The organism is Brevundimonas sp. AC546, from assembly GCF_979258305.1.
In genome coordinates this window covers 61,116-114,919 of sequence record NZ_OZ409849.1, presented here as the reverse complement: position 1 = coordinate 114,919, position 53,804 = coordinate 61,116, and the positions used below count along the sequence as shown (strand labels likewise).

62 protein-coding genes are annotated in these 53,804 nt (G+C 66.3%); 33 read left to right on the top strand and 29 right to left on the bottom strand.

The genetic code is table 11. The features are described 5' to 3' along the window. Window positions 1-149: 149 nt before the first annotated feature. Both ACZZZD_RS00610 and ACZZZD_RS00605 read left to right on the top strand, forming a co-directional pair. The gene (locus ACZZZD_RS00610) at window positions 150-998 is read left to right on the top strand and encodes a thioesterase family protein (protein WP_463431662.1); all 849 of its coding nucleotides are present in this window, start codon (window positions 150-152) and stop codon (window positions 996-998) included. A 119-nt stretch (window positions 999-1,117) separates the two neighbouring features. After that, window positions 1,118-1,333: a hypothetical protein gene (locus ACZZZD_RS00605; protein ID WP_463431660.1), complete on the top strand. Its 216-nt coding sequence runs from the start codon at window positions 1,118-1,120 to the stop codon at window positions 1,331-1,333. A 1-nt stretch (window position 1,334) separates the two neighbouring features. Here the strand turns inward: ACZZZD_RS00605 and ACZZZD_RS00600 are convergent, their stop codons facing one another. From ACZZZD_RS00600 to queC, 3 genes are read right to left on the bottom strand one after another with little or no spacing between them, the layout of a single operon-like run. Then, window positions 1,335-1,703, bottom strand: coding sequence for a 6-pyruvoyl trahydropterin synthase family protein (locus ACZZZD_RS00600; RefSeq protein ID WP_426022794.1), 369 nt, complete (start codon window positions 1,701-1,703; stop codon window positions 1,335-1,337). Then, complete coding sequence (queE, locus tag ACZZZD_RS00595; protein WP_463436040.1) at window positions 1,703-2,338, bottom strand: 7-carboxy-7-deazaguanine synthase; 636 nt, start codon at window positions 2,336-2,338, stop codon at window positions 1,703-1,705. The genes ACZZZD_RS00600 and queE overlap by 1 nt, the downstream gene beginning before the upstream one ends. Further along, window positions 2,335-3,054, bottom strand: a complete 720-nt coding sequence (queC, locus tag ACZZZD_RS00590) for a 7-cyano-7-deazaguanine synthase QueC (protein WP_463431656.1) — start codon at window positions 3,052-3,054, stop codon at window positions 2,335-2,337. The genes queE and queC overlap by 4 nt, the downstream gene beginning before the upstream one ends. A 199-nt stretch (window positions 3,055-3,253) precedes the next feature. Here queC and ACZZZD_RS00585 point away from each other — a divergent pair, with 199 nt between their 5' ends. Further along, the gene (locus ACZZZD_RS00585) at window positions 3,254-4,891 is read left to right on the top strand and encodes a response regulator (RefSeq protein ID WP_463431654.1); all 1,638 of its coding nucleotides are present in this window, start codon (window positions 3,254-3,256) and stop codon (window positions 4,889-4,891) included. Between the two features lie 3 nt (window positions 4,892-4,894). Here ACZZZD_RS00585 and ACZZZD_RS00580 read toward each other — a convergent pair whose 3' ends face one another. Next, window positions 4,895-5,926: a ligase-associated DNA damage response exonuclease gene (locus ACZZZD_RS00580; protein ID WP_463431652.1), complete on the bottom strand. Its 1,032-nt coding sequence runs from the start codon at window positions 5,924-5,926 to the stop codon at window positions 4,895-4,897. 85 nt (window positions 5,927-6,011) lie between these two features. Between ACZZZD_RS00580 and ACZZZD_RS00575 the strand changes: the two genes are divergently transcribed. The 5 genes from ACZZZD_RS00575 to ACZZZD_RS00555 all read left to right on the top strand — a co-directional run bounded on the left by ACZZZD_RS00575 (window position 6,012) and on the right by ACZZZD_RS00555 (window position 8,591). Next, window positions 6,012-6,464 carry a PaaI family thioesterase gene (locus tag ACZZZD_RS00575; protein WP_463431650.1) on the top strand — a complete coding sequence of 151 codons (453 nt, stop codon included), beginning with the start codon at window positions 6,012-6,014 and terminating at the stop codon, window positions 6,462-6,464. Continuing rightward, the gene (locus ACZZZD_RS00570) at window positions 6,461-6,856 is read left to right on the top strand and encodes a PaaI family thioesterase (RefSeq protein ID WP_463431648.1); all 396 of its coding nucleotides are present in this window, start codon (window positions 6,461-6,463) and stop codon (window positions 6,854-6,856) included. Before ACZZZD_RS00575 ends, ACZZZD_RS00570 begins: the two co-directional genes overlap by 4 nt. Before the next feature lie 174 nt (window positions 6,857-7,030). After that, on the top strand, window positions 7,031-7,381 hold the full coding sequence (locus ACZZZD_RS00565; RefSeq protein ID WP_463431646.1) for a hypothetical protein: 351 nt from the start codon (window positions 7,031-7,033) through the stop codon (window positions 7,379-7,381). 91 nt (window positions 7,382-7,472) lie between these two features. Beyond that, window positions 7,473-7,913 carry a hypothetical protein gene (locus ACZZZD_RS00560; RefSeq protein WP_463431644.1) on the top strand — a complete coding sequence of 147 codons (441 nt, stop codon included), beginning with the start codon at window positions 7,473-7,475 and terminating at the stop codon, window positions 7,911-7,913. Between the two features lie 42 nt (window positions 7,914-7,955). Then, entirely contained in the window at window positions 7,956-8,591 is a 636-nt protein-coding gene (locus ACZZZD_RS00555; RefSeq protein WP_463431642.1) for a S24 family peptidase, read from the top strand. Window positions 8,592-8,651: 60 nt separating this feature from the next. On the opposite strand, the gene ACZZZD_RS00550 is transcribed toward ACZZZD_RS00555, so the two are convergent. From ACZZZD_RS00550 to ACZZZD_RS00530, 5 genes are all read right to left on the bottom strand, one after another. After that, window positions 8,652-9,125, bottom strand: coding sequence for an SH3 domain-containing protein (locus ACZZZD_RS00550; protein ID WP_463431640.1), 474 nt, complete (start codon window positions 9,123-9,125; stop codon window positions 8,652-8,654). A 138-nt stretch (window positions 9,126-9,263) separates the two neighbouring features. After that, window positions 9,264-10,943 (bottom strand): lysine--tRNA ligase, encoded by a 1,680-nt coding sequence (locus ACZZZD_RS00545; protein ID WP_463431638.1) that lies wholly within the window; start codon window positions 10,941-10,943, stop codon window positions 9,264-9,266. 200 nt (window positions 10,944-11,143) lie between these two features. Then, on the bottom strand, window positions 11,144-11,488 hold the full coding sequence (locus ACZZZD_RS00540) for a RidA family protein (RefSeq protein WP_463431636.1): 345 nt from the start codon (window positions 11,486-11,488) through the stop codon (window positions 11,144-11,146). Between the two features lie 62 nt (window positions 11,489-11,550). After that, entirely contained in the window at window positions 11,551-12,027 is a 477-nt protein-coding gene (locus ACZZZD_RS00535) for a hypothetical protein (RefSeq protein ID WP_463431634.1), read from the bottom strand. A gap of 30 nt (window positions 12,028-12,057) precedes the next feature. Beyond that, window positions 12,058-12,507 (bottom strand): Lrp/AsnC family transcriptional regulator, encoded by a 450-nt coding sequence (locus ACZZZD_RS00530; protein WP_372693378.1) that lies wholly within the window; start codon window positions 12,505-12,507, stop codon window positions 12,058-12,060. On the opposite strand from ACZZZD_RS00530, the gene ACZZZD_RS00525 reads away from it, so the two are divergent. Both ACZZZD_RS00525 and queA read left to right on the top strand, forming a co-directional pair. Then, entirely contained in the window at window positions 12,423-13,928 is a 1,506-nt protein-coding gene (locus tag ACZZZD_RS00525) for a D-amino acid dehydrogenase (protein ID WP_463436038.1), read from the top strand. The genes ACZZZD_RS00530 and ACZZZD_RS00525 overlap by 85 nt on opposite strands. 347 nt (window positions 13,929-14,275) lie before the next feature. Further along, the gene (gene queA, locus ACZZZD_RS00520; protein WP_463431632.1) at window positions 14,276-15,361 is read left to right on the top strand and encodes a tRNA preQ1(34) S-adenosylmethionine ribosyltransferase-isomerase QueA; all 1,086 of its coding nucleotides are present in this window, start codon (window positions 14,276-14,278) and stop codon (window positions 15,359-15,361) included. Between the two features lie 7 nt (window positions 15,362-15,368). Here queA and pdxH read toward each other — a convergent pair whose 3' ends face one another. Next, a complete protein-coding gene (gene pdxH, locus ACZZZD_RS00515) occupies window positions 15,369-16,043 on the bottom strand; it encodes a pyridoxamine 5'-phosphate oxidase (RefSeq protein WP_463431630.1) in 675 nt (224 codons plus the stop codon). 110 nt (window positions 16,044-16,153) lie between these two features. On the opposite strand from pdxH, the gene ACZZZD_RS00510 reads away from it, so the two are divergent. From ACZZZD_RS00510 to ACZZZD_RS00500, 3 genes are all read left to right on the top strand, one after another. After that, on the top strand, window positions 16,154-16,888 hold the full coding sequence (locus tag ACZZZD_RS00510) for a DnaJ C-terminal domain-containing protein (RefSeq protein ID WP_463431628.1): 735 nt from the start codon (window positions 16,154-16,156) through the stop codon (window positions 16,886-16,888). Window positions 16,889-16,896: 8 nt separating this feature from the next. After that, window positions 16,897-17,982, top strand: a complete 1,086-nt coding sequence (aroC, locus tag ACZZZD_RS00505) for a chorismate synthase (protein ID WP_463431626.1) — start codon at window positions 16,897-16,899, stop codon at window positions 17,980-17,982. Window positions 17,983-18,231: 249 nt separating this feature from the next. After that, window positions 18,232-18,573 carry a VOC family protein gene (locus ACZZZD_RS00500; protein ID WP_463431624.1) on the top strand — a complete coding sequence of 114 codons (342 nt, stop codon included), beginning with the start codon at window positions 18,232-18,234 and terminating at the stop codon, window positions 18,571-18,573. A gap of 3 nt (window positions 18,574-18,576) precedes the next feature. Here the strand turns inward: ACZZZD_RS00500 and ACZZZD_RS00495 are convergent, their stop codons facing one another. From ACZZZD_RS00495 to thiE, 3 genes are all read right to left on the bottom strand, one after another. Continuing rightward, entirely contained in the window at window positions 18,577-18,993 is a 417-nt protein-coding gene (locus tag ACZZZD_RS00495) for a hypothetical protein (protein ID WP_463431622.1), read from the bottom strand. 502 nt (window positions 18,994-19,495) lie between these two features. After that, complete coding sequence (locus ACZZZD_RS00490) at window positions 19,496-21,175, bottom strand: sensor histidine kinase (RefSeq protein WP_463431620.1); 1,680 nt, start codon at window positions 21,173-21,175, stop codon at window positions 19,496-19,498. Between the two features lie 62 nt (window positions 21,176-21,237). Beyond that, window positions 21,238-21,891: a thiamine phosphate synthase gene (gene thiE / locus ACZZZD_RS00485; RefSeq protein WP_463431618.1), complete on the bottom strand. Its 654-nt coding sequence runs from the start codon at window positions 21,889-21,891 to the stop codon at window positions 21,238-21,240. 130 nt (window positions 21,892-22,021) lie between these two features. Here thiE and ACZZZD_RS00480 point away from each other — a divergent pair, with 130 nt between their 5' ends. The 6 genes from ACZZZD_RS00480 (at window position 22,022) to ACZZZD_RS00455 (ending at window position 26,274) form a co-directional block, all read left to right on the top strand. Continuing rightward, the gene (locus ACZZZD_RS00480; protein WP_135195182.1) at window positions 22,022-22,207 is read left to right on the top strand and encodes a (2Fe-2S)-binding protein; all 186 of its coding nucleotides are present in this window, start codon (window positions 22,022-22,024) and stop codon (window positions 22,205-22,207) included. Between the two features lie 144 nt (window positions 22,208-22,351). Then, a complete protein-coding gene (bfr, locus tag ACZZZD_RS00475; RefSeq protein WP_135195181.1) occupies window positions 22,352-22,852 on the top strand; it encodes a bacterioferritin in 501 nt (166 codons plus the stop codon). Between the two features lie 69 nt (window positions 22,853-22,921). Then, window positions 22,922-23,482 (top strand): tryptophan-rich sensory protein, encoded by a 561-nt coding sequence (locus ACZZZD_RS00470; protein WP_463431615.1) that lies wholly within the window; start codon window positions 22,922-22,924, stop codon window positions 23,480-23,482. A 98-nt stretch (window positions 23,483-23,580) separates the two neighbouring features. Next, a complete protein-coding gene (efp, locus tag ACZZZD_RS00465; protein ID WP_159845246.1) occupies window positions 23,581-24,147 on the top strand; it encodes an elongation factor P in 567 nt (188 codons plus the stop codon). 103 nt (window positions 24,148-24,250) lie between these two features. Continuing rightward, window positions 24,251-25,054, top strand: coding sequence for an inositol monophosphatase family protein (locus tag ACZZZD_RS00460; protein WP_463431612.1), 804 nt, complete (start codon window positions 24,251-24,253; stop codon window positions 25,052-25,054). Between the two features lie 242 nt (window positions 25,055-25,296). Further along, on the top strand, window positions 25,297-26,274 hold the full coding sequence (locus tag ACZZZD_RS00455; RefSeq protein WP_463431610.1) for a glycerophosphodiester phosphodiesterase: 978 nt from the start codon (window positions 25,297-25,299) through the stop codon (window positions 26,272-26,274). Window positions 26,275-26,287: 13 nt separating this feature from the next. On the opposite strand, the gene ACZZZD_RS00450 is transcribed toward ACZZZD_RS00455, so the two are convergent. Next, window positions 26,288-28,159: an ABC transporter transmembrane domain-containing protein gene (locus ACZZZD_RS00450; RefSeq protein WP_463431608.1), complete on the bottom strand. Its 1,872-nt coding sequence runs from the start codon at window positions 28,157-28,159 to the stop codon at window positions 26,288-26,290. 134 nt (window positions 28,160-28,293) lie between these two features. Between ACZZZD_RS00450 and rpmE the strand changes: the two genes are divergently transcribed. Further along, window positions 28,294-28,518, top strand: coding sequence for a 50S ribosomal protein L31 (gene rpmE / locus ACZZZD_RS00445; RefSeq protein ID WP_267516044.1), 225 nt, complete (start codon window positions 28,294-28,296; stop codon window positions 28,516-28,518). A gap of 157 nt (window positions 28,519-28,675) precedes the next feature. Next, window positions 28,676-30,238 carry a L,D-transpeptidase family protein gene (locus tag ACZZZD_RS00440; RefSeq protein ID WP_463431604.1) on the top strand — a complete coding sequence of 521 codons (1,563 nt, stop codon included), beginning with the start codon at window positions 28,676-28,678 and terminating at the stop codon, window positions 30,236-30,238. A gap of 5 nt (window positions 30,239-30,243) precedes the next feature. On the opposite strand, the gene rcdA is transcribed toward ACZZZD_RS00440, so the two are convergent. Further along, complete coding sequence (rcdA, locus tag ACZZZD_RS00435) at window positions 30,244-30,744, bottom strand: protease adaptor protein RcdA (protein ID WP_372693396.1); 501 nt, start codon at window positions 30,742-30,744, stop codon at window positions 30,244-30,246. Between the two features lie 109 nt (window positions 30,745-30,853). Then, the gene (locus ACZZZD_RS00430) at window positions 30,854-31,057 is read right to left on the bottom strand and encodes a DUF1192 domain-containing protein (RefSeq protein WP_159845265.1); all 204 of its coding nucleotides are present in this window, start codon (window positions 31,055-31,057) and stop codon (window positions 30,854-30,856) included. Between the two features lie 89 nt (window positions 31,058-31,146). Between ACZZZD_RS00430 and ACZZZD_RS00425 the strand changes: the two genes are divergently transcribed. After that, the gene (locus tag ACZZZD_RS00425; protein ID WP_463431599.1) at window positions 31,147-32,118 is read left to right on the top strand and encodes an NAD(P)H-quinone oxidoreductase; all 972 of its coding nucleotides are present in this window, start codon (window positions 31,147-31,149) and stop codon (window positions 32,116-32,118) included. 3 nt (window positions 32,119-32,121) lie between these two features. Here ACZZZD_RS00425 and ACZZZD_RS00420 read toward each other — a convergent pair whose 3' ends face one another. After that, window positions 32,122-32,769 (bottom strand): beta/gamma crystallin-related protein, encoded by a 648-nt coding sequence (locus tag ACZZZD_RS00420; protein WP_463431597.1) that lies wholly within the window; start codon window positions 32,767-32,769, stop codon window positions 32,122-32,124. A gap of 220 nt (window positions 32,770-32,989) precedes the next feature. Here ACZZZD_RS00420 and ACZZZD_RS00415 point away from each other — a divergent pair, with 220 nt between their 5' ends. After that, complete coding sequence (locus tag ACZZZD_RS00415) at window positions 32,990-33,655, top strand: DUF1013 domain-containing protein (protein ID WP_135195170.1); 666 nt, start codon at window positions 32,990-32,992, stop codon at window positions 33,653-33,655. Between the two features lie 127 nt (window positions 33,656-33,782). Here the strand turns inward: ACZZZD_RS00415 and ACZZZD_RS00410 are convergent, their stop codons facing one another. Next, complete coding sequence (locus tag ACZZZD_RS00410; protein ID WP_159845273.1) at window positions 33,783-33,956, bottom strand: YdcH family protein; 174 nt, start codon at window positions 33,954-33,956, stop codon at window positions 33,783-33,785. A 116-nt stretch (window positions 33,957-34,072) separates the two neighbouring features. Here ACZZZD_RS00410 and ACZZZD_RS00405 point away from each other — a divergent pair, with 116 nt between their 5' ends. The 7 genes from ACZZZD_RS00405 to ACZZZD_RS00375 all read left to right on the top strand — a co-directional run bounded on the left by ACZZZD_RS00405 (window position 34,073) and on the right by ACZZZD_RS00375 (window position 39,042). Then, window positions 34,073-34,672, top strand: coding sequence for a UbiX family flavin prenyltransferase (locus tag ACZZZD_RS00405; RefSeq protein ID WP_463431594.1), 600 nt, complete (start codon window positions 34,073-34,075; stop codon window positions 34,670-34,672). Then, window positions 34,672-35,136, top strand: coding sequence for a TIGR02444 family protein (locus ACZZZD_RS00400; RefSeq protein ID WP_463431592.1), 465 nt, complete (start codon window positions 34,672-34,674; stop codon window positions 35,134-35,136). The genes ACZZZD_RS00405 and ACZZZD_RS00400 overlap by 1 nt, the downstream gene beginning before the upstream one ends. 35 nt (window positions 35,137-35,171) lie before the next feature. Next, the gene (locus ACZZZD_RS00395; RefSeq protein WP_159845282.1) at window positions 35,172-35,396 is read left to right on the top strand and encodes a YdcH family protein; all 225 of its coding nucleotides are present in this window, start codon (window positions 35,172-35,174) and stop codon (window positions 35,394-35,396) included. A 180-nt stretch (window positions 35,397-35,576) separates the two neighbouring features. Then, window positions 35,577-36,218 (top strand): M23 family metallopeptidase, encoded by a 642-nt coding sequence (locus tag ACZZZD_RS00390; RefSeq protein ID WP_463431588.1) that lies wholly within the window; start codon window positions 35,577-35,579, stop codon window positions 36,216-36,218. A gap of 87 nt (window positions 36,219-36,305) precedes the next feature. Next, on the top strand, window positions 36,306-36,653 hold the full coding sequence (locus tag ACZZZD_RS00385) for a DUF3060 domain-containing protein (protein ID WP_463431586.1): 348 nt from the start codon (window positions 36,306-36,308) through the stop codon (window positions 36,651-36,653). Window positions 36,654-36,739: 86 nt separating this feature from the next. Next, window positions 36,740-37,687 (top strand): ABC transporter ATP-binding protein, encoded by a 948-nt coding sequence (locus ACZZZD_RS00380; protein WP_463431584.1) that lies wholly within the window; start codon window positions 36,740-36,742, stop codon window positions 37,685-37,687. Further along, window positions 37,684-39,042, top strand: coding sequence for an ABC transporter permease (locus ACZZZD_RS00375; protein ID WP_463431582.1), 1,359 nt, complete (start codon window positions 37,684-37,686; stop codon window positions 39,040-39,042). Before ACZZZD_RS00380 ends, ACZZZD_RS00375 begins: the two co-directional genes overlap by 4 nt. A 196-nt stretch (window positions 39,043-39,238) precedes the next feature. Here ACZZZD_RS00375 and rpsU read toward each other — a convergent pair whose 3' ends face one another. Further along, the gene (rpsU, locus tag ACZZZD_RS00370) at window positions 39,239-39,499 is read right to left on the bottom strand and encodes a 30S ribosomal protein S21 (protein WP_135195633.1); all 261 of its coding nucleotides are present in this window, start codon (window positions 39,497-39,499) and stop codon (window positions 39,239-39,241) included. A gap of 186 nt (window positions 39,500-39,685) precedes the next feature. On the opposite strand from rpsU, the gene ACZZZD_RS00365 reads away from it, so the two are divergent. After that, on the top strand, window positions 39,686-40,333 hold the full coding sequence (locus tag ACZZZD_RS00365; RefSeq protein WP_463431580.1) for a COQ9 family protein: 648 nt from the start codon (window positions 39,686-39,688) through the stop codon (window positions 40,331-40,333). A gap of 214 nt (window positions 40,334-40,547) precedes the next feature. Here ACZZZD_RS00365 and ACZZZD_RS00360 read toward each other — a convergent pair whose 3' ends face one another. After that, complete coding sequence (locus tag ACZZZD_RS00360; protein WP_463431578.1) at window positions 40,548-41,630, bottom strand: 5-(carboxyamino)imidazole ribonucleotide synthase; 1,083 nt, start codon at window positions 41,628-41,630, stop codon at window positions 40,548-40,550. Next, on the bottom strand, window positions 41,631-42,122 hold the full coding sequence (gene purE, locus ACZZZD_RS00355; protein WP_463431576.1) for a 5-(carboxyamino)imidazole ribonucleotide mutase: 492 nt from the start codon (window positions 42,120-42,122) through the stop codon (window positions 41,631-41,633). A gap of 193 nt (window positions 42,123-42,315) precedes the next feature. Between purE and ACZZZD_RS00350 the strand changes: the two genes are divergently transcribed. Continuing rightward, a complete protein-coding gene (locus ACZZZD_RS00350; protein ID WP_463431574.1) occupies window positions 42,316-42,870 on the top strand; it encodes a GGDEF domain-containing protein in 555 nt (184 codons plus the stop codon). A gap of 22 nt (window positions 42,871-42,892) precedes the next feature. On the opposite strand, the gene ACZZZD_RS00345 is transcribed toward ACZZZD_RS00350, so the two are convergent. From ACZZZD_RS00345 to ACZZZD_RS00335, 3 genes are all read right to left on the bottom strand, one after another. Further along, window positions 42,893-44,698, bottom strand: a complete 1,806-nt coding sequence (locus ACZZZD_RS00345) for an autotransporter domain-containing protein (RefSeq protein ID WP_463431572.1) — start codon at window positions 44,696-44,698, stop codon at window positions 42,893-42,895. 110 nt (window positions 44,699-44,808) lie between these two features. Further along, a complete protein-coding gene (gene serA / locus ACZZZD_RS00340) occupies window positions 44,809-46,701 on the bottom strand; it encodes a phosphoglycerate dehydrogenase (protein WP_463431570.1) in 1,893 nt (630 codons plus the stop codon). A gap of 121 nt (window positions 46,702-46,822) precedes the next feature. Beyond that, window positions 46,823-47,362: a hypothetical protein gene (locus ACZZZD_RS00335; RefSeq protein ID WP_463431568.1), complete on the bottom strand. Its 540-nt coding sequence runs from the start codon at window positions 47,360-47,362 to the stop codon at window positions 46,823-46,825. Between the two features lie 226 nt (window positions 47,363-47,588). Between ACZZZD_RS00335 and ACZZZD_RS00330 the strand changes: the two genes are divergently transcribed. After that, window positions 47,589-48,512 (top strand): Hsp33 family molecular chaperone, encoded by a 924-nt coding sequence (locus tag ACZZZD_RS00330; RefSeq protein WP_463431566.1) that lies wholly within the window; start codon window positions 47,589-47,591, stop codon window positions 48,510-48,512. A 37-nt stretch (window positions 48,513-48,549) separates the two neighbouring features. Here ACZZZD_RS00330 and phoB read toward each other — a convergent pair whose 3' ends face one another. Genes phoB through pstC form a run of 5 tightly spaced genes read right to left on the bottom strand, consistent with a single transcriptional unit; the run spans window position 48,550 to window position 53,675 of the window. After that, a complete protein-coding gene (phoB, locus tag ACZZZD_RS00325) occupies window positions 48,550-49,242 on the bottom strand; it encodes a phosphate regulon transcriptional regulator PhoB (protein WP_135195153.1) in 693 nt (230 codons plus the stop codon). A 20-nt stretch (window positions 49,243-49,262) separates the two neighbouring features. After that, window positions 49,263-49,988 carry a phosphate signaling complex protein PhoU gene (phoU, locus tag ACZZZD_RS00320; protein ID WP_463431564.1) on the bottom strand — a complete coding sequence of 242 codons (726 nt, stop codon included), beginning with the start codon at window positions 49,986-49,988 and terminating at the stop codon, window positions 49,263-49,265. 4 nt (window positions 49,989-49,992) lie between these two features. Then, window positions 49,993-50,943 (bottom strand): phosphate ABC transporter ATP-binding protein PstB, encoded by a 951-nt coding sequence (gene pstB / locus ACZZZD_RS00315; RefSeq protein WP_463431562.1) that lies wholly within the window; start codon window positions 50,941-50,943, stop codon window positions 49,993-49,995. Window positions 50,944-50,947: 4 nt separating this feature from the next. Continuing rightward, entirely contained in the window at window positions 50,948-52,252 is a 1,305-nt protein-coding gene (pstA, locus tag ACZZZD_RS00310; protein WP_463431560.1) for a phosphate ABC transporter permease PstA, read from the bottom strand. After that, entirely contained in the window at window positions 52,245-53,675 is a 1,431-nt protein-coding gene (gene pstC, locus ACZZZD_RS00305) for a phosphate ABC transporter permease subunit PstC (protein WP_159845331.1), read from the bottom strand. Before pstC ends, pstA begins: the two co-directional genes overlap by 8 nt. Window positions 53,676-53,804: the final 129 nt, after the last annotated feature.

The following is a 53,804-nucleotide window of genomic DNA, read 5'->3' as shown; positions in this document are numbered from 1 at the left end:
GGCAAGGGTTGCAAATCCGAACGGTCCAGGTCAGTCTTGTTTGGCAACGGACGTGCGACCCCTGCGGTTCGCCGCCTTGTTCCTTCGACTGCGGCGGGAGATCTTCATCAGGTCTTCCGCCGCCTCTTCGCCTGACGCAGGATTGCGCAATGATGCTGCCGATCTCCCTCGACGCCGCCCTGGCCTTTCAGACCCTGGACGACGGCGGCCTGTCCGCCCCGGTGCCGGGTCATTTCTCCAATGGCCCGTCGGGCATAGCGCCGGAAAAGGGCTTTCCGTTCGGCGGCCTGCTGGCGGCCCTGTGCGCCCAGTCGATGCGACAGGGTCTGGCCCTGACCGCGCCTTTGCGCACCTTGTCGGTGCAATACCTCTCGGCGGCGAAGTTCGGCGAGCAGGTGGCCTTTCGCCCGCGCCTGCTGCGCGGCGGCCGAAACGTCGTCTACGCGGCGGTCGAGGCCGAACAGGACGGCCGCCTGACCCACCATGCCACGGGCACCTATGGGCTGGACGGCGCCACGCCGCCGGTCACGCCCCTGCACCTGCCGCCCCCGCCGTTGGACAGCCTGAACCCCAAAGCCTCCATCCACGGCCCGATGGCCCCGCACTTCTCGCAGCATGTCGAATATCGATTCGACGGCGGTCCCAACATCCTGGGCGGCAACGAAGGTCGGCCCGCGGTCGAGCGCACCTGGATGCGGATGGCGGATGGTCGTCCGCTGGACGAGGTCGGGCTGTGCTACCTGCTGGACGCCCTATATCCGCCGGCCTGGACCCTGTCGAAGACGCCGGCGGCGATGACCACGGTCGACTTGCGCATCGACATCCTGACCGATCCGACGCCGCAGACGGCGCCCGACGGCTGGGCCTTTTTCGAGTTCAGGATGCTGGACCTGGGCTTGGGCTGGACGGTGGACGAGGCCGCCGCCTGGGGCGTCGACGGAACCCCGCTGGCCCTGTCGCGCCAGCGCCGAAAACTGCTGCCGCAACGCACGGCCTGAAGTCAGCCCTCATTCATGATTATCAGCGACTATTCCAAATCTCTGGAGTCGTCCTCATGCGTCGTCGAAATCGCCTCGTTTTCGTATCCCAAGTCGTCGTCGTTCTGGGGGGCTGTCTGATGCTTCAGGGCTGCCTGGTCGGCGCCGTCGTCGGAGGCACTGCGGCGGTCGTCGGCGGCACGGCAAAAGCCACTGGAGCCGTCGTGGGCGCCGGCTTCGACGCCGTCACCACTTCGGACGAGGAAACCAAACTGCGCCGCGAGCGCGAGCAGCGCGATTGGGAACGCGAGCAACGCCGCTGCGAAGAGCGCCAACGCCAGGGCAAGCGCTGCTGATCTAGAGGCTCAGCACGCACCGCTCGTTGATCGTCGGCCGCGCCACCTGAACCCGGCACAGGCCCGGCCAGTCGGGCTGCAGCGTCTTGACGAACCACAGGCACAGGTTCTCCAGGCTGGGCAATTCCAGCCCTTCGTGTTCGTTCAGCATGCCGTGATCCAGCGTCTCCGCCGCCGCCTTCAGCGCCCGATCCAGCGCGCCAAGGTCGGCGACCCAGCCGTGCTCGGCGTCCAGCACCTCGGACCGCACCGTCGCCTCGACCGTGAAGGAATGGCCGTGGACGCGGCGATAGATGCTGCCCTCGGGCTCGTTGGGGAAATGGTGGGCGGCGTCGAAGGTCGCCTGTTTGGTGATCTCGAAGACGGGCATTAGCGGACGCCGATGTATTTGTGGGTCTGGACGCTCAGGCGCCATTGGGGATGGGTCAGGCAGTATTCGATGGCGGCGGCGGTGTTGGCCGCCTGGTCGGGACCGTCCATGGGCTGGAGCCAGAACCGTTCGAAATCGAGGTGTTCGAACCGATCCGGCAGGGCCTTGGCCTGCGGATAGACCAGCTTCAGCTCCTGGCCCTTCACCTGAATCACCGCGGCGTCGGCCTTGGGGCTGATGCAGACCCAGTCGATGCCGTCGGGCGCCGCCAGGGTGCCGTTCGATTCGATGGCGATCTCGAACCCGCGCGCATGCAGGGCCGCGATCAGTGGTGAATCCAGCTGCAACAAGGGTTCGCCGCCGGTGCAGACCACTAGTTTCGGATCGCCCTCGCGCCCCCGCCACATCGCCGCGACATGATCGGCCAGCAGGTCCGGCGTTTTGAACTTGCCGCCCCCGCCACCGTCCGTGCCGACGAAGTCCGTGTCGCAGAAGCTGCAGACGGCCGTCGCGCGATCCTGCTCGCGCCCGCTCCACAGATTGCAGCCGGCAAACCGCAGGAAGACCGCAGGCCGCCCCGCCTGTCCGCCCTCCCCTTGCACCGTCAGAAAGACTTCCTTGGCCGAATATGTCACCGGCTCGCGACCCATTCCGCATGGCCCGCCGCCCGCAACTCGCACGCCGGACAATCGCCGCAGCCATAACCCCAGGCATGCCGATGCGTCCGGTCGCCCCGATAACAGGTATGGCTATCCTCGATAATCAGCTCGACCAGTTTGGCCCCACCCAGCGTATCGGCCAGTTCCCAAGTCTGGGCCTTGGTCAGCCACATCAGCGGCGTGTCGATCACCACCGGCTTGTCCAGCCCCAACGACAGCGCCCGCGCCATCGCCTCCATCGTCTCGTGGCGGCAATCCGGGTAGCCCGAGAAATCCGTCTCGCACATGCCGCCGACCAGCACCTCAAGCCCACGCCGATCCGCCAGGGCCGCCGCCGCGACCAGGAAGATCAGGTTGCGTCCCGGCACGAAGGTCGTCGGCAGACCGCGCGCGTCCATCTCGATCTTGCGATCGGCGGTCAGGGCGCTCTCGGCGATCCGGCCGTAGCCGGTCAGGTCCACAACATGGTCGTCGCCCAGCCGGTCGGCGTATTGCGGCAGGGCTGCGCCCATACCGGCGCGCACCGCCTGACGCGCCTCCATCTCGACCAGATGGCGCTGGCCATAGTCGAAGCCGACCGTCTCCACCCGCTCGAACCGCTCCAGCGCCCAGGCCAGACAGGTCGCACTGTCCTGCCCGCCGGAGAACAGAACCAGAGCCGATGTGGGCAGCTTTTCCAGGATGACGCTCATGACAAATCTGCGGTCGGCCGTTCGGCCGCGCGCATGCACAAAGGGATGGAGACCCAGATGGGTCAGGCGGCCCTCATACACCAGACCCGGATGCGGCGCAAAATCACCGTTTGCATCGATTTGCATCAAGCCGCGCCAGCTTAACCAATCCGCAAGCGATTTTGGGCTCTAGTCCCAACGAGTAGGAGTTCCAGGCAGTATGCCGACCATCGAGACCCTTTCCGAGCGTCCCAAGCCGGTGGCTCCGACGACGCTCGGGTGCGAGGTGCTGGCGCGTTTCGAACGCGAGCCAGACACGCTCGTCATCCCCGTGGTCGATGGAAATCGTCCGGTCGGATTGGTCGAACGCACCGCCTTCCTCCAGAAGATCGCCGCCCGTTTCGGCCACGCCCTCTACGACCTGCGCCCCATCACCTTCGCCATGGACCCAGAGCCTGCGGTGGTCGAGGCCGGCGTCCGCATCGACGCCTTCTGCGACATCATGCTGAAGGGCGGCCCGGCCGCTCTGCTGCGCGGCTTCATCGTAACGCACAACGGCGCCTATCTCGGCGTCGGCACCGCCGCGACCCTGCTGCAGGCCGTCAATACGCGCCAGCGCGAACAGAACGAGGAGCTGGCCGAACAGGCCGCGATCCTCAGCGACACTCGCGCCCAGGCCATCGCCGCCGCTCGCGCCAAGAGCCAGTTCCTGGCCATCATGAGCCACGAGCTGCGCACGCCGATGAACGGCGTGCTTGCGGTCGCAGAACTGCTGCGTCGTCAGCCGCTGAACGCGGCGGCCCAGGCGCATGTCCAGACGATCATGGACTCGTCCGAAACCCTGTTGCGCATTCTTCAGGACGCGGTCGACCTGTCCAAGGCCGAAGCCGGCGAACTGGAACTGAACAACGCGCCCACTGCGCTGCGCGCCGTAATGGACGACATCCAGTCGATGTGGGAGCCGCGCGCCTCTCAGGACGGCGTCACGCTATTGGTCGGTTACGAAGGCGACACCGAGCTGGCCGCCGTCATCGACGGCACGCGCCTGAAACAGGTGTTCAACAATCTGGTCGGCAACGCCCTCAAGTTCGCCCGCAACGGCGTCGTCGAAGCGGGCCTGAAGGCCTGGGTGGAAGGCGAGAGCATCCACATGGAAGCCCGCATCCGCGACGACGGGCCCGGCATCGACACCGACCGCGTCGACTCGATCTTCGAACCCTTCGTCCATGGATCCGGTCCTGACGGGGCAGGCCTGGGCCTGTCGATCTGCCGCCAGGTGATCGACCGCATGGGCGGTCGGATCTGGGCCGAGAACAACAAGGGCCGCGGCGCCACCTTCGCCTTCGATCTGACTGCACCGCGTGCGGCCGTGGAGGTCGAAGTTCAATCGAACGTGTCCGACCTGTCCGGGCTAGACCTGAAGTCGGCCCCGCACATTCTGATCGTCGACGACAACGCCACCAACCGCGTCGTTGCCCAGGCCCTGTGCGAGATGTTCGGTTGCAGCTCCGAACTGGCCGAGGACGGCCTCGAGGCGCTCCAGGCCGTTCAGGAAAGCCGCTACGACTTGGTGCTGATGGATATCAAGATGCCGCGCATGGACGGCGTTCAGGCGACGCAGGCGATCCGCGCCCTGCCCGGCGCCATCGGTCGCGTGCCCATCGTGGCCCTGACCGCGAATGCCGATCCCGAGGACGCCAAACACTATCTCTCCATCGGCATGGCCGCCGTGGTGGAAAAACCGATCAAGCCCGAGCGTCTGCGCATGGCGATGAACGCCGCCCTTTCGGCGGCGCAGGAAGAGGCCGGCGACGCCGACCGGCTCTCTGCAGACGAAGGCGACCGGTCAGCCGCCTGATCCTCAGTCCGGGCGGACGTCCAGCGCCTCCTCGTCCTCTTCGTCATAACCGACGAGACGCAGCGCCCGCGCCTTCTGGCCATTGATCTCAGCCCAGCGAAGCAGGCCCTCCTCCCGACCGTGGGTGATCCAGATTTCCTCAGGCTTCAGCTCGGAGAAGGTCGCCGTCAGCTCGTTCCAGTCGGCATGGTCCGACACGACCAGCGGCAGTTCCACGCCCCTCTGGCGCGCCCGCGCCTTCACCCCCATCCAGCCCGAGGCGAAGGCCGTGACCGGATCGGCGAACCGCCGCGCCCAGCGATCCTGAATGGCGGACGGCGGGGCGATGGCGACCTCTCCACCCAGCGCATTCTTGGGTAGGTCGCGCGTCGGCGCCAACGGCCCCAGATCGATGCCCTCGCGCTCGTAAAGGGCGTTCAGCCGCTCCATAGCGCCGTGGACATAGATGGTGCGATCCCAGCCCGCGTCGCGCAGCAACCGGATGATCCTCTGAGCCTTGCCCAACGCATAGGCTCCGACCAAATGCGCCCGCTCGGGAAACTGGCCCAACGATCGCACCAGCCGCCCGACCTCCTCCTCAGCCGGAGGATGGCTGAAGACGGGCAGGCCGAATGTCGCCTCGGAGATGAAGACATGACACGGCACCGGCTCGAACGGCGCACAGGTCGGATCGCGGCGACGCTTGTAATCGCCCGAGACCACCATGGTCAGTCCCTTCCACCGCACCTCGACCTGGGCAGACCCCAGAACATGGCCGGCCGGGACAAGCCGCAAATCCACGCCGTTGATCGCGGTCGCCGCGCCATAGTCCACCGACTGCGGCTGACCTGTGAAATCGGCGCCGTAACGCTCGGCCATGATCGCCAGGGTCTGGCGCGTCGCTAGCACAGCGCCATGTCCGGCGCGTGCGTGGTCGGCATGGCCATGGGTGATGACGACGCGATCCACCGGTCGAACTGGATCGATGTAGAAGTCTCCCGGCGGGCAATAGAGGCCGGCAGGCGTCGGATGAAGCAGGTCTTCGGGGCGGATCATGTTGCGGTAACGCTCTCGACGCCGTCAGGTCGCCGCCTCATACAAGATGACCCGACAATCGGCGCCAGAAGGTCCAGCCCGCACGATGCAAGAGAGCTTCCTGACCACCATCCTGCCGCAACTGGCCGCCGGCTCCGCCCATACCGGCGCGCTGGGCTTCGCCTTCGATGGATTGCATGACGGCGAACCGCGCATTCGCGTCCCTTGGCGCGAGGATCTGGTGGGCGACCCCAACAGCGGCGTCTTCGCTGGCGGTCTGGTCACCACCCTGCTCGACCACATCGGCGGCCTGGCGGTGTGGACGGCGCTCGACACCTTCCAGCCCATCGCCACCCTGGATTTGCGTGTGGATTACATGCGTGCGGCGCGACCGCGTCAGGATCTTCTGGCCCAGGGGCTCTGCTACCGCCTGACACCGACCATTGCCTTCGTGCGCGCATGGGCGTTCGAGGACGATCCGTCCGATCCCGTCGCAGCGGCCCAGTCCGCCTACATCCTCAACCAGAGCCGTGATCGTTTGGTTGGAGCCGCCGCATGACCGACATTCTGGATCGCATGCCCTATGCCCGTTTCCTGGGGCTTCAGACCCTGGTCAGCGGCGACGAGATCACGGTGATCATGCCGTTTGCCGAGAAGCTGATCGGTAATCCCATGCTGCCCGCCCTGCACGGGGGATCGACGGCCGCCCTGCTGGAAATGACCGCCATGGCCCAGGTCGCGATCATCTTCCCGAGTTCTCGCCTGCCGCGCCCCATCAATGTGACGGTTGCCTATCTGCGGACCGGCCGGCCCATCGACGTCTTCGCCCGAGCCCGCATCAGCCGCGCGGGCCGCCGCGTCGCCCACGTCCAAGCCGAGGCCTGGCAAGAAGAACATGCACAGCCAATTGCGTCACTTACCGCGCACTTTCTGCTGGACAACCAGAGCTAGTCACCGCCGGCCCTAGCGCCGATTCGGCCGGGATTCCCACTGAAGCTGAACTTCACGGCCATCCTTATGGCTGCGCTTCAACGCGCGATTGCCGTACTTATGAAGATATCTCTACCAAGCATGGTTAAGACGTGCTAACCATAAGCCTCTCGTAACCTTATCTGAGGGGCTTTCATGGACCGCACCGAAGTCGTCACCAGCGTTGCTGGCGATCTGCATGCTACCGAACTCGCGATCGACGCCGCGATCACCCAGGCGACGACGCTGGTTCAAGCCTTCATCGGCGCCCGCGCCGCGCTTTCGCTGTCGCCCGTCAGCGGCACGGTCGCCCAAGCCAAGGCAATGGAAACGATCGCCGCTCTGTCGGCCGCGCGCGAGTCGATCGTGGCCTGCCACGCCGAACTGCAAAAAGATCACCGCCGCCTCGGCTACGGCACCTATGCCGCAGGCCCGATCGCGAAACCCGACGATTGGCTGGACCCCAAGTCCGCCCTCACGCCGACGCATCTCCACCGCGTCGCGTGAATTCTTGGTAAGCTTGGCTTACCGAGATTTCAGTCTGAGCTGAATTCGGTCATTATCGCCCCTGCGCATTCAGCGCGGGGGCGATTTTGTTATGGTCAACATCGTCTACGCGATCATTGGCGCCGTCTTCATGGTGGGTATGGCGCTGTTCGCCTTTCTGAAAGGCAGCCACGCTGAGAGGCTTGGAGCCGGGGCCTATCTGTTTGCCTGGTTTGCTTCGATCGTATTGCAGGAGAACAGCGGCTTTCGTGGCCTACCTGCAGGTCTGTTCCTCATCGATCTCGCTGTGCTCGTCGTTTTCATCGGGATCGCCTGGCGTTACCGCCAATCTTGGCCTGTTTGGGCCAGCGGCATTCAGTTGATCACCGTCATGTCCCACATCATGATGCTTACCAAACAGCCCGTTCTTTTAGGCTCCCTGATCACCGTGATGAATTTGAACGGTTATCTGATCATCATCTGCATCATCATCGGCACATTCTACGCTTGGCAGGAACGCCGAGCCGCTGAGATGATAGGTAGAAATTCCTAAACTTGCATAGTACCCTGTGGCCGAATCGGTCGCTGGGACGCCATGCCGCTATCGCACGCCAAACTTTGGAAGGCCGTCGACAGCCTTGCCCGACGGGAAGGCCTCACGCCGTCCGGCTTAGCCCGCCGCGCCGGTCTGGACGCCACCAGTTTCAACCCCTCCAAACGCTTTGGTCCGGGCGATCCGCCGCGCCCGCGCTGGCCATCGACCGAGAGCATGACCCTGGTGCTTCAGGCGACTGGCGTGTCGCTGTCCGACTTCGCGGTCCTGGCCGATGATGCACCGAATAGTCCCACCAACGTACCGCTTCTCGGACTGGCGAAGGCGGGACAGGACGGCTTTTTCGACGATGCCGGCCTGCCGATGGGGGAAGGCTGGGATCAGACCGAACTACCCCGCGCCAAGGACACCTTGTTTAGCCTGAAGATCACCGGCGATTCCATGTCCCCCCTCTATCGCGAGGGCGACCGGGTCATCGTCGATCAGGAGGCGACGCGCGTGCGGCGGGGGGACCGGGTGGTGGCTCGTCTGACCACCGGCGAGACCGTGGCCAAGGAGGTGACCAGCTTGACCAATCGCGCGGTCATCCTCTCCTCCATCAATCCGGACTATCCGCCCCGCATCGTCCCCCGCCGCGAGATCGAATGGATGGCGCGCATTCTCTGGGTCAGTCAGTAGCCGGCCCAGCAAAAAGCCCCGCTCGGATGACCGAGCGGGGCTTTCATTGTCTTCAGCAGATCAGTTGGCCGTGACGTAGTGGGCGTTCACCCAGCCGCCGCCGGCGATTTGAACCCACTCGCCTTGCGAACCCACAGCGGTGAAGGGCTGACCGGCCGACAGGGTGCCGGCTTGGCGATAGTTGGTGCCGGGGCCGCTGCGGATACGCAGGTTGGAAGAGGCGCGATATTGCGAGCCGTTCGACGTGGCCGCTGCACGTGTCCGCTGCTGGTTGCAGCCAATGTACGAACCCGCCGCGGCGCCAGCGCCTGCGCCGACGATGGTGCCGGCCGTGCGTTCGTTACGCGCCAGATTGGAACCCACGACGCCGCCCACGACGGCGCCGATCAGGGCGCCTGCACGCTGGCGACCGCCGGGGGCGTCGCAGTTGGTCACGCCATTGGCTTGAGCCTGGGCGGCCATCGGGGCGGCCGTCACCATGGCGGCCAGAGCAGCGGCCGTGGCCAGACCGATCTTGAAAATCTTGTTCGACATAACTCTTCTCCTGTCAGCGCGTTTGCCGATGAGCAGAGAATGCTTGGACGAACCTGAAGGCTCCCGGAGCTTCGCCGTTATTTTCGGTTCATCTTTGTTGCGGCTACCGGCCTTCGGCCTACTTGCACCGCCAGGATGTCAGGCGACAAGCTCCCCGTTCGCACCCGCCTCGATCAGTTCAATGGTCTGCGGCAGGCCATAGATGGCCGCGAACGAGCCGAAGCGCGGCCCCTGGCTGGCGCCCAGCAGCACCTCGTACAGCGCACCGAACCAGGCTCGCAGCGGCTCGAACTCATGCGCCTTGCCGACCGCATAGACCTCGTTTTGGATTAGCTCGCCATCGGTCGTGTCCGCCGGCAAAGCCTTCAACCGCGCTGCCAGGTCCAGCAGCGCCGCCTTTTCCTTGTCGTCCGGCAGGCGGTACGACTTCGAGGGCTTCACGAAGTCCTCGTAATAGTTCAGCGCCGATCCCATCAGCCGGTCCAGCAGCGGCTCGTTCTGCGGCGTCGCCTCGGGCAGGTATTTGGCGAAATAGGCCCACAGTTGGTCCTTGGTCGAGGCGTTGGCCACGCCGACCAGGTTCAGCAACAGGGCGAAGGACACCGGCGAGGTGTGCGTCGGCGGATCGCCCGCATGGATCGACCAGACGGCGTTGTCGATCCGTTTGGCCGGCTCCTGCGTCTTGTAGCTTTCGATGAAGGCGAGATAGTCGTCGATCGCGCGCGGGATGACGTTGAAGTGCAGGCTCTTGGCCGACTTCGGCGACTGGAACATGTACCACGACAGCGACTCTGGCGTGCCGTAGCGCAGCCACTCGTCCATCGTCAGGCCATTGCCCTTGGACTTGGAGATCTTCTTACCCTCGATGTCGAGGAAGAGCTCGTAGTTGAAGCCTTCCGGCGGCGTGCCGCCCAGGGCGCGGCACAGCTTGGAGCTCTCGCGCACGCTCTCGATCAGGTCCTTGCCCGACATTTCGTAATCGACGTCCAGCGCGACCCAGCGCATGGCCCAGTCGGGCTTCCACTGCAGCTTCACATGGCCGCCGGTGACCGGAACTTCGGTGCGGTTGCCGGGTTCGCCGGCCGGGTCCTCGAAGGTGATGGTTCCCTTCTCGACGTCGCGCGCCAGCGTCGGCACCTGCAGCACATGGCCGGTGATCGGGCTGACCGGCAGGAAGGGCGAATAGGTGGCGCGCCGCTCCTCGCCCAGGGTCGGCAGCATGATGGCCATGACGGCGTCGAACCGCTCCAGCAGCGTCAGCAGTGTCGCGTCGAACCGGCCGGACTTGTAGGTCTCGGTCGAGCTCATGAACTCGTAGTCGAAGCCGAACGAATCCAGAAAAGCCTGTAGCCGCGCATTGTTGTGCGCCCCGAAACTGTCGTGCGTGCCGAACGGGTCGCGCACACGGGTCAGGGACAGATGCAGGTCTTCGCGCAGCATCTCCGGGTTCGGAATGCCCTCGGGCACCTTGCGCAGCCCGTCCATGTCGTCGCTGAAAGCGATCAGCCGCGTCGGCCAATGATCACCCGTCAGGGCGCGGAAGGCGTTGCGCACCATGGTCGTGCGCGCCACCTCGCCGAAGGTGCCCATGTGCGGCAAGCCTGACGGCCCATAGCCGGTCTCAAGGATCACCGGCCGTTGCAGCGCCGGGAAGGTTGCCAGCGCCTCGTCCGCCTTGCCCGCGTCGATCAGCAGCTTCGCCGCGTCCCGCTCGGCGTCGGTCAGACGCTTCTTCAGCACATGGGCCAGCAGATTGCGGGCTTGTTCGAACGGCCAGGACTTGGCCTCGCGGGTGAGGGTTTCGAGGTTCTGCAACATGGCGGCGGTTTGCAGTCTGCAACTCGCGGGGTCAACGCCTTATCCTTCCCGCGTTCCGTCACCCTCGGGCTTGTCCCGAGGGCCCACTTGTCCGCGAATTTCGAGCGATGACGGTTGGCAGGTCGTTGGTCCGGCCGCGTTCGGGTCCGTGTCAGCTGTGGGCCCTCGGGACAAGCCCGAGGGTGACGGGTTTTAGAACTTCAGCCCTTGGCGGCGATCACGATCACTTCGACCAGATAGTCCGGCGACGCCAGTCGGCTCTCGCCCGTGGCGCGGGCGGGGGGATTGACGGTGTCCACCCAGGCGTCCCAGACGCTGTTCATCGCATCGAAATCGCCGATGTCGGCCAGCCAGATCTGAGCCATCAGGATCTTTGACTTGTCGCTGCCCGCCTCGGCCAGCAACGCCTCGACCTCGGCAAGCGCGGTCTTGGTCTGGGCGATGACGTCGTCGCCGGGCTCTCCGACCTGGCCGGCCAGATAGATGGTGTCGCCGTGGATGACGGCTTCGCTCATGCGGGCGCCGGGCTGGATGCGGGTGGTCATGACGAGGGTCCTTCTGGAAACACCCCTCACCTATCGCCGCCCGCCCCTCGCCTGTCGAGCGGTTAGCGGCGGCTGAACCGTGCGACGGTCAGCCCTACGACCAAGGCGCCGGCGGCAACGATCAGGGCATCTTCGATCAGTCCGCTCTTGGTTTGGCCGATGCGCGCCATCGCCTGCTTGCGGCCGGCCAGCGTCAGATAGGCCAGTGGAACGGCCGTCGCGACGGCGACGCCGGCGCCCAGTTTCTCCTTGCCGCGCGGGGCCAGGGCTGATCCTGCGATGCCTGCGCTCATCACCCGCGCCAACAGGCCCAGGAAGACCGTGCGATCCGGCGCGGACTTCATCTTGTCGCCGAAGAGTTCGCCCAGGCCCATGAACAACGCCCCGAACTTGAACAGCGGCTGGTTCAACAGGAAGACACGCCCCGGCGTCGGCTTGTGCGCCAACTCGGCCGCGGCGATCGCCGCCATCGGGGTCATGGAACGGGCGCTGGCGACGGCGCCGATGAGTGCGGAGGGCAGCAGTTCGGTGATCTTCATGCCGTCTGAACACCGCAAGACGACGAGGGTTCAGCCACGCGCCGCCAGAACGTTTCGGATCGCCAGGCTGGAGTGGATGCGCGACACCCCCGGCAGGCGCGACAGCACGTCCTTGTGGATCACCTCATAGGCCGCGATATCGGGCGCCACGGCCCGCACGATATAATCCGCCTCGCCCGCCATCAGATAGCAATCGCGGATTTCGGGATGGTTGCGCACCGCCGCCTCGAACCGGCGCATATGGTCGTCGGTCTGTTTCTCCAGCGTGATCTCGACATAGGCCACTACCCCGTCGTCGGCGTCGTTGGCGAGAACGGCGGCATAGCCCCGGATCACGCCGCGTTCTTCAAGCCGCCGGACCCGACGCAGGCAGGCCGACGGCGACAGACCGATCTCTGCGGCCAAGTCTGCATTGCTCACACGACCATCGGCGCGAAGTCGCTGAAGAATGCGCTGATCGATGGGATCCAGCAGGGTCACAAGTTTACGCCTTTCGACCGCAGATAATTGCGTCTCGACCTTACCAGCCGCAGACTATTGCGCAAACAGACAGGATCATCGAACGACGCGAGGGTAACTTACGCGCGAACAAGCGATTTGCTCGGGGTCTTCATATGCGCGTTCTGGTGCTCGGAGCCGGCGTCATCGGCGTCACCACCGCCTGGTATCTCAATCAGGCAGGCCATGAGGTGACGGTGGTGGATCGCCAGGCGGGTCCGGCGCTGGAAACCAGCTTCGCCAACGCCGCTCAGATTTCCCCCGGTTATTCCGCGCCTTGGGCCGCGCCGTCGATCCCGGTCAAGGCGATGAAATGGCTTCTGATGCGCCATGCCCCGCTGATCGTTCGCCCTCGTCTGGACATGGCCATGGTGCGCTGGACGCTCGCCATGCTGCGCAACTGCACTCACGACCGCTATGCGCTGAACAAAAGCCGCATGGTGCGTCTGGCCGAATACAGCCGCGACCAGATCGACCTGCTGCGCCGCGAGACCGGCATCGCCTATGAGGGCCGCCAACAGGGCACGCTTCAGCTGTTCCGCACCCAAAAACAGCTGGCCGACGTGCACAAGGACGTGGACGTGCTGAAGGCCGCCGGTGTCCCGTGCGAGGTTCTGGACCGCGCTGGCTGCATCGCCGCCGAGCCGGGTCTCGCCGCCTCCGATGTCGATTTCGTCGGGGGGCTGCGCCTGCCGCATGACGAGACCGGCGACTGCTTCCTGTTCACCAACGCCCTGGCGAAGCTGGCGGCGGACCGAGGCGTGGTCTTCCATCACGAGACCGAAATCCACGCCATAACGACCACGGACGGACGCGCGACCGGCACCCTGACCAGCAAGGGCGCGATGACCGCCGATCTGGTCGTCCTGGCGCTGGGTTCCTATTCGCCGATGATGGCCAAGCCCCTGGGCCTGGATGTGCCGGTCTATCCGGTGAAGGGCTATTCGATCACGGCCCGGATCCTGGACGAAGGTCGCGCGCCGGTCTCCACCGTGATGGACGAAAGCTACAAGGTGGCGATCACCCGCCTGGGCGACCGCATCCGCGTCGGCGGCATGGCGGAGCTGTCCGGCTACAACAACACCCTGCCCGCCCTGCGCCGCGAGACATTGGCCCATTCTGTCGGCAGCCTGTTCCCCGGCGGCGGCGACCTGGCAGGCGCCAGCTACTGGTCCGGCCTGCGTCCGATGACGCCCGACGGTACGCCCGTCATCGGCGCGACGAAAATCCCAGGCCTCTACTTGAACACCGGCCACGGCACCTTGGGTTGGACTATGTCGTGCGGCTCGGCCCGCGTGCTGGCCGACATGATCGACGGCCGGTCGCCCGAGATCGACGCCCACGACCTGTCCCTGAACCGCTACGGCGCCTGGGCCGGGGCGTTTGCACCGGGATACAACTGAACATCAGACGCTGGCTGGCAATTTTTACGGTCTAAAGTGTCTAATCCGTCTGTTCTCTCGGCGTCGGCGCCCTGAGGCGCTGACGAGAATTCACCGTCTAGAGTGTCTAATTCGTCTAATCTCCCGGTGTGGTCGCCGTGAGACGCAGGCGGGCAGTCGCGGTGTGTGTTGCCTGAACTTACGCTGTCAAAGACCGGCAGCCATCCTAACACGCGGATAGGGCGCGCTAGGGTAAAAGCCGTTCGGGCGACAAATCCCTTTGGAAATCAAGGACCGGTGCGACGGAAATGCGCTGGCGACGCGTCCTGGCGTGGCGCGGCGCGTCGGAGCGCCCTATAGAGCGCGCGATGAAGACCGCCGATTTCGATTTCGACCTGCCCGAAGACCGGATTGCGTTGCGCCCGGCCGATCCGCGCGATTCCGCACGGCTGCTGGTGGTGAAAGGCGGCGCGCTGGAGGATCGGGTCATCCGCGACCTGCCCGACTTTCTGCGCCCCGGCGACGCCCTGGTGTTCAACGACACGCGCGTCATCCCCGCTCGTCTGTCGGGAGTACGCCAGCGCATAGGCGCCGAGGGTGAAACCCTGACGGTGGAGGTCGAGGCGACGCTGCATCACCGCGACGCTCCCGATGTCTGGTCAGCCCTCATGAAGCCGGGCAAGCGCATCAAACCGGGCGACCGGGTTCGCTTCGGAAACGAGAGCGACGCCGCCTGCGACCTGGGCCGTCTGGACGCCACCGTCACGGCGAAGGGCGACGACGGTCTGATCACCCTGACGTTCGACCTGTCCGGCCCGGCGCTGGACGACGCCATTCGCGACGTGGGGGTCATGCCCCTGCCGCCCTATATCGCCGCCAAAAGGCCCGAGGACGACCGCGACCGTGCGGACTATCAGACGGTCTTCGCCGAGCATGACGGGTCGGTCGCGGCCCCCACCGCCGGCCTGCATTTCACCCCGGCCCTGCTCGACGCCATCCGGGCCAAGGGCGTATCGACCCACGCCGTGACCCTTCACGTCGGCGCCGGCACCTTCCTGCCGGTCAAGGCCGACGACCTGGCCGATCACAAGATGCACAGCGAATGGGGCGAGGTTTCACCTGAGACCGCCGCCGCGTTGAACGCGGTTCATGCGAACGGCGGCCGCATCGTCTGCGTGGGCACCACCAGCTTGCGTCTGCTGGAAAGCGCGACGGCCGAGGACGGCGAGATCAAGCCCTTCCACGGCGACACGGCCATCTTCATCACGCCGGGCTATCGGTTCCGGGCAGTCGATGTGCTGATGACCAACTTCCACCTGCCGAAGTCGACGCTGTTCATGCTGGTCAGCGCCTTTGCGGGCAGCGCGACGATGAAGGCAGCCTACGCCCACGCCATCGCCGACGGCTATCGCTTCTATTCTTACGGCGACGGGTCGCTGCTGTTCCGCGACTGATCGCGGGTCAGGGCCACAGGCGGCCGGATCGCCAGGCCTCGCCGTCACGCTCGAACCGCAGCCGGTCGTGCAGGCGGAACGGCCGGTCGCGCCAGAATTCGACCGACTGCGGCGCCACCCGCCAGCCGGTCCAATGCGCGGGACGCGGCACGTCCTGGCCGTCGAACCGCGCGGTTTCGCGGCCCACGGCCTCTTCCAGCACCGTGCGATCCGAAAGGGACCGAGACTGGTCCGAGGCCCAGGCGCCGATCCGGCTTTCGCGGGCGCGGCTGGCGAAATAGGCGTCGGCCTCTGCCGCCGACACCGGCTCGACCGCGCCGCGCACCCGCACCTGACGCCGCAGCGACTTCCAGTGGAAGGTCAGGGCGGCGGCGGCGCAGGCCGCCAGTTCAACGCCCTTGGCGCTCTCGCTGTTGGAATAGAAGGTGAAGCCGCGCGCATCGACGTCTTTCAACAGCACGATCCGCGCATCCGGCAGACCGTCCGCATCGACGGTGGACAGGGTCATGGCGTTGGCGTCGTTCGGCTCATGCGCCCGCGCGTCGGCCAGCCATTCGACGAAAAGTCCGATGGGTTCGGCGCGCGCGAAGATGGTTTCGTCGCCATTGGCGGCCAGGGCGGCGGCATAGTCGCGGGCGTATTCCTCACGCGACGGGCTGGGGGGGATCACGGATGCGGTCATGTGGGTGATCTAATCCCTGTGAGGCGTTCTGGAAATGATCGAGGTCAAAACCGACCCGTTCCGCATCACGGTTAACCGCCCATTGACCCTGATGGGCGAACGGTGACGGCATGAGCGCGTATCGTCACCCCTCCGATGTTTCCGGCGTCCGCGAGGCCCTTTCGACGCTGGGTCTCAGCGGCGATGTCGACGCCGCTGCGCTGAAGACCGCCTTCCGCGCGGCGGTGAAGGCGGCGCGCCCCGACCAGACCGGAGGCGACGCCGAGCGGTTCCGCCGCGTGATCGCCGCCTATCGCCTGATCCAGGCGCATCAACCCGCCCGTCCGGCTCTGTCCGCTCCCAAACAGCGCCCCGCGCCTGCGCCGGTTCTGGTGCTTAGCCCGATGCAGGCCATCGCCGGCGCGCGCGTCGAACTGCGGCTGGGCGCGCGAGTGGTGCGGGTCACGGCGCCGGCGGGCCTGCGAAGCGGCGATCATTTGCGGCTGCGGCGCGGCGCGGTAGATGGCGGCGACCTTTATCTGTCGGTCCTGATCCGGCCCGAGGACGGCTTGTCGGTCGTCGGCGACGACATCTTCATGACCTGGCCCACGGAACAGCGCCTGATGGCCGATGGCGGCCGGGTCGAGATCGAGACCCACGCGGGCGCGCGCTCGGCCTGGATCACGGCGGACATGGCCGCGCCTGTGCGCGTTCGTTTGAAAGGCCTGGGCCTGCCGGCGCGCGGATCGCGCGAGGCCGGGCATCTGTTCGTGACGCTGACGCCGTCGTCGGACGTGCCCTCGGCGGCGGAAGACCTGCTGCTGCGGTTCACGCGGGTCTGGACGCAAGAGCGTCTGGCGGCATAAGTCACCGCATGTCGCACAATACCTTCGGCCATCTGTTTCGCGTGACCACCTGGGGCGAGAGCCACGGGCCGGCCATCGGCTGTGTCGTGGACGGATGCCCGCCGATGATCCCGCTGACCGAGGCGGACATCCAGCCGTGGCTGGATCAGCGCAAACCGGGCGGCAGCCGCTTCGTGACCCAACGCAAGGAAAGCGACACGGCGCGCATCCTGTCGGGCGTCTTCGACGACGGCGAGGGCCCGGTCACTACCGGCACGCCGATCTCGATCATGATCGAAAACGAGGACCAGCGGTCCAAGGACTATGGCGAGATCGCCCGCGCCTATCGACCGGGCCATGCCGACTATGCCTATCAGGCCAAATACGGGGTGCGCGACCACCGGGGCGGCGGACGGTCCTCGGCGCGCGAGACCGCCAGCCGCGTCGCGGCTGGCGCCGTGGCGCGCAAGGTGCTGGGCGAAGGCGTCAGGATTCGTGCAGGCGTGGTGCAGATCGGGCCCCACCGGATCGCACCCGATCAGGTCGATTTCGACGCCGTATCCGGCAATCCGCTGTTCGCCGCCTCGGCCGAGGTCGTGCCTGCGTGGGAGGCCTATCTGGACGGCGTTCGCAAGGCCGGGTCGTCGGTGGGCGCCGTGGTCGCTCTGGAGGTCACAGGCGTTCCGGCCGGCTGGGGCGCGCCGATCTATGGCAAGCTGGATTCCGAACTGGCGGCGGCCCTGATGTCGATCAACGCCGCCAAGGGGGTCGAGATCGGCGCCGGCTTCGACGCGGCCGAACTGACGGGCGAAGAGAACGCCGACGAAATGCGGCTGGACCTGAACAAGCAGCCGGTCTTCCTGTCGAACAAGGCGGGCGGCGTGCTGGGCGGGATTTCGACGGGTCAGCCGGTGACGGCGCGGGTGGCGTTCAAGCCGACCTCCTCGATCCTGACCTTACGCCAGACCGTTACGCGCGACGGCGAGGAGACGGACCTGCGCACCAAGGGGCGCCATGACCCCTGCGTCGCCCTGCGCGCCGTGCCGGTCGTGGAAGCCATGGCCGCCTGCGTCCTGGCCGACGCCTTTCTGAGGCACCGCGCCCAGGTCGGTTGAGACCTATCGCGTGTTTCGGCGCGCGATGGGGGCGATGGATTGAGGACTGGGCGTCCGGCCGGATTCAGGCCGTAGCCGAGCCTCGACCGCCCGATCTTCCTGCCGCATCAGGGCGACGAGGCCCGACAATCCCGTCGTCATCACGATCATCGCTCGACTCCTGCAACTGCGAACCGTTTGCAGGTTTGCGCATGTTCGGGCGTCGTGCAAGAGGGATCGGTCGGTGGCGTCGAACTCAGGAGATCAACCGTGCGTGAAGACGGAAAACTGGACTATCTCGAACTGCCTGCCGCAGACCTGCCGGCGACCAAGGAATTCTACAGCCAGGCGTTCGGCTGGACCTTCGTGGATTACGGCCCGACCTATGCGGCCTTCGATCAGGGGCTAGACGGCGGGTTCGACGCCGACCAGGCCGAGCGGACCAGGACGCCCCTGCCCGTCCTGTACGCCAATGACCTGGAAGCCATGCTGGCCAAGGTCGAGGCGGCCGGCGGGCGTATCCTGAAGCCGATCTACGCCTTCCCCGGCGGTCGTCGGTTCCACTTCGCCGATCCAGCCGGGACCGAAATGGCGGTCTGGTCCGAGGGCTGAGGCCTAGCGAGCGTCGATGGCCTGGCCGATCCGTTCGGCCAGATCCCGGTCGGCGCCGGTGACGCTGGCGATCCACACGTGGATTTCCTTGGGGGCGGTCGCGCGCTGGAACAGATGTTCCATGGCCAGGCGTCGCGCGCCCTCCGTCACCACCACCGAGGCGCGGCCGCCGGCGCGCACCATCTCGCCGTCATAGATCGGAAACTGCGACGAGGGGCCGGCGTAGATCATCAGCAGGGTCTGGTCGCCGCGCTGGACCCGATAGATGTTGGCGTCGGCGCCTGCTCGCGCAGGCGTGATGGCCAGGCCGGTGGGCAACTCAATCCTGAACGGCAGGGCGGCGATGGCGGCGGCGTCGAGCGCGCTCTGCGTAGGCGATACGGGGGGCGGTGTTTGCGTGTCGGCGGGCGCAGCCGTCACAGCTTGAGGCGCAGCAGTCGGCGGCGTCGTGGTTTGCGCTGAACGCGGATTCGTTGTCGAGGCCGCGGGACCTTGCGAGGCACCGGGAGGCGCGGCCCCTCGGCTGGGAGTTTGTGTCGGTCTGGTCGTCGTGGAAGTCAGCGGCGCCGGGCGAGGGGTCGCAGCCGGGGTTTGACCAATGGGAGGCAGGGTCTGCGTCGTCGCGCGGCTAGGCGTTGGAGTCGACGTCGGCGCGGGGCGAGGCGCCGCAGCTGGGGTTTGACCAATGGGAGGCAAGGTTTGCGGGGCCGTGCCAGCCGGAGCTTGAGTTGACGTCGAATGCGCGGTCGATGAGGCAGGCGGCACGGCCGACGGCGGGGCGCTGTTCAGGTCCCGCGTCAGGTCGGACGTCGGTCGCTGAGATGGCGTGGTCGCCTGTCCTGAGATCAGAAAGACGGCGGCGAGAGCGATCATGGACATGGTCGGACAATCGCGCGGCCACGCCCCGACCGCAAGCGCGGCTTCACGCCTTGGGCAACAAGACCCAGAAGGTGGCGCCCTCGCCCGGTGCGGAAATCACGCCGATGGAGCCGCCTTGCAGTTCCACCAACCGCTTGGCTATGGCCAAACCCACGCCATGGCCCTCCACCGTCGACCGTTCCAAGCCCAGACGATTGAAGGGTTCGAAAAGCTGCGCCTGCTTCTGGACCGACAGACCGGGGCCGAAGTCACTGACCTCGACGCGCACGCTGTCATCTTCGCGCATGGCTCGCAGACTGATCCGACCACCCGAACTGCCGTATTTAAGAGCGTTGATCGTCAGATTGGTCACCACCTGCGCCAGGCGCTGGGAGTCGGCGATGGCGATCAGCCCATCGCCTTCGCGCGTTACCTCTATTTCGACCTTGTCGGCATCCGGCCGCAACAGACAGGTGCGGCGCACATCCTCCAGCAGCCCAACGACATCCGTCGGGCGCAGATCGACTTTGACTGAGCCGGATTCGGCGCGGGCGACGTCCAGCAGATCGTGCGCCAGGGTTTCGACCTGACGCGCGGTCATGACCAGCATTTCAGACATTTCGGCCTGCTGAGGCGTGATCGGCCCGAGTTGGCCCTGTCGCCACAAGTCGCCGATGCCGATGATGCCGGCGACGGGACTTTTGATCTCATGGGCGACGTTGGCCAGCAGTCTGGATTTCGCCTCAGACGCCTTTTCCGCCCGCTCGCGCCCGATACGCGCCCGCTCCGCCAACAAGTCCCGCTCTTCGAGAAGGGACGCCACCAGCAGGATCGGCATATAGCCGATCAGCACCAGCAACTGGGCCATCAACACTTGATTGGCCAAGGAGCCTTGGGTGTAGGGACCGTGGCCAATCATCGCTCCGCCCACCAGGAGGAAGGTGATGATGACGAGCGTGAGGGCTATTCCGGCCACGCCCAACCGCACCGCGATGCCGAGCACCAAGGGCAGCAGGACAAATCCCATTGGGATATTTCCAGCGAAGGCGACGTAATAGAAGACCGGGACAAGCGCCAGCAAGACGCCCGTCTCGATCATCTTTCTGGGTCGAAGCAGTCGCGTGAACATGGTGCGGGTAAGCGACAGTCCTAGGGTTCCCAACAGCGCGATGCCAAGCGCATGACCCAGCCACCAGGTCTGAAATCCTTGCCAGATGTCGAGTTGCCCCATCTGCGACAGGATCAGGGTGCTGGCCAGAGCCGCTGGGACGGGCGCTAATACGGCGGCGAAGAACAGGAAGCTTGCAGCGCCGTTCAGGCTGGACAGGTTCAGCGTCGGCGAAAATCGCCGCGCCAGCAGAACAGCAGCCACGATCTCAATCATGTTGACGATGGTGAAGGCCAGCGCCAGCGGTGGCTTGTTGCCGGCGATGATCTCGCCGATCAGGATGCTGATGGCCAGAACGCCTGCGAACGTCGCGTCGCTGTTGAAGCCACGGCTGGTGCGCAGCCATACGGCGACTGCAACCCCGCTTGCGCCCCAGAGACCGGCGACCAGTCCGGCAGACCGTCCGTAAGCGATCGCCAGCGCGACGAGGACTGCAACAGCCACGCCAGTCAGAACAGGCGTCAGCGGGTGCGAAATCCCCACGCTGTCGCCGACCTCGCCGGAGCGATGGCCAAGCTCGACCGCCTCCGCAGACGAAGCGGGCGGGTCGATGTTGAGCGCGCGGCTCAGGATCATGGAAACGTTCCGACCGAATACAGACCGCTATAAGATCACGGGGTTCCTAATATCCCCTGAAGTCAAAAATTCAACCGTTGATTGAACAACTTGACCGCTTCGGCTGCACCATCGCTGTAACCCCAGACGCCGTTGCTGACGGCGACGAAGTCCGCACCCACACGGGCCAACTCGGCAGCGTTGTCGACAGTGACGCCGCCAATGGCGACACAGGGCGTCTCGACCGTCTCCTGCCAGACCGTCAGGATGTCCAGCGGCGGACGGTGGACGGTTTGCTTTGTGTCGGTCGGATAGAAGGCGCCGAAGGCGACATAGTCGGCGCCGCCCTCGGCCGCCTCCCAGGCCAGGTCGCGATCGTCATGGCAGGTAACGCCGATCATGGCGTCCGGCCCCAGAATTCGGCGCGCTTCGGCCAAGGAGCCGTCCTCCTGGCCGATATGAACGCCGTCACACCCTGTTTCGCACGCGAGGTCCGGTCGGTCGTTCAGCAGAATGGCCACATCGTAGCGACGAGCGATGGGGGCCAGCAGCTCGACCGCCGCGCGGATCGTGGCGTCGTCCGCAGGCTTCAGCCGGATCTGCAGGGCCGCGACATCGCCGGCGGCCAAGGCCTGATCCAGCGTGTCGGCGAAGGCGTTCAGGTCCGCGATCGCAGGCGGCGTGATCAGATACAGCCGGCAAGGCGGGCGGACGGGGACGTTCGGTGTTCTGGCCATTCCCGTCCTTCCCTCCCCCGCGACGATCCGTCAACGGCCCAAACCGGCATCACCCTATGCGAACGACTTGCAATCGCCTTAACCCGTGCTATAGCGAACCATTCTCAGTCGATGGAACGTGTAGCGCCCCGTGTACGTCTGTAACTGTAACGGTCTTCGCCAGCGTGATGTCGCCCAAGCCATCGAGGCCGGGGCCTGCCGTCCGCGCGATATCTTCGCGCGCAACCAGTGCCAGGCCCAGTGCGCCAAATGCGTCTGCGAGATGCGCCAGATGATCCAGGACAGCCGCGAAGCGTTCGCACTCGCAGCCGAATAGTCCTCGGCGCGTAACGCGCTCGAAAATCACTCGCACTATCAATGTAGTGATAAAAACTCGCAAATAAACAATGCGGGTTTTACTGTGGTATTGCCTCGCTCGACAGACGGCGAACGCGCCGTGGCGAGACCAAGGACCATGGCCATGAAGGGCGACCCCGCAATCCTGCGCACGCTGAACGCAGTGCTCACCAACGAACTGACCGCAGTGAACCAGTATTTCCTGCATGCGCGCATGTTCGAAAGCTGGGGCCTGTCGCACCTTGGCAACGTGATCTACGAAGAATCGATCGGCGAGATGAAGCACGCCGACATGCTGATCAAACGGATCCTCTTCCTTGACGGCCTGCCGAACCTGCAGGACCTGCACAAGCTGAAGGTCGGCGAGGATCCGATCGAATGCCTGGGCGCCGATCTGCAGCTGGAGCTGGACAGCCGCGCCACGACCGCCGCCGCCGTGACCCAGTGCGAGGAAACCCGCGACTACGTCAGCCGCGACCTGCTGATGAAAATCCTGGCCGACACCGAGGAGCACATCGACTTCCTCGAGAACCAGCACAAGCTGATCGAACTGATGGGCGCGCAGAACTATCTGCAATCGGCCATGAAAGAGATCGTCACCGACAGCGCCGCGACCGGCAACTAAGCTCAGACCTCTGACGGAACTCTGGTCCGCTCCGGTCATTAGCCTTTCAGGGCCAAGCTGGAGCGGACCATGACCGATATCGACGACGCCATCGACGACGTGCGCGACGCCGCCAAGGATCTGCTGAACAGCGAGGGCCGTAGCGCAGGGCATGTCGTCGCCGGGATCGCCCTGACCGTGGGCTTCGCTCTATTGGCGCACGGGATCGCCTCGGGGGCCATGAAGCCCAGGCGCAATCTGAAACAGGTTCGCAACAAGGATCTGCCGATCACCGAAAAGCCCAAGGGCGCGTTCAGCCTGATCCTGCCAGCCGTCTTTTCGGCCACCACCCTGTCGGCAGTACGAGTGTGGAACGCCCCGCCGCAACGCGAGCGCACCACCGCCATGGGCCTGTGGGTCGCGGCGCAGACCGTGAACGCGGTCTGGCTGGGCCTGCGCCCGGCTTCGATGGCGCGTCAGGTGATCGCCGCCATGTCGTCCGCCGGTCTGGCCGCCGCCTTCGCGCACGAGGCACGCAAGCTGAACGAGGGCGCCGGCAAGATGGCGTCGCCTACAGGTTCCGGCGTGCGGTTCGGCAACTTCCTGCATCGCAAGGCGGACGACGCGTCGCGCGAGCGCACGCTGCATTAGGCCGCCTTGCCCTTTCTCGGGGCTTACTCTAGGGATCGCGCCCTATTCGCCTCGCCCCGAACGGCGCGAGAGCGCAACCCTATTCCCGATGTGACCCCATGAAGATCAACGGCAACACCATCAAGCCCGGCATGGTTCTGCAAGTGAACAACGGCCTGTGGGTCGTCACGAAAGCCAGCCACGTCAAGCCCGGCAAGGGCGGCGCCTTCGCCAACGTCGAGGCCAAGAACCTCGAAACCGGCAACAAGCTGAACGAACGCTTCCGGTCGGAAGACAAGGTCGAGCGCGTGACGCTGGAACAGAAGGACTTCTCCTATCTATTCGACAACGGCGACAGCCTGGTCTTCATGGACGACGGCACCTACGAGCAGATCGAACTGCAGAAGACTTGGGTCGGCGACGACCGCATCCCCTATCTGCAAGAAGGCATGAAGGTCGTCATCGAGATGCACGAAGAGCGTCCGATCGGCCTGTCGCTGCCGGACCAGGTGGTGCTGGAAGTCGCCGAGACCGAGCCGACGGTCAAGGGCCAGACGGCCTCGTCGTCCTACAAGCCGGCGCTGGCGTCAAACGGCGTCCGCATTATGATCCCGCCCTATATGTCGGCCGGCGAGCGTATCGTCGTCGATACCGAGACCGGCGAATACGTCCGCCGCGCGGACTGATAACGACGACCGGCCTCATTCGGGGCCGTCCCTTTCTTGAACTTCTCCGCATCTCCGGGCCAACCAGCGCCTTTTCAGGATATGCGGACCAGGAGATCCGCCGATGGCCCTCGCTTCCGCCCTGCTCCAAGTCATGCTCGACGCGGTGCGCAAGACCGCCCGCCCCATGCTGCGCGACTTCGGCGAAGTCTCCCAGCTTCAGGTGTCGCGCAAGGGACCCGGCGACTTCGTCACGGCCGCCGACCTGAAGGCCGAGGACACCCTCTACGAACTGCTGATGAAGGCCCGTCCGGGCTACGGCTTCCTGGGCGAGGAACGCGGCATGATGGAGGGGACCGACAAGTCCCACACCTGGATCGTCGACCCGATCGACGGCACCACCAACTTCATGCACGCCATGCCCCATTTCGCCATCACGGTCGGGCTGGAGCGCCGCGCGCCGGACGGCTCGTCCGAGATCGTCGCCGGCGTGACCTACAACCCCGTCATGAACGAGCTGTTCTGGGCCGAGAAGGGCAAGGGCTGCTATCTGAACGATCACCGCATCCGCGTCGCCGGTCGTCGCGACCTGTCGGAAAGCCTGGTCGCCACCGGCCTGCCCTTCATCGGCAAGTCGGGCCACGCCCAGGCCATCAAGGACATCCACGCCGTGGGCCAGCGCGTCGCCGGCATGCGCCGTCTGGGCTCGGCCGCCCTGGACTTCGCCTGGGTCGCGGCCGGTCGCTATGACGCCTTCTACGAGCGTAACCTGAGGCCTTGGGACGTGGCGGCGGGCATCCTGTTCGTCACCGAGGCCGGCGGCAAGGTCACGACCATCGAGAACGACGGCGATCCCAAGACGGGCGTGTCCATTCTGGCGAGCAACAGCGAACTGCATCCACAGCTGCGCAAGGTGCTGCAGGGCTAAAGCGGCTCTGTCTCCTCCCCGCTTTGCGGGGAGGTGGCGCGGCGCATCTTGGCGCCGTGACGGAGGGGTTGGCGCGGTATCCCAGCACCTGTGGGGCTTCAAGAGCCCCTCCACCGCTTCGCGGCCCCCCTCCCCACTGCGTGGGGAGGAGACATTCACATCCCTGTCGTCGCCCTGCCCTACCCATCGGGCATGATCCGCGCCATCGTCACCGCCCTCGCCCTCCTCGTCGGAACCCCGCCTTGGCCCAGCCCCTGATCATCGCCCACCGCGGCGCGTCCGGCGAACGGCCGGAGCATACGCGCGCGGCCTATGAGCTGGCGGTCGAGCAAGGCGCCAACGTGATCGAGCCGGATCTGGTGCTGACCAGGGACGGCGTCTTCGTGGATCGGCACGAGAACGAGATCGGCGGCACGACCGACGTCGCCGAACGGCCCGAGTTTGCAGACCGCAAGACGACCAAGACCATCGACGGGGTCGAGACCACCGGCTGGTTCACCGAAGACTTCACCTTGGCCGAACTGAAGACGCTGCGCGCCAAGGAGCGGTTGCCGGCGTTTCGACCCGGCAGCGCAGCCTTCGACGGGCAAGAACCGATCCTGACCTTCGACGAGGTGGTCGCCATCGCCCGCGCGGCCTCGGCCCGCACGGGACGCGCCATCGCCGTGGCGCCGGAGCTGAAGCATCCGACCTATTTCTCCGGGATCGGCCTGCCGATGGAGGACGCCTTCGTCGCCGAACTGGAGAGGCTGGGCCTGACGGGCGCCGACGCCCCAGTCATCATCCAGTGTTTCGAGATCGGGCCGCTGGAGCGGCTGGCCCAGCGCATCGACGCGCCCTTGGCCCAGTTGGTCGCTGACGCTGGCGGACCGGCGGACCGACCGGACATGACCTATGCCCAGATGATCACGCCCGAGGGGCTGAAGGCCATGGCCGCCTATGCCGCCTGGGTCGCGCCGGAGATGACCCTGGTCCTGCCGCGCGACGCGGAGGGCAGAACGACTGCGCCCAGCGCCCTGGTCGGCGACGCCCACGCGGCGGGGTTGAAGGTCGTGATCTGGACCCTGCGAGCCGAGAACGCCTTCCTGCCGGCCGAGCGGCGGCGGGGCGAAGGCTTTGCGGAGCACGGCGACATGGCAGGCTATGCCGCCGCCTTCGCAGAGGCGGGGGTGGACGCCATCTTCAGCGACTTCCCGGCGCTGGCGCGCGCAGGCTTCTAGCTCAAGCGCAGGCTTAGCCCGCCCGAAACTGCAGTTCGGCCAGACGCGCATAGAGCCCGCCCTTGGCTACCAGTTGGTCGTGCGTGCCTTCTTCCACCACTCGGCCGTCGTCCATGACGACGATGCGGTCGGCACGCAGCACGGTGGCCAGGCGGTGGGCGATGACGATGGTGGTGCGCTCCTCCATGGCCTGATCGAGGGCGACCTGAACCAAGCGTTCGCTTTCCGCGTCCAAGGCGCTGGTGGCCTCGTCCAGCAGCAGGATGGGAGCGTCGCGGACCAGGGCGCGGGCGATGGCCAGACGCTGGCGCTGGCCGCCGGACAGGCTCTTGCCGCGCTCGCCCAACGGGGTGTCGAACCCTTCGGGCAGGGCGTCGATGAAGCCGAGAGCCTGGGCCTTGTCCGCGACGGTGCGGGCCTCGTCCATCGTCGTGTCTTCGCGGCCGAAGCGGATGTTCTCCAGGGCCGAACCCGAGAACAGCGGCGTTTCCTGCGACACCCAGGCGAAACGGTCGCGCACGGCGACGGGATCGGCCTGGCGCACATCGACGCCATCGACCGAGACCATGCCGGTCTGGGGGTCGTAGAAACGCAGCAGCAGGCGGAAGACGGTGGACTTGCCCGCGCCGGACGGACCGACAAGGGCGACGGTCTCGCCCGGCCGCACGGTCAGGCTGAACCCCTTCAGCGCCGGCAGGTCGGGACGGCCGGGATAGGAGAAGCCGACGGCCGACATCGACACCTCGCCGCGCGGCGGCGACGGCAGGGCCGTGGCGTGGGCCGGGGGCGCGATGTCGGGCACGGCCCGCATCAGCTCCTCGATCCGCTCCATGGCGCCGGCGGCCTTTTGCACGTCGCCCCAGCTTTCGCCCAGGGCGCCCACGGCCCCGGCGGCGAAAACCGACAGCAGCACGAACTGCAGCAGGGCGCCCGGCGACATGACGCCGGCGACCACGTCCTGGGCGCCCAGCCACAGCACCAGGGTCACGCCGCCGAACATGACGACGATGATCAGGGCGGTCATCCAGGCCCGCGCCTTCATCCGGGTCAGGGAGGCGGAGAAGGCGTCCTCGACCGCCGCGCCGAAGCGGGCGATGGCGCTCTGTTCGCGACCAAAGGCCTGGACCGTCTCGATGGCGTCCACGCTCTCTCCGGCGAAGCCGACGGCGTTGGCGAACCGATCCTGGGACGTCACGGTCAGCTTCCTGACCTTGCGGCCGAAGACGAAGATCGGACCCAGCAGGAAGGGCACGATCAACAGGACGAAACCGGTCAGCTTGGGGCTGACGAAGAACAGCAGGGCCACGCCGCCGATCAGGGTCAGGAAGTTGCGCAACGCATAGGAGATGGAGGTCGTCATCAGCGTCTCGACCAGGGCGATGTCCGTGGTCAGGCGCGACAGCACCTCGCCGGTGCGCATATGGGCGTAGAAGGACGGGTCCAGCGTCAAGATGCGGCCGAACAGTCCCTTTCGCACATCGGCGATGACGCGTTCGCCCGTGCGGGTCACGAAATAATAGCGTGCCGCCGTCGCCAGTCCGAGAAACAGGGCGTTGGCGCCCAGCAGCAGGAACCAGATGTTCAGATTGGCCCCGCCAGCCTCGAACCCATGGTCGATGGCCCCGCGCGCCAGGGCGGTCAGTCCCAGAGAGGCGGCGGTGGACAGCAGCAGCCAGAAGACCGCCATCAGGGCATGACCCTTGTGTCGCAACGCAAACGGAATCAGCCGCGCCAGCGGGCGGATGTCGCGGCGCTTGGCGCGCTTGGCGCCCGCCTCGGACATCTGATCGGCCAGTAGGGCCCCGGCGCTGGGCCGGCCCTCCATCGAGGCCACGCCTGAAGCGCGGTTTGCGGAAGGGGCGGTGGCGTTGGATTGGTCGGTCATTGCGCCCGCCTCTTGCCCCGGAACGCCCCCCGGTGTAAACGCCGCCCCTCATTCCCGCCGGATTTCTGGCGGGTTTCTCATTTCACGCGCACAGACGGTCGGCATCGTCATCGCGCAGAGACCGGACGACGACCATGAAAGCGGACACGCACCCCGACTATCACTTCATCAATGTTGTGATGACCGACGGCACTTCCTACCAGACCCGTTCGACCTACGGTAAGGAAGGCGACACGCTGAACCTGGACATCGATCCGTCGACCCACCCGGCCTGGACCGGCGGCAACGCCCACCTGCTGGACCGCGGCGGCCGCGTCTCGCGATTCAACAACAAGTTCGCCGGCTTCATCAAGAAGTAAGGCCAAAGCTGCGGCATACTGCAGCAAACAGGTCACGAAGAGCGTCGGTCGCAAGGCCGGCGCTTTTTGTTTGGCCGGAACACCGATAATGTGGCGGCGTTCGGGTACCAGGGGCGTCGGCCACGCTGGCCGAAGCGATCGAAGAAGCGGACAGGATATGAATAGACGGCAACTGGGTCTGGGCGTCGCCACGGCGGCCATGACCCTCGGCTCGGCGGCGCGCGCGCAGCAGGTCTTCGTGCAGCGTGGGCCGGAGGCGACCGCCTTCTACAACAGCTTCAACGACCAGATTTCTCGACTGCCCGCGACGCAGCAGGCGGACGTGCGCGCCTTCTACGAACTGAACGGCTGGCGGCCGGTCTGGAACGCCGAACGGATGCGCGCCCTGAACGCCGCCGCCGCACGCGCCGATCGCCACGGCCTGTCGGGCGCCGACTATTTCGATTTCGTGGGACTGGCGGCCGATCCGGCCAGCGCCGACCTGCGCACCACCACAGCCGCCATCGCCTATGCCCGCGTCCTGGCCGAGGGCAAGGTGCGACCCGAGACGGTCGAAGACCTGTGGGAGATGCAGAAGAACCGCGTGGACCTGCCGCGCGGTCTCAGCGATGCGCTCAGCCGCAACGTGCTGCCCAACTGGTACGACGGCCTCGCGCCCACCGACATCGGCTATCAGAACCTGTCGGCTGGCTATGTGCGCTATCGCCGTCTGGCGGCGCAGGGCGGCTGGCCCGCATTCGCGCCGGGCGCCACGATCGAGCCGGGCAATAGCGACCGCCGCATCCCCGCCCTGATCGACCGGCTGACGGCCGAGGGCGACCTGTCGGCCGCAGACGGCGCGCGGCTGAAGGCCCAGGGCCTGACCTACAACGCCGAACTTCAGCGCGCGGTGCAGGGCTTCCAGAACCGGCACGGCCTGGGCGCCGACGGCCGCATAGGCACGGGCACCCAACGCTCGCTGGGCGCATCGGCCGAGGATCGAGCCCGCCAGATCGCCCTGAACCTGGAACGCCGCCGCTGGCTGAAGCGCGACGTCGCGCCCGAGCGGATCGAGGTCAACACCGCCGCCGCCATCATGGTCTATTGGAAGGACGGCAAGCCGGTCCACTCCAACCGCGTCGTGGTCGGTTCGGCCGAGAACCAGACGCCCAGCCTGGAGAAACCGTTCGCCTCAGTCGTGGCCAATCCGCCCTGGTATGTGCCGGCCGGCATCGCGCGTCGCGAGATCCTGCCCAAGGGTCCGGGCTATCTGGCCGCCAACGACATGTATGTGAAGGACGGCACGGTCATCCAGCGCGCCGGCCCGCGTTCGGCCTTGGGCTATGTGAAGTTCGAGCTGCGCGACAGCTACGCCATCTTCCTGCACGACACGCCGTCGAAGGCCGCCTTCAACCTGTCCACGCGTCAGCGCAGCCATGGCTGCGTGCGGGTGCAGAATGCGGTCGAGTTCGCGCGCCTGCTGCTGGCGCCCGACCCGACCAAGCTGGCGCAGTTCGACACGGCCCAGGACACACGCGAGACGACACGTGTGACGACCGGACGCGAAATCTCAGTGCGACTGCTGTACTGGACCGCCTTCGTGGATGGTCAGGGACGCGTGGCCTTCCGCGAGGATGTCTATGGCCGCGACGACAAGCTGGCCCAGGCGCTGGGCATCGGGGTCAACCTGCCCAAGCCGGTCGATGACGGCCGCGCCGACGCCAACGACGTCGGGCCGTAAGGGCGTCAACCCCGGAAGGCGGCTTCCAGCAGGCCCATCTGGCTGAGGACTGCGTTTTCGGGCGCCGTCTCCTGGGCGTCCGCATACATGCGGCGATCCAGGTAAAGGGTGCGGTCGAACAGCTTTTCCGACCGCACCAGATATTCGATCAGGGCGATGGGCAGCTCGGCGTGGCTGGGCTCGGCCTCGATGCGGCGCTCGTTCAGGCGATAGCGCGGCTCGCAGGCCGTCTCCGGGGTCATGTCGTCCTCGCGCACTGCCCGCTGGACCAGCAGCCAAGAGGCGATCTGCATCAAGCGCGTCGTCAGCTTCATGCTTTCGGCCGCATAGGCCAGGGCGGCGGCGCGCGACAGCATCTTGGAATCGCGACGGCCCTCGCCGTCCAGATAGGCGGCGGTCTCTTCGACAAGCTCCATGCCTTCGCGGAAGGTGCGGTCGAACAGCTCCGAACGGGCGAAATCGCGCACGGTGCGGCTGCGGTCAGCGAAGGACGGAGCGGAGGTCATTTGAGCTTTGATCATTAGGGGAATGCAGTTCCGTCCTACAATCGGCCCCTGACGGAACCGTTCGCACGAAAGATGCAACGCTCATGCCATGCCAGCGTGCCATTCGCGATCAGGAACCGAAGTTGAAAAGGGCGTCGGCGGCGTTTTTCTTGGAGCGTTTGGCCTCGATGGCGCGACGGGCGCGTCCGATCTCGTCGTCCAGGGCCGCGATCCGCTCTTCCAGATCCTCGATGGAATAGACATCCAGATCCTCGCGCGACAGGGCGCGAAGGGGTTCGCCACGTTGCGGGCGGGGTTCAATATCCTCGAACATCGTCGCCTTCCTTTCCGCGCTGTCATGGCCAAGGCGGCCCAGGACCCTTATCTGAACGCCCGGATACGAACGAATGCAAGGGAAGTGCGATGCGCGTGGTCGAGATCGAAGGCGGTTCTGGCCCGGCCGAGGCGCTGAAGATCGCCGAACGCCCCGACCCCGTCGTCGGGCCGGGGCAGGTGCTGATCCGGGTGCGGGCAGCGGGTGTCAACCGGCCCGACCTGCTGCAGCGAAACGGCGGATACCCACCGCCTCCCGGCGCGTCGGATGTGCTGGGCCTTGAGGTCGCTGGCGAGATCGCGGCTATCGGCGAAGGCGTGACGCGCTGGCGGGTCGGCGACCGGGTCGGCGCCCTGCTGGGCGGCGGCGGCTATGCGGAACAGGCGGTGGTGGATGCGCGACACGTCCTGGCGATCCCCGAGAGCCTCGACTTCGTTCAGGCGGCCGTGTTGCCCGAAACCGTTTTCACCGTCTTCGCCAATGTGTTCGAGGGCGGCGGGCTGAAGGCCGGCGAGACCCTGCTGATCCACGGCGCGACCAGCGGCATCGGCGTCACGGCGATCCAGATGGCCAAGGCGGCGGGCGCGAAGGTGATCGCGACATCGCGCGGGGCGGACAAGGCCAGGGCGGCGAAGGCGCTGGGCGCCGACATCAGCCTGGATGCCTCGACCGACGATCTGGAAGCGCAGATCAAGGCGGCGGGCGGAGCGGACGTGGTTCTGGACATGGTGGGGCGAGATTACGCCGTCCTGAACCTGCACAGCCTGAACGTCGGCGGGCGGTGGGTCGTCATCGCCTCCCTGACCGGCGCCAAGGTCGAGATGGACCTGCAGCGGATCATGCTGAAGCGGCTGACGCTGACGGGATCGACGCTACGTAGCCGTCCCGCCGACGAAAAGGCCCGACTAACGGCTGCTGTCGAGACGACGGTCTGGCCTTGGGTGGCGTCCGGCGCGGTCAGGCCGCCGGTTGAGGCGGTTTTTCCACTCGAAAAGGCTGCCGATGCGCACGCCGAGCTGGAGGCCGGCGGGCACATCGGCAAGATCGTCCTGACCGTCTGAGGCCTAGTAGCGCGCGCCGCCGCGCACAGGGCGCATGGACGAGATGCTGTCGTTGAAACCGCCGCTCAGATTGCGGACGTCACCTTCGACAACGCGGCAACGACCCCGGAATTCGGCGTCGGTGCAGACTTCCCAACGGCCCTGGACGCGGACCGAGCTGATCCGGTCGTTGAAGGGCGTGCGGCCGAGATTGCGATCCTCGCTGGTGAACGTGCGCGATGAGCCGCGGAAGTTAGAGTTCTCATAGACGGTGATGGACGAACGGCCCCAGCCGCCGCCATTGCCGCCGCCCCAACCCGGACCACCGTTGCCAGGGCCGCCATTGCCAGGACCCCAACCGCCGCCAGGTCCGCCGTTACCGGGCCCACCGGGACGGCCGGGCTGATTGCCTTCGTAATCGCCACGGAAACGACCGCAGATCAGAAGGCCGTTGTCGTTGTTGATATCCTCGTTGCCGCAGCGCGCCAGCTCGATCGACGTGCCGCGCATCTGGCCGCGCGTATCGCGGCAGTCGGCGTAGAGCCGGCCCTGGTTCACATAGGCCTCGGTGCAACTCTGGGCGTAGCCGCCTCGCGGAGCGACGCGTTGCTGTTGCGGCTCGACTGAGGACGACATGGCGGCCGCAAGGGCCGCAGCGAATAACAGGGACATGATGGTTCTCCTCTCCACAGGCTGTAAGCCTTCACTACCGCGAAGGTTGCGCCAGCGCACATGAACCTTTGCTGTATGTGATTGTCGGGTGGCGTTTTCTTTTCGGGCGAATAGGCCTATATCGAAACCCTACGCGCCCGGTCGAAAGGCCGGGCGCCGTCGTATCCAACGCCAGCCGAAGCCTCATTCGGCGGCTTAACAACACCGGGACGAACGCCCCATGAGCGACATTCTGATGCCGAAGGCCACTGCGGTCTGGCTGGTCGACAACACCTCCCTCAGCTTCGAGCAGATCGCCGACTTCTGCGGCCTGCACCCGCTGGAAGTCCGCGGCATCGCCGACGGCGACGTGGCCCGCGACATTCGCGGTGTCGATCCCGTCACGGGCGGCCAACTGACGCGCGAGGAACTGGACAAGGCCCAGGGCGATGAAAACTACCGGATGAAGGCCATCGTCAGCCGTCACGCCGAACTGATGAAGTCGGCCAAGCCGGCCCCGAAATACACGCCGGTCTCGCGTCGTCAGGACCGCCCGGACGCCATCGCCTGGTTCGTGCGCAATCACCCTGAAGTGACCGACGCCCAGATCGCCAAGATGCTGGGCACGACCAAGTCCACCATCGAAAGCGTTCGCAACCGCACCCACTGGAACAGCGCCAACATCAAGCCGGTCGATCCCGTGACTCTGGGCCTGGTCGGCCAGCTGGCGCTGGACGAAATCGTCAAGAAGGCCGCCGACAAGAAGACCAAGGACGACCTGAAAAAGGGCGGCGGGACTATCCAGCCCGTCGAACAGGTCGAGGCCGAGCCCGAATTCGTGCCGGAAGCCCGCCAGCGTCCGACCGCAGAGCCGACGGCGGCGTCGGTGTTCGGGACCAAGGACTGACGAAGAGCCCCTCTGTCACGGCGCGAAGATGCGCCGCGCCACCTCCCATTTCATGGGGAGGAGACAGAACGAAAACGGCCCCGGAGAGCGATCTCCGGGGCCGTCGTCGTTTTCGGGAGGTCGGTCGCTAGTGCGCCCGCGCCTCCAGACTGGTGATTTCTTCCTTCAGCCGAAGCTTCTTCTGCTTCAGCGCCCTGACCTGCAACGGATCCGTGGACGGGCGGGTAAGTTCCTTCTGGATGGTCTCATCCAGACTGCGATGACGATTACCCAGTTCGCGAATACGAGCCTCGATGGTCATGGCTTGCGCCTCCTCAGGTTAGGGACCAGTAGAGTGAGCGCCCGGTTTGGCGAGCTGTGTAATCACTTTCCAGTGACAGCCCGTTTCGCCGGACCCCACGGAGGCTGACCCCAAAAATGGTCGATGATGTGAACGGAGCCATACGGAACCCGCCCGCCCGGATGGTGGTCGGAATTTCAGGGGCTTCCGGAGCGATCTACGGCGCGCGCATGCTGGACGCGCTGAACGACCTGGGCGTCGAGAGCCATCTTGTGGTGACCAAGGCCGCGCTGCTGACATTGTCGCAGGAGACGGATCTGTCGCCCGACGACCTGACGTCCAAGGCGTCCGTCGTTCACAAGCTGGCCGATGTGGGCGCGACCATCGCCTCGGGCTCGTTCCGCACCCTGGGCATGATCGTGGCGCCCTGCTCGGTCAAGACGATGAGCGAGATCGCGACGGGCGTGACCTCCAGCTTGCTGACCCGCGCAGCGGACGTGACTCTGAAGGAGCGGCGGCCGCTGGTGCTGATGGTGCGCGAGACGCCGTTCCACCTGGGCCACCTGCGCACCATGACGGCCCTGACGGAGATGGGCGCGATCATCGCCCCGCCCTTGCCCGCCCTCTACGCCAAGCCGTCGTCGATCCTGGAGATGGTGGATCAGTCGGTCGGGCGGACACTGGATCTGTTCGGCCTGGACTGGGGCGCGGTGCGTCGCTGGGAAGGCCTGAAATAATGCGGCTGTGGGATTGGGCGGTCGCCGCCTATGCCGCGCCGGGCGTGGGCGAGGCGTGTCTGGCGTTGCAGGACAACAGCGAACAGAACGTGCCGGTGCTGCTTTGGTCGGCCTGGGTCGCCGCGACCGGGCGCAAGCCGGACGAAGAGACGATCGAGGCCGCCTGCGACACCGCCCGCGCCTGGGACAGCGTCGTGGTCGCGCCGCTACGCTCGGTGCGACGGACCTTGAAGGCTCCCATCCCCGACATCGACGACGGCCCACGCGAGGCGATGCGCAACCGCATCAAGGCGCTGGAGCTTGAGGCGGAAAAGCACCTGCTGGAGGCGCTGGAGGCGCTGGCGCCCCAACCCGTCGGCCCGGCTCGACCAGCCATCGACGCCCTGGTCGCCACGGCGCGGGTCTGGGCCTCCGTTACGCCGCGACCGGCGCTGATCCGCCTTGCCGACGCCCTTCCGGCCTGACGACGGCTTGGCTATAAGCGTCCGGGGATGACACGATGAACGACGACCTTCCAGACATCAGCGAAGAGGAAGCGGCGCTGCACGCCCGCGTCAAACTGCTGCGCCAGGAGCATGCCGATCTGGACGCCTCCATCGACGCCCTGAGCCTGGCCGCCGTTCCCGACCAACTGATGCTGGCCCGGCTTAAACGCAAGAAGCTGGCGCTGAAGGACGAGATCGTGAAGATCGAAGACGAAATCCTGCCCGATATCATTGCTTAATCGGGGCCTGATCCGGCTCGACAAGGCGCCGGTTCCGCCGCGCGACCATCCGCCGCCCTGCCTCAGCCCCAAAGTCGCCCCAGCCGATAGGCATAAGCCGGTCTTTCCACGGAACGCCGTGCGCCATCGGACGCCGCGTGCCCTCATTCCAGAGCGTAAAGACGCTGGAGACGCCGCCGAATGCGACGCCTGTTCAACAACGCGCCATTGGCGCGGTGCAAGACCCTTTTGATCCATTCCGGCCAGACGGCCGCCTTCGCCGCCGTGGCCGTGTTCGCCGCGGCAGCTGCGCCCAATGCGGCGCGCGAAGCCTCCCTGCCCCCGCCCGCTCAAATCGCCATTCCCGTCGCCCCGCCGGTCAAGGCCGAAGTCGAGACGGCCGGTCCCATCACGCGCCAGATCTCATTTTCCGCCCCCGTGCGCGGCTATGCGATCAACTCCGCCTTCGGTCTGCGCAAACTGGCGATCGAAGCCAAGGCCAGGGCGCACAAGGGCGTCGATATCGCCGCGCCCAAGGGTACGACCGTCTTCACCGCCGCAGAGGGCGAGGTCATCCGCACGGGCTACGACCCCGAGGGCTATGGCAACTTCATCGAGGTGCGCCACCCCAATGGAATGAGCACCCTATATGGCCACCTCAGCCGCATCGACGTTGCGAACGGCGACGCCGTGACGATGGGCCAGCGCATCGGCCTGGTCGGCTCCACCGGCTATTCTACCGGCCCCCACCTGCATTTCGAAGTCCGCCGCAACGGCGCCCAGGTAAACCCGACCAAGGTCGTCGATCGCCATTTCGAAGTCACGGTGAGGCCTAAAGCCTGACGAGCGCGAAATGCCGCACTCAGTGAAAGGATCGAACAATCCAGCCGGGCGTTGAGGGGTTTCGTGCAGCTCAGCTTGTGAGATCAAATGACGCTCGTCGCTCTTGCCGTCCTCGCCGCAGTTGCCCAAGGCCAAGCTGGCGTCTCCAGCAGCAACGCCGATAAGATCGAGATTTCCGGGATCGGACAGACAAGCACCATCGCCTGTGAAGGCCGGCCGGTCCACGTTGAAGGCGCAGGCAACGTTCTAACATTTACGGGCGACTGCGCCGAGCTCGAGGTGGCTGGAACAGACAATCAGATAACGATCGACCTTAAGCCGAACGCGCGGATCATCGTTGAGGGCACAAGCCAAACCGTGCGTTGGCGTTCGACCGCACCACCCCGCCAAAGCGTCCAGGGCGTGGACAACGAAGTCATCCGTCTTCAGGACTGAAGCTGGTGCCCTCCACATCCGACGATTGCCGCTGGCCTCCGCGTCGCCTCGCTTGCTAGGCTGATCGTCACAGTACGGGGGGCGATATGGCGGCGTTGACGCTGGACGGGGTGAGCAAGCGATACGGCGATTTCGACGCCGTGCGCGATCTGAGCTTTCAGGTCGAGAAGGGCTCGATCTGTGGCTTCCTGGGGCCGAACGGGGCGGGGAAGACCTCGACCCTGCGGATGATCCTGGGCCTGCAGTCGGCGACGTCGGGGCGGATCGAGATCCTGGGCGCCGACGACGGGCGCAAGGTGCGTGATCGGATAGGCTTCCTTCCCGAGGAGCGCGGCCTCTACAAGAAAATGACCCCCATTGAGGCCATCAGCTTCTTCGGCGCCCTGAAGGGTCTGCCTGTCGCTGAGGGCAAGAAGCGCGCGAAGACCATGCTGGAGCAGCAGGGTCTGGGCGAGGCGCAAAAGAAGAAGATGAAGGAGCTGTCCAAGGGGATGGCGCAGAAGGTCCAGTTGATCGCCTCGGTCGTGCATCAGCCCGAGTTCGTGATCCTGGACGAACCCTTCTCCGGCCTGGACCCGATGAACCAGCAGGGTCTGGAGGCCATGATCCGCGACCTGGCCGCAAACGGCGCCACGGTCCTGTTCTCGACCCATGTGATGCAGCACGCCGAACGGCTGTGCGACAAGGTCGTGCTGTTGGCGCGCGGGCGAAAGGCGTTCGAAGGCACGGTGGATCAAGTCAAGGCCACCTCGCCCCGCTTCCTCGATCTGGAAGGCGCCATCAGCGCAGAGGCGGCCGCCGCCCTGCCCGGCGTTGCGGGCGTGGAGACGGTGTCCGACGAAGACGGCGTGCGCCGGCTGAAGATCGCCCTGTCGCCGGGAGCGGGCGGCCAGGAGACGTTGAAGACGGCCTTCCTGAATGGCCTCGACGTGCGCGGCTTTGCGCTGAAGGAGCCGACGCTGCACGACGCCTTCATCGGCCTGACCGGCGACCATCCCGATCAACCCGTCGTTCCCGCAGAGGCCGTCCGATGAACCGCACCCTGCTGATCGCGCGACGCGAATATGTCGCCTATGCCAAGACCGTCGGCTTCTGGCTGTCGCTGCTGGCGTTTCCGCTGTTCGCCGTGCTGGGCGGGGGCATTCCCCTGCTGATCCGTTCGGCCGAGCCGATCAAGGCGGTGGCGGTGATCGAGGAAGGGCCGGCCGCGACGGGCCTGGCCGCCGCCGTCCGCGCCTCGCTGCAATCCGATCTGGATCGCCAGAACGAACGCCTGCGTGAGGCCGCCGAAAAGGGTCAGGCCGGCGCCGGGCGCGCCGTGGCCTCCATCAGCGGGCCCAAAATCCGCCTGGTCGCCGCCCCGCCCGCCATCGCCGATGCGACCGGCCCGGCGCGCGACGCCGCCATCAAGGCGGCGCTGGACAAGGCGGCGCCCAAGGACCGCCGCCTGGACGCCGTGGTCTTCCTGAACCGCGTGGACGGCAAGCCCGCCGCCCAGGTGTGGACCGCCCGCGCCACCGACAACGACGTGTCCGGCTTCGTTCGCACCGCCTTGCGCGACGCGCGCCGCACCGAACTGTTGACCGCCGCCGGCGTGGCCCCCGCCGTCGCCCAAGAGGTTCAGACCTTCCGGCCCGAGGTGAAGGCCTTTTCGCCAAACGCGGCCAGCGGGGGCGAGGTGTCGATGCGTGACCGCATCCCGTCCTTCATCGGCCTGGGCGCTGGGTTCCTGCTGTGGTCGCTGGTGATCACGGGCGCGTCCATCCTGCTGAACAGCGTGATGGAGGAGAAGTCGAACAAGATCCTGGAGGTGCTGCTTTCCTCGGCTTCGGCGACCGAGATCCTGACGGGCAAGGTGTTGGGCGTGGCGCTGCTGACGCTGACCGTCATGGGCGTGTGGGGCGGAATCGGGACGTTCAGCCTGCTGTCGGCCTCGCCCGAAACGGCGGCGACGATCGGCGAGGTGCTGCTGCACGACGGCCTGATCTTCTATTTCATCGCCTATATGGTCGGCGGATACCTGATGTATGCGGTGCTCTTTGCGGCCATCGGGGCCTTCTGCGAGACGCCGCGCGACGCCCAGACCCTGATGGGGCCGATCATGATGATCCTGGTCGTGCCCATCCTGGTCATGCAGATGGCCCTGACCAGCCCGGACGCGCCGGTGGTCAAGGTACTGTCGTGGATCCCCTTCTTCACCCCCTTCCTGATGAGCGCCCGCGCGCCCAGCGATCCGCCTCTGGTGGAGGTGATTCTGACGCTGGTGGGCATGTTCGCCACCGCCGCCCTTATGGTCTGGATCGCAGGACGGGCCTTCCGCGCAGGGGCGCTGTCGGATGTGAAGCTGAGCTGGAAGACGTTCGGCCGGGCGATCACCGGGCGGACGTAGGGGGCCAATCCGTCTCCTCCCTATCGCGCAGCGATGGGGAGGAGACGGAGGGGCTTTTTTCCAGATTAGTGGGACTTCAAGAGCCCCTCCACCACGCTACGCGCGGTCCCCCTCCCGCTTCGCAGGGAGGAGACACAAAGAAAAAGGCCGCTTCCCGAAGGAGGCGGCCTCAAATCTTTTGGCTTACGCCAGTATATTACCGGCTGCCGCCACCGGCGCCAGCGCCGGGAACGCGCGGCTTCGGCGCGGGCAGCAGGCCCTCGCGCTGCATGCGCTTGCGGGCGAGCTTGCGAGCGCGACGGATCGCCTCGGCCTTTTGACGGGCGCGCTTTTCCGACGGCTTTTCGTAATGCACGTGGCGCTTCATTTCACGGAAGCTGCCTTCGCGTTGCATCTTCTTCTTTAGGGCTTTGAGCGCTTGATCGACGTTATTATCGCGAACGAAAATCTGTACCAGGTTGAACTCTCCTTTGGCCGCCCGCCGCGTCCTGTGAGGGAGACGGGCGAACAAATAAAATCGTCTTCCGAAAGTCGGGCTCTCGGATGAAGGCGCGCTAGTACACCAGCCGCCCCCTCCTGTCCAGTTCGTCGCGACCATTCTTCAAGGCTCGAAACACCGAAACGACAGGCGTATGATCGGTGCATGACCGAGACGACAGACTGGGCCGACCGGACCGAACAGACCGTGCTGGACGCCGCCATCGCCCGCGCGCCCGCCCTGGGCTGGAACGCGCGGCTGGTGCGCGAGGCCTGCGAAGCGTGCGGCCTGTCGCGCGGCGACGAGGAACTGCTGCTACCCAACGGCGCGCGTGACCTCGCCGCCCTGCTGTCGCGCCGCCACGACGCGCGAGCTCTGGCGGCCCTCGGCCAGATCGACGCCAAGTCGCTGAAGATTCGCGAGCGAATCGCCCGCGCCGTGTCCGAGCGGATGGAGGCCGGCGCCGCCGACCTGGAGGCCACGCGCCGCTGCGCCGCCTTTCTGGCCCTGCCCGTCAACGCGGAACTGGGGCTGAAACTGGCCTGGGAGAGCGCGGACCACCTGTGGCGCTGGGCCGGGGACGAGGCGACGGACTGGAACCACTATTCGAAGCGCACCATCCTGTCGGGCATTCTGATCCCCGCCCTGACCATGCGCTGGTTCGACGGCCGCGAGGCGGCGGACGCCTTCGTCGCGCGGCGAATCGAAAACGTCATGGCGTTCGAGAAGTGGAAGGCCGGCAAGGACTTCGACGCACCGTTTCGTAAGATGAGCGATGCCCTGAGCCGGATCCGATATGGAGCGCGAGGATAGTCCCTGCTTCTTTCGTCATCCTCCGACGAGCATAGCGAGATCGAGGGACCCAGCGGCGCGCGTGAGCGCGACCCCAAGGGCGGCGCGTAGCAGCCAACCTATCGCGGTCACGATCTTCAAACATCAAGTTGCGGACGCATCGCCTTCGGCGCCGCTGGGTCCCCCGGTCTGCGCCGCGAAGACGCGGCTTGCCGGAGGATGACGAAAGAAGAAGTTAGACCGCCCCCAGCACCCTGTTCACGTGCGCCATCTTGCGGCCCGGACGAGCTTCGGCCTTGCCGTAGAGGTGCAGGCGTTCGTCGGACTTAGCCGACAGCTTGCGCCAGTCCTCGACCTCATCGCCCAGCAGGTTGGTCATTTCGATGCGGGCGTGGGCGGTCACGGGGCCGAGCGGCCAGCCGGCGACGGCGCGGATGTGCTGTTCGAACTGGTCGCAGACGCAGCCATCCTGGGTCCAGTGGCCGGTGTTGTGGACGCGCGGGGCGATCTCGTTGACCAGCAGCACATCATCACCGAGATCGAACAATTCGACGCCAAGGACGCCCACATAGTCCAGACCGTCCAGGATCGCCTCGGCGATGGCGCGGGCGCGGACCTGGGTCTTTTCGTCCACCGCGGCGGGGGCCAGGGTGGTGCGCAGGACGCCGCCCTCGTGCCTGTTCTCGCCCAGCGGATAGACCGCCATATGGCCGTCCCAGTCGCGCGCGGCGATGACCGATAGCTCACGCACGAAGGTCGCCTTGGCCTCCAAGATCGCCGGGCGGCCGCCCAGGCTTTCCAGGGCGGCGGGCGCGTCCTCGATGGCGTGGATCCAGACTTGGCCCTTGCCGTCATAGCCTTCGCGGCGGGTCTTCAGCAGAGCCGGCACGCCCAATGTCGTCAGGCCGACGACCAGATCGTCCAGCGTATCGACGACGACGAAGGCGACCGTCGGGGCGCCGACGGCGTTAAGGAAGGTCTTTTCGTCCATCCGGTCCTGCGACACGCGCAATGCGGTCGGTCCCGGCGCAACCAGGGCGCCGGCCTCGGCCAGGCGTTCGATGGACTCGGCGGGGACGTTCTCGAACTCGAAGGTGACCACGTCGGCGGCGCGACCCAGGGCCGTCAGAGCGTCGGGATCGTCATAGACCGCAGTAATCTGGTGCGCCGAAACGCGCCCTGCGGGGCTGTCGGCCTCGGGGTCCAGAATGACGACATCGAAGCCCAGGCGCGACGCGGCCTGGCTCAGCATCCGGCCCAGCTGGCCTCCGCCGATGATGCCGAGGGTCGAACCGGGGGGAAGCGGCAGATCTGGCACTCAGTCCTCGACGGTTTCGGCGATGGAATCGGTCTGGGCGGTGCGGAAGGCGGCCAGGCGCTCGGCCAAGGCTTCATCCGACAACGCCAGAATCTGGGCGGCCAGAATGCCGGCGTTGGCGGCGCCCGCCTCGCCGATGGCCAGGGTCGCTACGGGCACGCCGGCCGGCATCTGTACGATGGACAACAGACTATCGAGGCCCTTCAGGGCCTTGGACTGGACCGGCACGCCCAGCACCGGCAGTTCGGTCATGGAGGCGGCCATGCCCGGCAGGTGGGCGGCGCCCCCTGCCCCGGCGATGATGACCTTGAAGCCCGCAGCCTTGGCCCCGGTCGAGAACTCGACCAGGCGTTGGGGCGTGCGGTGTGCGCTGACGACCTTGGCCTGCCAGGCGACGCCCAGCTGGTCCAGGCGGTCGGCGGCCAGCTTCATGGTCGGCCAGTCTGACCGGCTGCCCATGATGATCGCCACCGGCGGTGCGGAAGTCGCCATGTCTGTAAGGCCCCTCGCGGAAAGGCGCCCGTTACAGCACGCGGGTGACGCCCGCAACCGCAAGCGGGCGGTTTCAGGCCTCACAGGCCCTTATTGTCGGCCTTCAATGTCGGCGGATCACGCTCTACCATCGTTCGACCGCGCGACGCAGACTGAGTCGCGCCATCGGAGCCATCCCTGCGCCGTGACCGACGTGGCCGAACACGACCTGACCGCCGAGATCGAGCGCCTGCGCGTCGAGCTGGAAGCGTGGAAGACACGCGCCGCCGCCGCCGAGGCCGCCGCTGACCACGATGTGCTGACCCCCGCCCTGAACCGGCGCGGCTTCGTCGCCGCACTGCATCGCACCATGGCCTATTGCCAGCGGCACGGGGTGCCGGCTGTTCTGCTGTATCTGGATATGGACGGGTTCAAGAGCGTCAACGACCGGCTGGGCCATGCCGCCGGTGATGCGGCCCTGGTCGCGGTGGCGGAGCTGTTCTTGGCCAATCTGCGGGAATCGGATGCGGTGGGCCGGCTGGGAGGCGACGAGTTCGCGCTGCTGATGCTGCACGCAGGCTACGAAGAGGGCCGGGCCAAGGCGCGGCAACTGTCAGAGGCGCTAAAGACCGAAGGCTTCGTATGGGATGGGCAAAAGACCGAACTGGGCGGTTCGTTCGGCGTGCGCGCCTGGGACGGCCATACCGACGCCGAGGTCTGGCTAACCGAGGCCGACGCCGCCATGTGGGTGCGCAAGAAGGGGCGCTAAGGCCCCTTCCCGCGCTTTTTGTCTACAACGGCAAGGTCAGCTGAATGCCGCCCAGGTGGCTGTCGGCATGGTCGCCGAAGCGACCGCGATAGGCCACCGTCACCTTGACCGGCCCGACCGAACCTTCGACGCCCGCCGACGCCAGGAACTGACCACCGAACGGATCGTCGATTTCGCGCGACAGCACCTGGGCCGGGTTGTTGAAGATGCCCACGCGCACCGGGTCGGAACTGTCGTCCAGAGCGTCGCGATAGCCGCCCTCGGCGAACACGCCGAACCGGCCCATTTCGGCCTCGGCGCGCAGGGCGACCTCGCCGGTCAGGGCCTTCACCGTGCGGTCGCCATATTGATACTGGGCCGCAACACCCTGTTCGTAATAGCCGTCCACGTCGCTGGAGACATAGGTCAGGGCCGCACGGGGGGATAGGGCGATGCCGCCCATGTCGAACCACATCCCGCCCTGCAGGCGCGCGCCGGTGCTGAGCGCCCGTGTTTCGGCGGTATGGACGATGGGGGCCAGGCTGGTCAGGCGTTCGATGTCGTCGATATTGTCACGCGCCACGCCGACGGCCGCATTGACGAACAGATCGCCCGAGCGCCAGCCGCCATAGACGTCCAGCCCGAAGCTCTCGACGTTGAAGTTCAGCGCCTGGCTCTCGACGTCGGTATTGCGGGCCGTGCCGGCCAGGCCGAAACGCCAGTTGGCCGAAGGCCCTGCCTCCAGCGCGATCCGCCCGCCCCAACCGTCGCTGGACGATTCGGTGACCGAGCCGCGTGCATCCGTATCGACGCTGTCGATCAGAGCCGCCGTGGTCACCGAGACGCCGGCCTCCCAAGGCTGACGGCCGGACAGGGCCTCGGTGGCGGCGTCCAACGCGTCCTCGCGGTGGCGATAGGTGGTCTCGCCCTGCAGCGTCGATTGGGCGCCGATGTCGCCATAGTAGAGGTAGTCGGTCGCCAGTTGCGCGATGATCCGATGCCCCGCCGCCGTCGGGTGGACGCCGTCGAAGTAGAAATAGCTGTCGGGGTTGGAGCAGACCGTCACGCCGTTGAAGCAGGGCTGGGTGATGTTGGTGATGCCGAACTGGCCCGGATTGGCGGCCAGGGTATCGCCGACCTTGAACAGGTCCATCAGGATGATGTTGCTGCCAGGACGCGCGCCAGCAGTGGTGAATAGGCCTGTCTGCAGGGCGGTGTTGAAGGTGGTGACGGCATAGTCGGCCAGCGGCGCGGCAGGCGTGCTGCGGAACTGCGGCGTCAGGCTGAGTTTGGGCAGGTTGGTGACCAGGATGGTCCCCGCCCCCGCGCCGGCGACACTGTTGACCAGGCTGTTGACGTTGGCGGCGGCGGTCGTCGCCACCGGGGTGATGGCGGCGACGGGGCTGGCCGAAGCGCCGGCGGCGGGCAGGCCCTGGAAGATGTCGTTGGCGCCGCCCAGGACGCTGACCAGATCGGTCGAGCTGAACGTGCCGCCGGAGGCGGTGTAGCGCGCCAGCTGGTTCAACATGCCAAAGGGCACGCCGGCCGAGGCGTCGGTGCGCGAGCCGCCAAAGGCGTAGTTGATGCTGCCCGCCACGGAGCCATTGAAGTTGGCGGCGTTGAAGCCGAGCAGTTCGGTGAAAACCGGCCCGCTGGAGAACCGGCCCTGGAAATATGGCGGCGACGGCGGCTGCGTGCCGCCCGAGATCAGGAACAGGTTGCCGTTGTCGCTGAGGCTGTCGCCGAAGACGACGAGGCGGTTGTAGGTCTGGGCCGAGGCCGAACCCGCAAAGGCGCAGGCCGCGAGCGCAAGAGCGGCGACGGCGCCGCCGGTGATGAAGCGTGACATATGAATCCTCCCGCAGCCGTCATGGTTCGCGGCCGTTGGAGGAGAGGATGCGCCAGTTGGCGCAGAGCGCAAGATGCCGCAACGTCAGCCTTCGGAGGAAAATCGAACGCTTACTGCAGCGTGCGGAACTTCAGCGTGCCCGGCACCGACTTCAGCTCGCGCAGCGCCTCGGGGTCGTAGTCGTGGTCCACATCGGTGATGACATAGCCTGTGCGCTCGTCCGTCTTGAGATGCTGACCCAGAATATTTAGCCCCGCCGACGCCAGCGCGCGGTTTAGTTCGGCAAGGACGCCCGGCTGGTTCCTGTGGATGTGCAGGATGCGGTGCGTGCCCGACACCTCGGCCAACTGCACGTTCGGCAGGTTCACGCTAAAGGTGGTGTCGCCACGATTCAGATAGCCCAGCAGCCGCTCGGCCGCGAACTCGGCGATGGCCTCCTGCGCCTCCTCGGTCGAGCCGCCGATGTGGGGCGTCAGGATCATGTTGGGCAGACCCTGCAGCGGACTTTCGAACGGATCGGCGTTGGTGCGCGGCTCTTCCGGGAAGACGTCCACAGCGGCCCCCGCGACACGGCCCGAGCCCATGGCCTGGGACAGGGCGCCGACATCGACCACATGGCCGCGCGACAGGTTCAAGAACAGCGCGCCCTCCTTCATCCGGGCGAACTGGGCCGCGCCGAAGATGTTGGCGTTGTCCTTGCGACCATCGACGTGCAGCGTGACCACGTCGCTCTCGCCCAGCAGGGCGTCCAGCGAACGCATCCGCCGGGCATTGCCCAGGGCCAGACGTTCCGACAGGTCGTAGAACAGCACTCGCATGCCCAGGTTCTCGGCCAGCACCGACAACTGGCTGCCGATGGCGCCATAGCCGACGATGCCCAGGGTCTTGCCGCGCAGTTCCTTGGAGCCGGTCGCCGACTTGTTCCACTTGCCGACATGCATGGCGGCAGACTTGTCCGCCACGTCGCGCATCAGGACGATCATCAGGCCGATGGCCAGTTCGACGACCGAACGGGTGTTCGAATAGGGCGCATTGAACACAGCCACCCCGTGATCGGACGCCGCATCCAAATCGATCTGGTTGGTGCCGATGCAGAAGGCGGCGACGGCCATCAGCTTGTCGGCCTCTTCCAGCACCCGGCGGCTGACCGTCGTCTTGGAGCGCAGGCCCAGCACATGGACGCCCTTGATGGCCGCGATCAGATCGTCCTCGTCCAGCGCGCCCTTGACCGTCTCGACCGAATAACCCGCTTCTTCCAGCCGTTCGACGGCGGCGGGGTGGATGTTCTCCAGCAGCAGCATCTTCATGCGGCTGCGTGGGAAGGACCAGCGGCCGACCAGGCCCTCGGCGTGCAACACCTCGTCCAGGGACGCGGCCTCGGCGTCGGCGACCTGAACCACAGGCGCGCGGCGCACCACCTCGGTGAAGGCGTAGAAGGCGTCGGCGGCGCCGGCGATCTTGACCTCGGCGTCGTTCCAGCCGTCGCCGATCATGACCACCCGGCCCGACAGGTTCAGGGCGTGGATAGCGGCCGGCTTGCCGTTGGCGTGCGACAGGGGGTTGGCGTCGTCCACGCCGATCACGCGGTCGTCAGCGTCATAGACCAGGTCGTTGCACAGGATGCGGTCGGGCGAGACGCCCAGTTCCTCGGCGACCGGCGCAATCACCTCACGGAAGCCGCCGGAGATGATGATGACCTTGCCCTTGTTCTGCTGGAAGAAATTCAGGTTGCGGCGGACAGACGCCGTCATGTGATCCGATGCCGTCTGCGCCAGCGCTGCGACATGGGCGCGCGTCAGGGGCAGCAGGGCCAGGCGGCGGCGTAGGGCCTCGCCGAACTCCAGTTCCCCGGCCATGGCCTGATCGGTCAGAGCCGCGATCTGTGCGCGCGTCCCGGCCGCGCCCGGCGCATCCGCCAGGGCGATGTCGGCCAAGGCCTCAAGGGTCTCGAAATCGACCAGGGTCGAATCGAAGTCGAAGATCAGGGTAGGGCGCGCGCTCATGGCCGGCGTCTTAGCGGCCTTCGCGCCTGCGGCAAAGCCAAGCCGTGCTGATGACGGGGCTCAGTTGCGCTTAAACCTTGCCGCCCGTCGCGATTTTCACACGGCGGGCGGCAAGAAAATGTCAGAAGCGGACGATACGGCGCACGCGGCTGTCGGGACGACGGCTTTCCAGTACGGCCGCGCCAATGGCGGCGGCGATGGTGGCGACGGCCAAAATCGCCCCACCTTCGCGCGCATGATCGCGAGCATAGGCGCCGGCGTCGTCGGCATAACGACGGGCAGTCTTGCCGTGCTTCTTCAACGCCTTTTTGGAGCCCTTGCGTGCCGAACGGAACCAGTCGTCGGCCCGATCACGTGCATCGTAGGCGGCGTCGGCGGCGCGATGGCGTGCATCGCGCGACAGTTCGCCTGCGCGCTCGCCCGCATCTTCGGCCCGGTGGCGGAAGGCGTCGACGGCGTCATGGAAGCGATCGCGCAGTTCTGACGTATCCACCCATCCGCGCGGGTCGATGCGGGTCTTGATGCGCTGATAGCGGGTCGGTCCGCTGCGTTGCGTCAGATAGACGACCGCGACCGCGCCGAGGACGACGGCGGCAAGGCTGCCGGCCGTGATGCCGGGATGTTTGCGAATTTCTTCGATCGGATCGATATCGCGGAGCATCGGCGGAACCTCTTCGTGGTGATGACGTGTGTGATCAGCGGAACGGCGGCTCCGCTTGAGCCAAAAGAGCGAACCGCACCGAAAACGGTTCCGTCGCATCGGCAAAGCTAGACAAATCCACGTGCAGAAGACCCGGCGCCCCCCGGACCACCTTGCCCCTTATCATCACGCCTGCGGGCGCCTACATAGCCGCGATCCCGAAATGACGTCGCCAAAGGACCTCGCCGTGACCGATCACGCGCCTCACACCCCCGTTTCCGACGATCTGGCCGCCGCCTTCCAGATCGAGGGCTGGCCCGTGCGCGGCCGCTTGGTCCGCCTGGGCGCGACCATCGACAAGATCCTGGCCGCCCACGCCTATCCCGAGCCCGTCGCCGCCCTGCTGGGTGAGGCCTGCGCGCTGGCGGCGTTGATTGGCTCCAGCCTGAAGTTCGAAGGTCGGCTGCTGGTCCAGGCGCAGGGCGACGGGCCGGTGCGCTATGTGGTCGCCGACTATGGTACCGACGGGTCCTTGCGCGGCTATTGCCGCTATGACGAGGCGGAGGTCGCCGAGGCTTCGGGCGGGTTCGCCCGCCCCGGCGCCCGCTCCTTGCTGGGCCAGGGCGTCTTCATCATGACGCTGGACCGTGGTCCCGACTTCGAACGCACCCAGGGCATCACGCCGATCGAAGGCGAAAGCCTGTCGCTGGCGGCCGAACACTATTTCCAGCAGTCCGAACAGGTGCCGACCAAGGTGCATCTGGCCGTCGGTCAGGTCCAGACCGAGACGGGCTCGCAATGGCGGGCCGGCGGGGCGATGATCCAGATCATCGCCGGCGACGACGCACGCGGCTCGACGGAAGAAGTCTGGGACCGCACCCGTGCCCTGTTCGGCACCCTGGGCGACGACGAACTGGTTGATCCGACGATCTCGCCAGAGACTTTGCTATTCCGCTTGTTCCACGAGGACGGCGTGCGGCTGGAAGGCGCGCGGGCATTGAGCGCCGTCTGCCGCTGCTCACGCGGTCGCATCGCCTCGGTTTTGGCCTCTTTCGACCCGGACGAACGCGCCGACATGCTGGAAGACGACGGCAAGATCCGCGTCACCTGCGAATACTGCGCGACGGTCTATGCGCTGGACCCCGACGAAGTGGTCGCCGAGCAGATTTGACTTGGAAAGGGCGGCTCCGAGAGCCGCCCTTTTTGTCTTAGCCTTCCAGATCCAGCGAATAGCCCGCCGAGCGAACGGTGCGGATCGGATTGGCGCTTTCGTCGGCGATGGCCAGGGCCTTGCGCAGGCGGCCGACGTGGACGTCGACGGTGCGGGCCTCGACATAGACGTCGGAGCCCCAGACAGCGTCCAGCAGCTGTTCGCGGCTGAATACGCGACCCGGATGCTGCATGAAGTGGTCCAGCAGGCGGAACTCGGTCGGGCCGAGGTGGACTTCCTGGCCCGAGCGTTTCACCCGGTGCGAGACGCGGTCGATGATGATGTCGCCGTGGTTCAGCCGGTCGTCGGCCAGACCCGGACGGATGCGACGCAGGACGGCGCGGATGCGTGCGATCAGCTCGACCATCGAGAAGGGCTTGGTCAGATAGTCGTCGGCGCCCGTGTCCAGGCCGCGCACGCGGTCGCTCTCCTCGCCGCGCGCCGTCAGCATGATGATCGGCAGATTGCGGGTCTCGGCCTTGCCGCGAATGCGGCGGCAGACCTCGATGCCCGAGAGTTTGGGCAACATCCAATCCAGCAGGACCAGATCGGGCAGGCGCTCGTCGATCTGGAGCATGCCTTCCTCGCCGTCGGCAGCGACGGCGACGTCGTAGCCTTCCTTCTCGAGGTTGTATTGAAGAAGGGTCGCCAGCGCGTCCTCGTCTTCCATCACAAGGATATAGGGCTGCACGTCGGCTCTCCGGTCTCGGGTCAGCGTGTCGGAAGGTTCGGCGTCGGATCGGAATCCTCGGCCGTGGGCTGGGCGCGCGGGCGTTCGCCCACGATGTCTTCGCCCGTGATCTCGTAGTGGACGGTCTCGGCGATATTGGTCGCGTGGTCGCCGATCCGTTCCAGGTTCTTGGCCATGAACAGCAGATGGGTGCAGGCGCCGATCGTGCGCGGGTCGCCCATCATGTAGGTCAGCAGTTCGCGGAACAGGGCGTTGTAATGCTCGTCCACCTCGTCGTCGGTCTGCCAGACGGCGACGGCGCGATCCAGTTCAGAGGCCGTATAGGCGTCCAGCACGTCGCGCAGGCGGGTCGAAACCAGACGGCCCATCCGCTCGATCGAGCGGGTCAGGGGCTGCATCGGCTCGCCTTCGGCCAGGATCAGCGCGCGCTTGGCGATGTTCTTGGCCAGGTCGCCGGTGCGCTCCAGATCGGTGGCGATCTTTATGGCGCCCAGGGTGCGGCGCAGGTCGCTGGCGACCGGCTGGCGCAGGGCGATCAGGCGGATGGCCTTTTTCTCGATATCCCGGTGCAGGGCGTCGAGCTTCAGATCCCGCTCGACCACCGCGCGAGCCAGGGCGACATCGCGTCGGGCGACGGAATCGATGGCGTCCGCGACCTGGGCCTCGGCGAGACCGCCCATGCGGGCGACCTCCGCCGTGATCTGGTTCAGTTCGTCGCCGTAGGCTTTGACCGTGTGCTGGTTCATCGGATTAGCCGAAGCGTCCCGTGATGTAGTCGAGGGTGCGCCGTTCGCGCGGATTCTGGAAGATGTCTTCCGTATCCCCGGTCTCGACCAGGCGGCCCATGTGGAAGAAGGCGGTGCGTTGCGACACCCGCGCGGCCTGGGCCATCGAGTGGGTCACAATGACGATGCAGAACCGCTCACGCAGTTCGTCGATCAGTTCCTCGATCCGCGCCGTAGCGATCGGGTCCAGGGCCGAGCAGGGCTCGTCCATCAGGATGACTTCGGGGTTCACGGCGATGGCGCGGGCGATGACCAGACGCTGCTGCTGACCGCCCGACAGACCCATGGCCGACGACTGCAGGCGGTCAGCGACCTCTTCCCACAGTCCGGCGCGCTTCAGGGCCTTTTCGACCACATCGTCCATTTCGGCCTTGGACGAGACCAGGCCGTGGATTTTCGGGCCGTAGGCGACGTTTTCGTAGATCGACTTGGGGAAGGGGTTCGGGCGCTGGAACACCATGCCGACACGGGCGCGCAGCAGCACCGGGTCGATGGAGCGGTCGTTGATGTCCTCGCCGTCCATCGCGATTCGACCGGTGACCTTGGCCCCGGCGATGGTGTCGTTCATGCGGTTCATCGTCCGCAGGAAGGTCGACTTGCCGCAACCCGACGGGCCGATCAGTGCCGTGACGGTCTTGTCCGGGATATCCAGCGAGACGTCGTAGAGCGCCTGCTTGCCCTCATAGAAGACGGAGACATCGCGCGCCGCGATCTTGATCGGGCCGACCGGCGGGCTGTCGACGATGGTCGGCCCCGTCACGGGCGTCGCATCTTCGAGGCGCGGCTCGGCGGCGGCGCTAGCCTTGGAGGACGTGACTTCCGGCAGGACCTGACCGCCCATGCGCGGGGTCTCGGTCGGATCGACCGGACCGGCGCCAGTCTGGTCTTCGGCGGAGCGGAAAATACGGAATTTCATTCTCTTACCACCGGCGCTCGAAGCGCCGCCTCAAGATGATGGCCGCCGCGTTCATGATGATCATGAAGACCAGCAGGACGATGATCGCCGCGGCGGTGCGTTCGTGGAACGCCCGCTCCGAGGCGTTCTCCCAGATGTAGATTAGCGAGGGCAGCGCCCCGACCGGCTGGTCGATGGCGGCCGGCACGCCGGGCACGAAGCTGACCATGCCGATCAGAAGCAGCGGCGCGGTCTCGCCCAGCGCGTGGGCCATGGAGATGATGGCGCCGGTCATGACGCCGGGCATGGCCAGAGGCAGGACGTGGCTGAATACGGTCTGCGTCTTGGAGGCGCCCATAGCCAGCGCCGCCTCGCGGATCGACGGCGGCACGGCCTTCAGGGCAGAGCGGGTGGCGATGACCAGGGTCGGAAGCGCCATCAGCGCCAGGACCAAACCGCCGACGATCGGACTGGCGCGCGGCAGATGCATCCAGTTGATGAACAGGGCCAAGCCCAGCAGGCCGTAGACGATCGACGGCACGGCCGCGAGGTTGTTGATATTGACCTCGATGATGTCGGTCAGCCTGTTCTTGGGCGCAAACTCTTCCAGCCAGATGGCGGCGCCGACGCCCAGTGGAATGGCGATCAGGGCGGTGACCATAAGCATCAGGGCCGAGCCGACCACCGCGCCCAGCACGCCCGCCAGCTCCGGCTGGGTCGAGTCGCCGTTGGTGAACAGGGCGGTGTTGAAGTGCGAGCCGATCACGCCTTCGGCCTGCAACCGGTCCAGCCAGGCGATCTGCTGATCGGTCAGGCGGCGCTGGTCCTCCGGCGTCTCCTTCGAGATTTCGCCTTTCAGATACAGGTCCGCGTCGTCGGACAGGGGCACGGCCAGAGGCACCGTCTCGCCGATGACTTCGCTGCGTTTGGCGACGAGGTCGGCGGCGACGAACTTCAGTTCCGACGAGAACAGCCGCTTCATCTGCGCGGCCTTGGTTCCGGCCGCGTCGTCCTGAACGCCCATGCGGGCCAGTTGCTGCTCGGCCGCCAGCTGCTCGAAGTTGGAGCCCTGCGGATAGGCGCGATCGACGCGCGCCGGGTCCATATAGACCGGCACGGTCACCGTGTGGGTGTAGAAGGCGGTGTGGCCCTGTTCGACGATGCGGACCAGCAGGACCGCCAGGAACAGCATGGCGGCGGCGATGGCCAGGCGGCCATACCATTTGAAGCGGGTTTCCTTGGCGTGCCGACGCTTCAGGCCCGCGCGCAGACGATCCAGCCGCCCCTTGGCGGCCACGCCGTCGATCCGATCGGGGGTCGCGTCAGTCATATTGTTCCCGATAGGTCTGGACGATCCGGTGGGCGATGATGTTCAGCACCAGGGTCACCAGGAACAGGGTGAGACCCAGGCCGAAGGCCGACAGGGTCTTGGCGCTGTTGAACTCCTGGTCGCCGGTCAGCAGGGTCACGATCTGCACGGTGACGGTCGTCACTGTGTCCAGCGGATTGAAGGTCAGGTTGGCCGCTAGGCCCGCAGCCATGGTCACGATCATGGTCTCGCCGATGGCCCGCGACACGGCCAGCAACAGCGCGCCGGCGACGCCCGGAAGCGCGGCGGGCATCAGAACCCGTTTCACCGTTTCGGACTTGGTGGCGCCCATGGCGAACGAACCGTCACGCAGCGACTGAGGCACGGCGTTGAGGATGTCGTCGGACAGGGACGAGACGAACGGGATCAGCATGATGCCCATCACCGCGCCGGCCGTCAGGGCCATCTGGTTCTGAACCAGCGACAGATACTGGCCTAGTCCGTCCAGAGGTCCGCCGATCAGGAACAGGCCGATCTCGTTGAAGAAGACCCGCAGCAGCGGCCCCACCGTCAAGGCGGCGAAGAAGCCGTAGACGACGGTCGGCACGCCGGCCAGAATCTCCAGCAGCGGCTTGATCACCGCGCGTGTCGTGCGTCCGGCGTATTCCGAAAGATAAATGGCCGACAGCAGGCCGATGGGCGCGGCCACGCACATGGCGATGACCATGATCAACAGGGTGCCGGCGAACAGGGGCACGGCCCCGAAGGCGCCCGACGACCCGACCTGATCGGCGCGGATGGCGATCTGGGGGCTCCATTGCGTGCCGAACAGGAAGTCGAGGATCGGCACCTTCTGGAAGAAGCGGAAGCTGTCGAAGGCCAGAGAGGCGATGATACCCAAGGTCGTCAGGACGGCGATGGCCGAGCAGACGAACAGGGCGCCGTAGATCCAGCCTTCGACCCGGTTGCGGGCGCGCGTGTTGGGCTTGATCTGGGTCAGGGCGAACAGGCCGCCGAGGATGGCGGCCAGGATGGCGGCGATTCCGCCGCCCCAGGACAGGGTGCGCTCGATGCGGACCATGCGGCGCGCCTCGACCGGCAGATTCTCGGCCAGGGGGCGTTCCCAGATTTGCAGAGCGGGCTCGCCACGACCGACGCGGTGGGCGTCGGCGAAGAAGGCGTCGCGGCGGAAGTGGTCCAGAGAGGCGACAGCGTCAGGCGTGCCGACAGCCGTCAACTGACGCTGAAGCGGCGCGGCGAAGACCGAGGCCAGGATCAGCACCAGCAGGGCGGGCGCAGCAACCCAGATCAGCGCATAGGCGCCGTGCTGACCGGGCCGGGAATGGGGTTTGGCGCCGACCGCGCGACGACGCGCGAGCTCGCGTCCGCCGACGAAGGCGGCCGCGCTCAGCGCGATAAGGATCAGCAGGTAAATCCAGATCATTCAGAAGTCCGAAGCGCCGTGCGCGAATCGGCGACGGTCCTGAACATCGGGACCAACGCGGCGCGACTACTGCCTGTGAATGGTCAGCGGATTACGACGGGTCGATGACAGTTGGGTGACAGCGACGGT

Bases quoted from the DNA above. Each gene is read 5' to 3' on its own strand.
- pstC (WP_159845331.1), bottom strand. From the start codon at position 53,675: ATGATCTGGATTTACCTGCTGATCCTTATCGCGCTGAGCGCGGCCGCC.
- ACZZZD_RS00600 (WP_426022794.1), bottom strand. From the start codon at position 1,703: ATGCCCGTCTTCGAGATCACCAAACAGGCGACCTTCGACGCCGCCCAC.
- purE (WP_463431576.1), bottom strand. From the start codon at position 42,122: ATGGCGACTTCCGCACCGCCGGTGGCGATCATCATGGGCAGCCGGTCA.
- ACZZZD_RS00570 (WP_463431648.1), top strand. From the start codon at position 6,461: ATGACCGACATTCTGGATCGCATGCCCTATGCCCGTTTCCTGGGGCTT.
- thiE (WP_463431618.1), bottom strand. From the start codon at position 21,891: ATGGCCAGAACACCGAACGTCCCCGTCCGCCCGCCTTGCCGGCTGTAT.
- ACZZZD_RS00585 (WP_463431654.1), top strand. From the start codon at position 3,254: ATGCCGACCATCGAGACCCTTTCCGAGCGTCCCAAGCCGGTGGCTCCG.
- queA (WP_463431632.1), top strand. From the start codon at position 14,276: ATGAAGACCGCCGATTTCGATTTCGACCTGCCCGAAGACCGGATTGCG.
- ACZZZD_RS00415 (WP_135195170.1), top strand. From the start codon at position 32,990: ATGAGCGACATTCTGATGCCGAAGGCCACTGCGGTCTGGCTGGTCGAC.
- ACZZZD_RS00405 (WP_463431594.1), top strand. From the start codon at position 34,073: ATGGTCGATGATGTGAACGGAGCCATACGGAACCCGCCCGCCCGGATG.
- ACZZZD_RS00450 (WP_463431608.1), bottom strand. From the start codon at position 28,159: ATGACCGACCAATCCAACGCCACCGCCCCTTCCGCAAACCGCGCTTCA.
- rcdA (WP_372693396.1), bottom strand. From the start codon at position 30,744: ATGACCTCCGCTCCGTCCTTCGCTGACCGCAGCCGCACCGTGCGCGAT.
- efp (WP_159845246.1), top strand. From the start codon at position 23,581: ATGAAGATCAACGGCAACACCATCAAGCCCGGCATGGTTCTGCAAGTG.
- ACZZZD_RS00550 (WP_463431640.1), bottom strand. From the start codon at position 9,125: ATGTCGAACAAGATTTTCAAGATCGGTCTGGCCACGGCCGCTGCTCTG.
- pstA (WP_463431560.1), bottom strand. From the start codon at position 52,252: ATGACTGACGCGACCCCCGATCGGATCGACGGCGTGGCCGCCAAGGGG.
- ACZZZD_RS00605 (WP_463431660.1), top strand. From the start codon at position 1,118: ATGCTTCAGGGCTGCCTGGTCGGCGCCGTCGTCGGAGGCACTGCGGCG.
- ACZZZD_RS00510 (WP_463431628.1), top strand. From the start codon at position 16,154: ATGAGCGCGTATCGTCACCCCTCCGATGTTTCCGGCGTCCGCGAGGCC.
- pstB (WP_463431562.1), bottom strand. From the start codon at position 50,943: ATGAAATTCCGTATTTTCCGCTCCGCCGAAGACCAGACTGGCGCCGGT.
- ACZZZD_RS00380 (WP_463431584.1), top strand. From the start codon at position 36,740: ATGGCGGCGTTGACGCTGGACGGGGTGAGCAAGCGATACGGCGATTTC.
- ACZZZD_RS00425 (WP_463431599.1), top strand. From the start codon at position 31,147: ATGCGCGTGGTCGAGATCGAAGGCGGTTCTGGCCCGGCCGAGGCGCTG.
- ACZZZD_RS00420 (WP_463431597.1), bottom strand. From the start codon at position 32,769: ATGTCCCTGTTATTCGCTGCGGCCCTTGCGGCCGCCATGTCGTCCTCA.
- ACZZZD_RS00365 (WP_463431580.1), top strand. From the start codon at position 39,686: ATGACCGAGACGACAGACTGGGCCGACCGGACCGAACAGACCGTGCTG.
- ACZZZD_RS00440 (WP_463431604.1), top strand. From the start codon at position 28,676: ATGAATAGACGGCAACTGGGTCTGGGCGTCGCCACGGCGGCCATGACC.
- ACZZZD_RS00400 (WP_463431592.1), top strand. From the start codon at position 34,672: ATGCGGCTGTGGGATTGGGCGGTCGCCGCCTATGCCGCGCCGGGCGTG.
- phoU (WP_463431564.1), bottom strand. From the start codon at position 49,988: ATGAACCAGCACACGGTCAAAGCCTACGGCGACGAACTGAACCAGATC.
- ACZZZD_RS00410 (WP_159845273.1), bottom strand. From the start codon at position 33,956: ATGACCATCGAGGCTCGTATTCGCGAACTGGGTAATCGTCATCGCAGT.
- ACZZZD_RS00345 (WP_463431572.1), bottom strand. From the start codon at position 44,698: ATGTCACGCTTCATCACCGGCGGCGCCGTCGCCGCTCTTGCGCTCGCG.
- aroC (WP_463431626.1), top strand. From the start codon at position 16,897: ATGTCGCACAATACCTTCGGCCATCTGTTTCGCGTGACCACCTGGGGC.
- ACZZZD_RS00385 (WP_463431586.1), top strand. From the start codon at position 36,306: ATGACGCTCGTCGCTCTTGCCGTCCTCGCCGCAGTTGCCCAAGGCCAA.
- ACZZZD_RS00390 (WP_463431588.1), top strand. From the start codon at position 35,577: ATGCGACGCCTGTTCAACAACGCGCCATTGGCGCGGTGCAAGACCCTT.
- ACZZZD_RS00375 (WP_463431582.1), top strand. From the start codon at position 37,684: ATGAACCGCACCCTGCTGATCGCGCGACGCGAATATGTCGCCTATGCC.
- ACZZZD_RS00560 (WP_463431644.1), top strand. From the start codon at position 7,473: ATGGTCAACATCGTCTACGCGATCATTGGCGCCGTCTTCATGGTGGGT.
- ACZZZD_RS00430 (WP_159845265.1), bottom strand. From the start codon at position 31,057: ATGTTCGAGGATATTGAACCCCGCCCGCAACGTGGCGAACCCCTTCGC.
- rpmE (WP_267516044.1), top strand. From the start codon at position 28,294: ATGAAAGCGGACACGCACCCCGACTATCACTTCATCAATGTTGTGATG.
- ACZZZD_RS00540 (WP_463431636.1), bottom strand. From the start codon at position 11,488: ATGACCACCCGCATCCAGCCCGGCGCCCGCATGAGCGAAGCCGTCATC.
- serA (WP_463431570.1), bottom strand. From the start codon at position 46,701: ATGAGCGCGCGCCCTACCCTGATCTTCGACTTCGATTCGACCCTGGTC.
- queC (WP_463431656.1), bottom strand. From the start codon at position 3,054: ATGAGCGTCATCCTGGAAAAGCTGCCCACATCGGCTCTGGTTCTGTTC.
- ACZZZD_RS00610 (WP_463431662.1), top strand. From the start codon at position 150: ATGATGCTGCCGATCTCCCTCGACGCCGCCCTGGCCTTTCAGACCCTG.
- ACZZZD_RS00535 (WP_463431634.1), bottom strand. From the start codon at position 12,027: ATGAAGATCACCGAACTGCTGCCCTCCGCACTCATCGGCGCCGTCGCC.
- ACZZZD_RS00565 (WP_463431646.1), top strand. From the start codon at position 7,031: ATGGACCGCACCGAAGTCGTCACCAGCGTTGCTGGCGATCTGCATGCT.
- bfr (WP_135195181.1), top strand. From the start codon at position 22,352: ATGAAGGGCGACCCCGCAATCCTGCGCACGCTGAACGCAGTGCTCACC.
- ACZZZD_RS00575 (WP_463431650.1), top strand. From the start codon at position 6,012: ATGCAAGAGAGCTTCCTGACCACCATCCTGCCGCAACTGGCCGCCGGC.
- ACZZZD_RS00335 (WP_463431568.1), bottom strand. From the start codon at position 47,362: ATGCTCCGCGATATCGATCCGATCGAAGAAATTCGCAAACATCCCGGC.
- ACZZZD_RS00470 (WP_463431615.1), top strand. From the start codon at position 22,922: ATGACCGATATCGACGACGCCATCGACGACGTGCGCGACGCCGCCAAG.
- ACZZZD_RS00460 (WP_463431612.1), top strand. From the start codon at position 24,251: ATGGCCCTCGCTTCCGCCCTGCTCCAAGTCATGCTCGACGCGGTGCGC.
- ACZZZD_RS00580 (WP_463431652.1), bottom strand. From the start codon at position 5,926: ATGATCCGCCCCGAAGACCTGCTTCATCCGACGCCTGCCGGCCTCTAT.
- ACZZZD_RS00395 (WP_159845282.1), top strand. From the start codon at position 35,172: ATGAACGACGACCTTCCAGACATCAGCGAAGAGGAAGCGGCGCTGCAC.
- ACZZZD_RS00545 (WP_463431638.1), bottom strand. From the start codon at position 10,943: ATGTTGCAGAACCTCGAAACCCTCACCCGCGAGGCCAAGTCCTGGCCG.
- ACZZZD_RS00490 (WP_463431620.1), bottom strand. From the start codon at position 21,175: ATGATCCTGAGCCGCGCGCTCAACATCGACCCGCCCGCTTCGTCTGCG.
- pdxH (WP_463431630.1), bottom strand. From the start codon at position 16,043: ATGACCGCATCCGTGATCCCCCCCAGCCCGTCGCGTGAGGAATACGCC.
- ACZZZD_RS00555 (WP_463431642.1), top strand. From the start codon at position 7,956: ATGCCGCTATCGCACGCCAAACTTTGGAAGGCCGTCGACAGCCTTGCC.